The organism is Paenibacillus sp. PastF-3 (assembly GCF_029893135.1).
Lineage (GTDB): Bacteria > Bacillota > Bacilli > Paenibacillales > Paenibacillaceae > Paenibacillus_AQ > Paenibacillus_AQ nitricinens.
The window spans coordinates 1-55,528 of the sequence record NZ_JARXWM010000028.1 but is presented as its reverse complement, the minus strand read 5'-3'; the positions used below and the strand labels follow the sequence as shown (position 1 = coordinate 55,528).

Annotated in this window: 71 protein-coding genes and 1 other annotated feature (1 of these 72 cut by a window edge); of the genes, 69 read left to right on the top strand and 2 right to left on the bottom strand. The window is 44.4% G+C overall.

Annotated elements, in window-relative coordinates:
* The 65 genes from pssA to M2444_RS31355 form a co-directional block, all read left to right on the top strand.
* A protein-coding gene (gene pssA, locus M2444_RS31675; protein ID WP_280788975.1) for a CDP-diacylglycerol--serine O-phosphatidyltransferase crosses the window boundary here: on the top strand, nt 1-537 show its 3' portion. Its footprint begins 201 nt before the window's first position; the window shows 537 of its 738 coding nt (coding positions 202-738); the start codon falls outside the window, past its left edge; the stop codon is at nt 535-537.
* A gap of 179 nt (nt 538-716) precedes the next feature.
* A complete protein-coding gene (locus M2444_RS31670; protein ID WP_042131244.1) occupies nt 717-1,805 on the top strand; it encodes a PIN/TRAM domain-containing protein in 1,089 nt (362 codons plus the stop codon).
* 95 nt (nt 1,806-1,900) lie between these two features.
* Nucleotides 1,901-2,599 (top strand): 2-C-methyl-D-erythritol 4-phosphate cytidylyltransferase, encoded by a 699-nt coding sequence (ispD, locus tag M2444_RS31665; protein ID WP_094877210.1) that lies wholly within the window; start codon nt 1,901-1,903, stop codon nt 2,597-2,599.
* On the top strand, nt 2,596-3,084 hold the full coding sequence (gene ispF, locus M2444_RS31660) for a 2-C-methyl-D-erythritol 2,4-cyclodiphosphate synthase (RefSeq protein WP_094877209.1): 489 nt from the start codon (nt 2,596-2,598) through the stop codon (nt 3,082-3,084). The genes ispD and ispF overlap by 4 nt, the downstream gene beginning before the upstream one ends.
* 53 nt (nt 3,085-3,137) lie before the next feature.
* On the top strand, nt 3,138-4,601 hold the full coding sequence (gene gltX, locus M2444_RS31655) for a glutamate--tRNA ligase (RefSeq protein ID WP_280788974.1): 1,464 nt from the start codon (nt 3,138-3,140) through the stop codon (nt 4,599-4,601).
* Between the two features lie 511 nt (nt 4,602-5,112).
* Entirely contained in the window at nt 5,113-5,805 is a 693-nt protein-coding gene (cysE, locus tag M2444_RS31650; protein ID WP_094871863.1) for a serine O-acetyltransferase, read from the top strand.
* A gap of 49 nt (nt 5,806-5,854) precedes the next feature.
* Entirely contained in the window at nt 5,855-7,264 is a 1,410-nt protein-coding gene (gene cysS, locus M2444_RS31645) for a cysteine--tRNA ligase (protein ID WP_076286855.1), read from the top strand.
* Complete coding sequence (locus M2444_RS31640) at nt 7,261-7,695, top strand: Mini-ribonuclease 3 (protein ID WP_280788973.1); 435 nt, start codon at nt 7,261-7,263, stop codon at nt 7,693-7,695. The genes cysS and M2444_RS31640 overlap by 4 nt, the downstream gene beginning before the upstream one ends.
* A gap of 37 nt (nt 7,696-7,732) precedes the next feature.
* Nucleotides 7,733-8,497: a 23S rRNA (guanosine(2251)-2'-O)-methyltransferase RlmB gene (rlmB, locus tag M2444_RS31635; protein ID WP_042131237.1), complete on the top strand. Its 765-nt coding sequence runs from the start codon at nt 7,733-7,735 to the stop codon at nt 8,495-8,497.
* A 2-nt stretch (nt 8,498-8,499) separates the two neighbouring features.
* Nucleotides 8,500-9,021 carry an NYN domain-containing protein gene (locus M2444_RS31630; RefSeq protein ID WP_094871865.1) on the top strand — a complete coding sequence of 174 codons (522 nt, stop codon included), beginning with the start codon at nt 8,500-8,502 and terminating at the stop codon, nt 9,019-9,021.
* A 158-nt stretch (nt 9,022-9,179) separates the two neighbouring features.
* Nucleotides 9,180-9,824, top strand: coding sequence for an RNA polymerase sporulation sigma factor SigH (gene sigH / locus M2444_RS31625; protein ID WP_036680496.1), 645 nt, complete (start codon nt 9,180-9,182; stop codon nt 9,822-9,824).
* A gap of 391 nt (nt 9,825-10,215) precedes the next feature.
* Nucleotides 10,216-10,365, top strand: a complete 150-nt coding sequence (gene rpmG, locus M2444_RS31620; RefSeq protein WP_076099620.1) for a 50S ribosomal protein L33 — start codon at nt 10,216-10,218, stop codon at nt 10,363-10,365.
* Between the two features lie 20 nt (nt 10,366-10,385).
* Nucleotides 10,386-10,577 carry a preprotein translocase subunit SecE gene (secE, locus tag M2444_RS31615; protein ID WP_036680497.1) on the top strand — a complete coding sequence of 64 codons (192 nt, stop codon included), beginning with the start codon at nt 10,386-10,388 and terminating at the stop codon, nt 10,575-10,577.
* A 21-nt stretch (nt 10,578-10,598) separates the two neighbouring features.
* Nucleotides 10,599-11,132, top strand: coding sequence for a transcription termination/antitermination protein NusG (nusG, locus tag M2444_RS31610; protein ID WP_036680499.1), 534 nt, complete (start codon nt 10,599-10,601; stop codon nt 11,130-11,132).
* A 75-nt stretch (nt 11,133-11,207) separates the two neighbouring features.
* Nucleotides 11,208-11,633 carry a 50S ribosomal protein L11 gene (rplK, locus tag M2444_RS31605; protein ID WP_042131235.1) on the top strand — a complete coding sequence of 142 codons (426 nt, stop codon included), beginning with the start codon at nt 11,208-11,210 and terminating at the stop codon, nt 11,631-11,633.
* Between the two features lie 82 nt (nt 11,634-11,715).
* Complete coding sequence (rplA, locus tag M2444_RS31600) at nt 11,716-12,408, top strand: 50S ribosomal protein L1 (RefSeq protein WP_036680504.1); 693 nt, start codon at nt 11,716-11,718, stop codon at nt 12,406-12,408.
* A 67-nt stretch (nt 12,409-12,475) separates the two neighbouring features.
* Nucleotides 12,476-12,628: a sequence feature (ribosomal protein L10 leader region), on the top strand.
* A gap of 64 nt (nt 12,629-12,692) precedes the next feature.
* Nucleotides 12,693-13,196, top strand: coding sequence for a 50S ribosomal protein L10 (gene rplJ, locus M2444_RS31595; protein ID WP_042192187.1), 504 nt, complete (start codon nt 12,693-12,695; stop codon nt 13,194-13,196).
* A 66-nt stretch (nt 13,197-13,262) separates the two neighbouring features.
* A complete protein-coding gene (rplL, locus tag M2444_RS31590; RefSeq protein ID WP_094877204.1) occupies nt 13,263-13,622 on the top strand; it encodes a 50S ribosomal protein L7/L12 in 360 nt (119 codons plus the stop codon).
* A gap of 210 nt (nt 13,623-13,832) precedes the next feature.
* Complete coding sequence (locus M2444_RS31585; RefSeq protein ID WP_042192184.1) at nt 13,833-14,432, top strand: class I SAM-dependent methyltransferase; 600 nt, start codon at nt 13,833-13,835, stop codon at nt 14,430-14,432.
* Nucleotides 14,433-14,855: 423 nt separating this feature from the next.
* Entirely contained in the window at nt 14,856-18,401 is a 3,546-nt protein-coding gene (rpoB, locus tag M2444_RS31580; RefSeq protein WP_094871867.1) for a DNA-directed RNA polymerase subunit beta, read from the top strand.
* A 115-nt stretch (nt 18,402-18,516) separates the two neighbouring features.
* Nucleotides 18,517-22,128: a DNA-directed RNA polymerase subunit beta' gene (gene rpoC, locus M2444_RS31575; protein WP_094877202.1), complete on the top strand. Its 3,612-nt coding sequence runs from the start codon at nt 18,517-18,519 to the stop codon at nt 22,126-22,128.
* Nucleotides 22,129-22,307: 179 nt separating this feature from the next.
* Nucleotides 22,308-22,559: a ribosomal L7Ae/L30e/S12e/Gadd45 family protein gene (locus M2444_RS31570; protein WP_042131229.1), complete on the top strand. Its 252-nt coding sequence runs from the start codon at nt 22,308-22,310 to the stop codon at nt 22,557-22,559.
* Between the two features lie 133 nt (nt 22,560-22,692).
* Entirely contained in the window at nt 22,693-23,112 is a 420-nt protein-coding gene (gene rpsL / locus M2444_RS31565) for a 30S ribosomal protein S12 (protein ID WP_036680518.1), read from the top strand.
* Nucleotides 23,113-23,156: 44 nt separating this feature from the next.
* Entirely contained in the window at nt 23,157-23,627 is a 471-nt protein-coding gene (gene rpsG, locus M2444_RS31560; protein ID WP_036680520.1) for a 30S ribosomal protein S7, read from the top strand.
* A gap of 47 nt (nt 23,628-23,674) precedes the next feature.
* Nucleotides 23,675-25,753 carry an elongation factor G gene (gene fusA / locus M2444_RS31555; protein WP_094871870.1) on the top strand — a complete coding sequence of 693 codons (2,079 nt, stop codon included), beginning with the start codon at nt 23,675-23,677 and terminating at the stop codon, nt 25,751-25,753.
* Nucleotides 25,754-25,862: 109 nt separating this feature from the next.
* Nucleotides 25,863-27,053, top strand: a complete 1,191-nt coding sequence (gene tuf, locus M2444_RS31550) for an elongation factor Tu (RefSeq protein ID WP_042192178.1) — start codon at nt 25,863-25,865, stop codon at nt 27,051-27,053.
* Nucleotides 27,054-27,367: 314 nt separating this feature from the next.
* Nucleotides 27,368-28,714: a protoglobin domain-containing protein gene (locus M2444_RS31545; protein ID WP_280788972.1), complete on the top strand. Its 1,347-nt coding sequence runs from the start codon at nt 27,368-27,370 to the stop codon at nt 28,712-28,714.
* A gap of 226 nt (nt 28,715-28,940) precedes the next feature.
* Complete coding sequence (gene rpsJ, locus M2444_RS31540) at nt 28,941-29,249, top strand: 30S ribosomal protein S10 (protein ID WP_017692074.1); 309 nt, start codon at nt 28,941-28,943, stop codon at nt 29,247-29,249.
* A gap of 41 nt (nt 29,250-29,290) precedes the next feature.
* Nucleotides 29,291-29,914, top strand: coding sequence for a 50S ribosomal protein L3 (gene rplC / locus M2444_RS31535; protein WP_094871872.1), 624 nt, complete (start codon nt 29,291-29,293; stop codon nt 29,912-29,914).
* Between the two features lie 25 nt (nt 29,915-29,939).
* Entirely contained in the window at nt 29,940-30,563 is a 624-nt protein-coding gene (gene rplD, locus M2444_RS31530; RefSeq protein ID WP_042192174.1) for a 50S ribosomal protein L4, read from the top strand.
* Nucleotides 30,563-30,856, top strand: coding sequence for a 50S ribosomal protein L23 (rplW, locus tag M2444_RS31525; RefSeq protein WP_036680537.1), 294 nt, complete (start codon nt 30,563-30,565; stop codon nt 30,854-30,856). The genes rplD and rplW overlap by 1 nt, the downstream gene beginning before the upstream one ends.
* A 27-nt stretch (nt 30,857-30,883) precedes the next feature.
* Complete coding sequence (gene rplB, locus M2444_RS31520) at nt 30,884-31,714, top strand: 50S ribosomal protein L2 (protein ID WP_042192171.1); 831 nt, start codon at nt 30,884-30,886, stop codon at nt 31,712-31,714.
* A gap of 72 nt (nt 31,715-31,786) precedes the next feature.
* The gene (gene rpsS, locus M2444_RS31515; protein WP_036652940.1) at nt 31,787-32,065 is read left to right on the top strand and encodes a 30S ribosomal protein S19; all 279 of its coding nucleotides are present in this window, start codon (nt 31,787-31,789) and stop codon (nt 32,063-32,065) included.
* A gap of 33 nt (nt 32,066-32,098) precedes the next feature.
* The gene (gene rplV / locus M2444_RS31510; protein WP_036680546.1) at nt 32,099-32,431 is read left to right on the top strand and encodes a 50S ribosomal protein L22; all 333 of its coding nucleotides are present in this window, start codon (nt 32,099-32,101) and stop codon (nt 32,429-32,431) included.
* A 13-nt stretch (nt 32,432-32,444) separates the two neighbouring features.
* Nucleotides 32,445-33,110, top strand: coding sequence for a 30S ribosomal protein S3 (rpsC, locus tag M2444_RS31505; protein ID WP_042192169.1), 666 nt, complete (start codon nt 32,445-32,447; stop codon nt 33,108-33,110).
* Between the two features lie 2 nt (nt 33,111-33,112).
* Nucleotides 33,113-33,547, top strand: coding sequence for a 50S ribosomal protein L16 (gene rplP, locus M2444_RS31500; protein ID WP_042131224.1), 435 nt, complete (start codon nt 33,113-33,115; stop codon nt 33,545-33,547).
* Complete coding sequence (gene rpmC, locus M2444_RS31495; protein ID WP_019908232.1) at nt 33,537-33,734, top strand: 50S ribosomal protein L29; 198 nt, start codon at nt 33,537-33,539, stop codon at nt 33,732-33,734. Before rplP ends, rpmC begins: the two co-directional genes overlap by 11 nt.
* 43 nt (nt 33,735-33,777) lie before the next feature.
* The gene (gene rpsQ / locus M2444_RS31490; protein ID WP_042131223.1) at nt 33,778-34,044 is read left to right on the top strand and encodes a 30S ribosomal protein S17; all 267 of its coding nucleotides are present in this window, start codon (nt 33,778-33,780) and stop codon (nt 34,042-34,044) included.
* 38 nt (nt 34,045-34,082) lie between these two features.
* The gene (gene rplN, locus M2444_RS31485; protein WP_036680556.1) at nt 34,083-34,451 is read left to right on the top strand and encodes a 50S ribosomal protein L14; all 369 of its coding nucleotides are present in this window, start codon (nt 34,083-34,085) and stop codon (nt 34,449-34,451) included.
* Nucleotides 34,452-34,500: 49 nt separating this feature from the next.
* Nucleotides 34,501-34,854 carry a 50S ribosomal protein L24 gene (rplX, locus tag M2444_RS31480; RefSeq protein WP_076286851.1) on the top strand — a complete coding sequence of 118 codons (354 nt, stop codon included), beginning with the start codon at nt 34,501-34,503 and terminating at the stop codon, nt 34,852-34,854.
* Between the two features lie 31 nt (nt 34,855-34,885).
* Entirely contained in the window at nt 34,886-35,428 is a 543-nt protein-coding gene (gene rplE / locus M2444_RS31475; RefSeq protein WP_042131222.1) for a 50S ribosomal protein L5, read from the top strand.
* Between the two features lie 49 nt (nt 35,429-35,477).
* A complete protein-coding gene (locus M2444_RS31470; RefSeq protein ID WP_013312154.1) occupies nt 35,478-35,663 on the top strand; it encodes a type Z 30S ribosomal protein S14 in 186 nt (61 codons plus the stop codon).
* A gap of 32 nt (nt 35,664-35,695) precedes the next feature.
* Nucleotides 35,696-36,094, top strand: a complete 399-nt coding sequence (gene rpsH, locus M2444_RS31465) for a 30S ribosomal protein S8 (protein WP_036680560.1) — start codon at nt 35,696-35,698, stop codon at nt 36,092-36,094.
* Nucleotides 36,095-36,124: 30 nt separating this feature from the next.
* Nucleotides 36,125-36,667, top strand: coding sequence for a 50S ribosomal protein L6 (gene rplF, locus M2444_RS31460; RefSeq protein WP_036680562.1), 543 nt, complete (start codon nt 36,125-36,127; stop codon nt 36,665-36,667).
* A gap of 84 nt (nt 36,668-36,751) precedes the next feature.
* On the top strand, nt 36,752-37,120 hold the full coding sequence (gene rplR, locus M2444_RS31455) for a 50S ribosomal protein L18 (RefSeq protein WP_094871873.1): 369 nt from the start codon (nt 36,752-36,754) through the stop codon (nt 37,118-37,120).
* Between the two features lie 27 nt (nt 37,121-37,147).
* Nucleotides 37,148-37,645 carry a 30S ribosomal protein S5 gene (gene rpsE / locus M2444_RS31450; RefSeq protein WP_036652980.1) on the top strand — a complete coding sequence of 166 codons (498 nt, stop codon included), beginning with the start codon at nt 37,148-37,150 and terminating at the stop codon, nt 37,643-37,645.
* 14 nt (nt 37,646-37,659) lie between these two features.
* Nucleotides 37,660-37,845: a 50S ribosomal protein L30 gene (gene rpmD, locus M2444_RS31445; RefSeq protein WP_036680567.1), complete on the top strand. Its 186-nt coding sequence runs from the start codon at nt 37,660-37,662 to the stop codon at nt 37,843-37,845.
* A gap of 40 nt (nt 37,846-37,885) precedes the next feature.
* The gene (rplO, locus tag M2444_RS31440) at nt 37,886-38,326 is read left to right on the top strand and encodes a 50S ribosomal protein L15 (RefSeq protein WP_036680569.1); all 441 of its coding nucleotides are present in this window, start codon (nt 37,886-37,888) and stop codon (nt 38,324-38,326) included.
* On the top strand, nt 38,326-39,624 hold the full coding sequence (gene secY / locus M2444_RS31435; protein ID WP_042131218.1) for a preprotein translocase subunit SecY: 1,299 nt from the start codon (nt 38,326-38,328) through the stop codon (nt 39,622-39,624). Before rplO ends, secY begins: the two co-directional genes overlap by 1 nt.
* Before the next feature lie 96 nt (nt 39,625-39,720).
* A complete protein-coding gene (locus M2444_RS31430; RefSeq protein WP_094871874.1) occupies nt 39,721-40,365 on the top strand; it encodes an adenylate kinase in 645 nt (214 codons plus the stop codon).
* Nucleotides 40,366-40,369: 4 nt separating this feature from the next.
* Nucleotides 40,370-41,122: a type I methionyl aminopeptidase gene (gene map, locus M2444_RS31425; RefSeq protein WP_042192159.1), complete on the top strand. Its 753-nt coding sequence runs from the start codon at nt 40,370-40,372 to the stop codon at nt 41,120-41,122.
* Between the two features lie 11 nt (nt 41,123-41,133).
* The gene (locus M2444_RS31420; RefSeq protein WP_042131215.1) at nt 41,134-41,442 is read left to right on the top strand and encodes a KOW domain-containing RNA-binding protein; all 309 of its coding nucleotides are present in this window, start codon (nt 41,134-41,136) and stop codon (nt 41,440-41,442) included.
* A gap of 2 nt (nt 41,443-41,444) precedes the next feature.
* Nucleotides 41,445-41,660 carry a translation initiation factor IF-1 gene (infA, locus tag M2444_RS31415; RefSeq protein ID WP_036652996.1) on the top strand — a complete coding sequence of 72 codons (216 nt, stop codon included), beginning with the start codon at nt 41,445-41,447 and terminating at the stop codon, nt 41,658-41,660.
* A gap of 53 nt (nt 41,661-41,713) precedes the next feature.
* Nucleotides 41,714-41,827, top strand: coding sequence for a 50S ribosomal protein L36 (gene rpmJ, locus M2444_RS31410; protein WP_003322638.1), 114 nt, complete (start codon nt 41,714-41,716; stop codon nt 41,825-41,827).
* A gap of 19 nt (nt 41,828-41,846) precedes the next feature.
* Nucleotides 41,847-42,215, top strand: coding sequence for a 30S ribosomal protein S13 (rpsM, locus tag M2444_RS31405; protein ID WP_036680583.1), 369 nt, complete (start codon nt 41,847-41,849; stop codon nt 42,213-42,215).
* A 19-nt stretch (nt 42,216-42,234) separates the two neighbouring features.
* Nucleotides 42,235-42,630 (top strand): 30S ribosomal protein S11, encoded by a 396-nt coding sequence (gene rpsK, locus M2444_RS31400; protein ID WP_019908251.1) that lies wholly within the window; start codon nt 42,235-42,237, stop codon nt 42,628-42,630.
* A 130-nt stretch (nt 42,631-42,760) separates the two neighbouring features.
* Nucleotides 42,761-43,705 (top strand): DNA-directed RNA polymerase subunit alpha, encoded by a 945-nt coding sequence (locus M2444_RS31395; protein ID WP_036680585.1) that lies wholly within the window; start codon nt 42,761-42,763, stop codon nt 43,703-43,705.
* A 34-nt stretch (nt 43,706-43,739) separates the two neighbouring features.
* Entirely contained in the window at nt 43,740-44,105 is a 366-nt protein-coding gene (rplQ, locus tag M2444_RS31390; protein ID WP_019908254.1) for a 50S ribosomal protein L17, read from the top strand.
* A gap of 300 nt (nt 44,106-44,405) precedes the next feature.
* A complete protein-coding gene (truA, locus tag M2444_RS31385; RefSeq protein WP_280788971.1) occupies nt 44,406-45,203 on the top strand; it encodes a tRNA pseudouridine(38-40) synthase TruA in 798 nt (265 codons plus the stop codon).
* Nucleotides 45,204-45,515: 312 nt separating this feature from the next.
* Complete coding sequence (gene rplM, locus M2444_RS31380; RefSeq protein ID WP_036680589.1) at nt 45,516-45,953, top strand: 50S ribosomal protein L13; 438 nt, start codon at nt 45,516-45,518, stop codon at nt 45,951-45,953.
* Nucleotides 45,954-45,973: 20 nt separating this feature from the next.
* Nucleotides 45,974-46,366 carry a 30S ribosomal protein S9 gene (rpsI, locus tag M2444_RS31375; RefSeq protein WP_025706574.1) on the top strand — a complete coding sequence of 131 codons (393 nt, stop codon included), beginning with the start codon at nt 45,974-45,976 and terminating at the stop codon, nt 46,364-46,366.
* Nucleotides 46,367-46,600: 234 nt separating this feature from the next.
* Nucleotides 46,601-47,293: a phosphoadenylyl-sulfate reductase gene (locus M2444_RS31370; protein WP_094871877.1), complete on the top strand. Its 693-nt coding sequence runs from the start codon at nt 46,601-46,603 to the stop codon at nt 47,291-47,293.
* A gap of 37 nt (nt 47,294-47,330) precedes the next feature.
* On the top strand, nt 47,331-48,500 hold the full coding sequence (sat, locus tag M2444_RS31365) for a sulfate adenylyltransferase (protein WP_280788970.1): 1,170 nt from the start codon (nt 47,331-47,333) through the stop codon (nt 48,498-48,500).
* Between the two features lie 78 nt (nt 48,501-48,578).
* Entirely contained in the window at nt 48,579-49,319 is a 741-nt protein-coding gene (gene cwlD / locus M2444_RS31360; protein ID WP_094871880.1) for an N-acetylmuramoyl-L-alanine amidase CwlD, read from the top strand.
* A 90-nt stretch (nt 49,320-49,409) separates the two neighbouring features.
* Nucleotides 49,410-50,510 carry an Mrp/NBP35 family ATP-binding protein gene (locus M2444_RS31355; RefSeq protein ID WP_094877198.1) on the top strand — a complete coding sequence of 367 codons (1,101 nt, stop codon included), beginning with the start codon at nt 49,410-49,412 and terminating at the stop codon, nt 50,508-50,510.
* Between the two features lie 58 nt (nt 50,511-50,568).
* Here M2444_RS31355 and gerD read toward each other — a convergent pair whose 3' ends face one another.
* Nucleotides 50,569-51,249, bottom strand: a complete 681-nt coding sequence (gene gerD / locus M2444_RS31350) for a spore germination lipoprotein GerD (protein ID WP_280788969.1) — start codon at nt 51,247-51,249, stop codon at nt 50,569-50,571.
* Between the two features lie 129 nt (nt 51,250-51,378).
* Here gerD and M2444_RS31345 point away from each other — a divergent pair, with 129 nt between their 5' ends.
* Both M2444_RS31345 and M2444_RS31340 read left to right on the top strand, forming a co-directional pair.
* Nucleotides 51,379-51,969, top strand: a complete 591-nt coding sequence (locus M2444_RS31345) for a KinB-signaling pathway activation protein (RefSeq protein ID WP_280788977.1) — start codon at nt 51,379-51,381, stop codon at nt 51,967-51,969.
* A 343-nt stretch (nt 51,970-52,312) separates the two neighbouring features.
* A complete protein-coding gene (locus M2444_RS31340) occupies nt 52,313-53,134 on the top strand; it encodes a PPK2 family polyphosphate kinase (protein WP_042192144.1) in 822 nt (273 codons plus the stop codon).
* 51 nt (nt 53,135-53,185) lie between these two features.
* Here M2444_RS31340 and pdaB read toward each other — a convergent pair whose 3' ends face one another.
* Nucleotides 53,186-53,989 (bottom strand): polysaccharide deacetylase family sporulation protein PdaB, encoded by an 804-nt coding sequence (pdaB, locus tag M2444_RS31335; RefSeq protein ID WP_094871885.1) that lies wholly within the window; start codon nt 53,987-53,989, stop codon nt 53,186-53,188.
* A 111-nt stretch (nt 53,990-54,100) separates the two neighbouring features.
* Here pdaB and M2444_RS31330 point away from each other — a divergent pair, with 111 nt between their 5' ends.
* Nucleotides 54,101-54,709, top strand: coding sequence for a stage II sporulation protein M (locus M2444_RS31330; RefSeq protein ID WP_373455862.1), 609 nt, complete (start codon nt 54,101-54,103; stop codon nt 54,707-54,709).
* 252 nt (nt 54,710-54,961) lie between these two features.
* A complete protein-coding gene (locus M2444_RS31325) occupies nt 54,962-55,192 on the top strand; it encodes a hypothetical protein (RefSeq protein WP_036680631.1) in 231 nt (76 codons plus the stop codon).
* Nucleotides 55,193-55,528: the final 336 nt, after the last annotated feature.

Here is a 55,528-nt window from a genome sequence, read left to right as displayed (position 1 = left end):
TCTGATGTCGTTTCTTTTGGAGTAGCACCTGCTGTTATTATGTACGTCTCAAGCCTGCATGATTTAAATTCTGCATTAGCCTGGACAATAACTGCAATTTTCCCGGTGTTTGGTGCATTGCGCCTAGCTCGCTTTAATGTTCATCCAGGAGTTCCTGGTTATTTCATCGGATTGCCAATTCCTGCTGCTGGTGGTGTACTTGCCACATTAGCTCTTTTTAATAAAGATGTTTCCGCTCCATTTATGATCGTGGCTACATTGCTTTTATCATATTTGATGGTCAGCACTGTTAAATATCCTAATTTTAAGAAGGTTGGATTACCTAAAAAAGTGGTTGTCGGAGCGCCAGTAGTCATTGTTGTTGCGGTGGCTGTTGCTGTTGTGTTCCCTGAACAAATTGCTAAGCTAATCTTCGTCTTACTTGGGATTTACGCGTTATATGGTTTTAAACAAAACATTGATCGATTGACAGCCAGACGCCGTCACCGTCGTAGAAGACGTTCTGAAGATAAAGTGTATCACTCGAAGAACGGTTAAAGCGGTCTTGTAGTAAGGTTGAACTAATATAATTATAGCTAGAGGCTTTGTCGTCCTTAGGGGATGGCAAAGCCTTTTTGCAATTCCAGCGCTATCCCAAGTTTATCGTCTTGAAAATTGGAACATACTGGTGAGGTATTGATCATTCAAGGATGAATAAAAAGGAGGTGCGTTAGGTTATGTGGAAAAAAGTGATATTGTCTTTTGCTTTAATATGTGGTGCTTGGTCTGGTTTTTCGCTATACCATGCGCTTGAAAGAGGATTCCCTAAGGGGATGGAAAAGCTGAGTGAAAGTTTACCTGTAGAGGGAAGCATTTTGTTTACGGTGCTGGGTGCCATTATTTTTTTGTTTGCGGGGTCTTTATGCGCGGAATGGGGAGGTTCAAAACTGCGGGAGGCGGTTCTGTACTGTTCGCGTATACCAATGAATGAATTAGCTGCAGGTGCAGCTGGGCTTACAGGGGGGCTTTTGCTATCTCTTCTGTTATATCCTGCAATGATTTGGCTTGGAAAAGCTGGGCAGTTGCTGCAGGTACCCGTTACGTTAGCTTTTGGATATATGGGGCTGCGGATCGGTCTGGAGAAAAAAGAGGAACTAGCTGCACTTTGGACAACTGGACGCTGGGGGCAAGCGGCTGAGCCGGAAGGTCGTGGGCTGGAGGAACATAAAATCCTCGATACAAGCGTTATTATTGATGGTCGGATCGCTGATATTTGCAAAACTGGATTTATTGAAGGAACGATTGTCATACCGGAATTCGTACTTGAGGAGCTCCAGCACATCGCAGATTCTTCGGATCTTTTGAAACGGAATCGTGGACGGCGGGGACTTGATATACTCAATAAAATCCAAAAAGAGCTCGATGTGAAGGTGTTAATCTATGAGGGAGATTTTGAAGAAATTTCTGAGGTGGATAGTAAGCTGGTGAAGTTAGCGAAGGTACTGCGAGGTAAAGTAGTTACTAATGACTTCAACTTGAATAAGGTTTGCGAATTACAGGGAGTCTCAGTCCTGAATATTAATGATCTTGCGAATGCCGTGAAGCCCGTAGTGTTACCTGGTGAGGAAATCGTAGTTCAGGTCATTAAGGATGGCAAAGAGCATGGACAAGGGGTAGCCTATTTAGACGATGGAACAATGATCGTTGTGGAAGGCGGACGGGAATACATCGGAACCACGATGGAGGTTCTCGTCACGAGTGTGCTTCAAACTTCAGCTGGACGGATGATATTTGCGAAGCCAAAGCTGCTGGAAAAAGCACAATAGGCGTAGATAAAGTGCACGGCAAATGTCCTATGGGTTGGAAATGCCCGCCAAACACGTTATGATGGGAATATACGTGAAAGACAGGAGCCTGAGTAATGTCAAACAGTGTGGGCGTCGTCATTGTGGCGGCAGGCAGAGGAACGCGAATGGGGACTGTAGAGAGCAAGCAATATCTGTTACTACAGGGTAAACCAGTAATCGTTCATACGCTGGAAGTATTTCAGCAGCATGACTTGATTTCCGAAATCGTGCTCGTAACCGGTAAGGAAGATATTGAGCGTTGCCGGGAATGGATACAGCTCTATAAGCTGGACAAGGTTAAGGCTATAGTGGCTGGTGGATCTGAGCGTCAGCATTCCGTACATAAAGGATTGTTGAAACTTACGACACAGTGGGTAATGGTACATGATGGTGTTCGTCCGTTTGTGCAGCCGAATGAAATTGAGGCATGTTATGAGCGAGCGAAGCAGATCGGCGCTTCAGTTCTTGCTGTACCCGTCAAAGATACGATCAAACAGGTAGATAACGAAGGTAGAGTACTGTCTACGCCGGATCGGCGAAGTCTGTGGGCGATTCAAACCCCGCAGACTTTTCGTCTTTCTGAATTGCTGGATGCCTATGCGGCCGCGGAGCGGGATGGATTTCTAGGTACTGATGATTCCAGCTTGGCAGAGCGTGCTGGTATTCCGGTTTCTGTGGTAGAGGGAAGCTACAGAAATATTAAGATTACGACGCCAGATGATTTGGATTTTGCAGAATTCACAGAAAGAAACAGGGGAGAGGGACAATCATGATCGCTGTAGGACAAGGATTTGATGTACATCAACTGGTTGAGGGAAGGCCTTGTATTATTGGAGGCGTTACGATTCCTTATGAAAAAGGATTAGTAGGACATTCCGATGCTGATGTTCTGCTGCACGCAGTAAGTGACGCGATACTAGGCGCACTAGGACTTGGTGATATTGGCAGACATTTTCCGGACACAGATCCAGCGTTTAAGGACGCGGATAGCTTGAAATTATTAGAACAAGTGTGGGCACTTGCTAGAGAGCGAGGGTACAAGCTTGGGAATATCGATTCAACGATTATTGCCCAAAAACCAAAGATGGCGCCGTACATTCCACAAATGACGGAGATTATCGCTCGTGCGCTTCACGCGGACCCGTCCAAGGTGAACGTTAAAGCTACGACTACTGAACAGCTTGGTTTTGCCGGTCGTGGCGAAGGAATTGCCGCACAATCTATTGTCTGTCTACTCCAAGATGTGATATCATCTTGAGACGGTCTAAGTAGCAAATCTAAGTTTTAACCATATGAAGCGGAGGGAATATAATGACGGATCAAGTCCGGGTGCGTTATGCACCGAGCCCTACGGGACATTTACATATAGGTAACGCCAGAACGGCGCTGTTTAACTATCTGTTCGCCCGTAATCAAGGCGGTAAGTTCATCATCAGAATTGAAGATACAGACGTGAAGCGCAATGTCGCAGGCGGCGAAGAGAGCCAGCTTAAGTATTTGAAATGGCTAGGCATAGATTGGGATGAGAGTGTTGATGTTGGCGGAGATTACGGACCTTACCGCCAGACTGAACGTCTTGACCTATATCGTGTATATTGGCAGGATTTGCTGGATAAAGGTTTGGCTTACCGCTGCTACTGCACAGAGGAAGAACTGGAAGCAGAACGTGAAGAACAGACTGCACGTGGAGAAACCCCTCGATATTCCGGCAAACACCGTGATTTGACGGAAGAACAACGCCTTGCGTTTGAAGCTGAGGGACGAGTAGCTAGCATTCGCTTCCGTGTACCAGAAGATCGTACGTACACGTTCGATGATATCGTAAAAGGTACTATTTCTTTTGATACGAAAGAAATGGGTGATTTTGTTATCGTGAAGAAGGACGGAATTCCGACCTATAACTTTGCGGTAGCTGTTGATGATTATTTGATGGCTATCACCCATGTACTACGTGGGGAAGATCATATTTCCAACACACCACGTCAGCTTATGATCTATGAGGCTCTTGGTTGGAAACCCCCAATATTTGGTCATATGACACTGATTGTCGGTGAAAACCATAAGAAACTTAGCAAGCGGGATCAATCTGTAATTACATTTATTGAGCAATATGATGAATTGGGTTACTTGCCTGAGGCTTTGGTTAACTTCATTTCTCTACTGGGCTGGTCGCCAGAGGGAGAAGAGGAGATCTTCAGTAAAGAAGAACTTATTTCTATTTTTGATGCGGACCGTTTGTCCAAAAGTCCGGCTGTATTCGATAAGCACAAGCTGGCGCATCTAAATAATCACTATATTAAGCATGCTGATCCTAAACGGATCTCGGCATTAGCGATTCCACATCTGCAAAAAGCGGGAAAAATACCGGCTGAGCTGAATGATGAGCAGCAGGCATGGGCAGAAAGCCTTGTAGCACTGTATCAAGAGCAGATGACCTCTGCCTCCGATATCGTAGAGCTATCTGAACTATTCTTCCGCAGCCATCTGGAGTTAGAAACAGAAGCGGCGCAGGTTCTGGCGGAAAGCCAAGTGCCTGAAGTTTTGTCTGCTTTTCTAGCTAAGGTTGAAGCTTGTCAGGATTTCAGCGCTAGTAATATGGCTGTACTGATCAAGGAAGTGCAGAAAGAAACAGGGCACAAAGGCAAAGCGCTCTTTATGCCGATACGTGTGGCTTTAACCGGACAAACGCACGGACGTGATCTTAATATAACGATTGCTTTGCTCGGCCAAAACCGTGTCATCGAACGTTTGAAATCACAAATTAAAGGAGCTTAAGGTAGTATTACTTATCATTAAGCCTCTTGTCAGTCCCTTAGCTTTTACGCTAAGATAGAACCATATGATAATAGCTGTGATCAGGAGAAGTACGTCCATAAAGGCAATTGCCAGAGAGAATAACCGAGAAAGGGATACCCTTTCGGGCTGGGAGTTATTCATTTGTCCGGGGCAGAACATGCGCCTGTGAGCTGCACGGTTGAACGATCCTAAAGGCTCGTTAGATCGCGCCGGGTACATCGCCGTTAATGATGCCAAGTGGAACGAAGGAACTCTGCCGATGGTAACAACAGCAGTCTGTTTGATTCGTTCAAGCAGAGTGGAACCGCGGTTAAACGTCTCTGCAGCTTTATGCTGCAGGGGCTTTTTTTGTTTCGGGGTATCTTTTCTAATATAACAAACCAAGCAAACACCCACAGCATATGTATGATAAGAATGATGGATTGGAGACAATACCTTCCTTGTGTACCTGTAAACAGGAGATGGGGGAGTCAAGAAGAGAGGAACCGTGATGTTTAAGCATATTAAGTCGGACATTCGGGCGGTATTTGATAACGATCCCGCAGCCCGCAGCTGGTTCGAGGTTGTCTTCACATATGCAGGGTTGCACGCCATTTGGGGTCACCGGATTGCCCATTCTTTTTTCAAACGCCGCTGGTATACAATGGCCCGTATGGTCTCACAGTTTAGTAGATTTATGACCGGTGTTGAAATCCATCCCGGAGCTGTCATCGGAAATAGGCTGTTTATCGACCATGGTATGGGGATTGTTATTGGAGAAACCTGTGAAATCGGTGATGATGTTATTATCTATCAAGGGGTTACACTCGGGGGGACAGGGAAAGAAAAAGGTAAGCGCCATCCCACAGTTGGCAACAATGTAGTTATTGGTTCTGGTGCGAAGGTATTAGGATCGTTTCGTATCGGTGACAATTCAAATATAGGTTCGAATGCGGTTGTACTGCGTGAAGTCCCAAATAATAGTACGGTAGTAGGAAATCCGGGCCGTGTAGTAAAACGTAACGGTGAACGTGTATCCGATCGCTTGGATCATACCAAGATGCCAGACCCGCTTGTAGATTCACTTCGCTTTCTACAAAAAGAGATCGAAGAGATCAGAGAGAAGCTTGGCGGAGAAGATAAGCAAAAGACCGCGCAGCGGCTAGTCGAAACTCAGCAGTACATTGGTGATTACGAAATTTAAGCATATCCGGTACTTAAGGAATCGGGACAAAAGAAAGGGTTGGAATAGGATGGCTTTACAAATTTATAACACAATGACACGCAGCAAGGAGCAGTTTGTGCCTCAAGAGTCGGGCAAGGTGAAAATGTATGTATGTGGTCCAACCGTTTACGGATATATGCATATCGGAAATGCTAGGCCTATTATTGTCTTTGATATGGTCCGGAATTATTTGGAGCAACTCGGCAATGAGGTACGGTATGTTACGAACTTCACAGATGTAGATGATAAACTGATACGTAAAGCAGAAGAAATGAACACTTCCGTAGCAGAGGTTGCTGAGATTTTCATTAATGCTTATCGTGAGGATCTTGAAGGGCTTGGAGTAAAGCCGGCAACATTGAATCCGCGAGTAACAGAAAGCATGGAGCTGATCATTGAATTCATTAAAGAGCTTGAGGAAAAAGGGTATGCCTACGAGAGTGGTGGCGATGTATACTACCGCACTTCCAAATTTGAAGACTACGGTAAACTGTCCCGTCAGAATCTGGATGAATTACAGTTTGGTATTCGCGTGGAGGTAGACTCACGGAAAGAGAAACCTGAGGACTTTGTGCTGTGGAAAGCAGCAAAACCAGGTGAAGTGTACTGGCAGAGCCCATGGGGAAATGGACGCCCTGGCTGGCATATTGAATGCTCGGCCATGGCAAGAGAGTTCTTGGGGGATACGATGGACATCCACGGGGGTGGACAAGATTTGCAGTTCCCGCATCATGAATGCGAATGCGCTCAGACAGAAGCTCTGACGGGTAAGCCACTCTCTAATTACTGGATGCACAATGGATTTATTAACATCGGTGATGAAAAAATGTCGAAATCATTGGGTAACGGTTGGCTTGTGAAAGATATCCGTGGGCAATTTAAAGCTGGGACTATTCGTTATTTCATGCTATCGACCCATTATCGTAATCCGTTGAACTTCTCGGTGGATTCAATGACTTCAGCTGAAAAGAGCGTAGAACGTATCTCACTTGCAGAAAGTAACGTTAAGCATCGTCTTGAACTTGCTGCTGAAGGTGCTCAGGGTGAGGTCAGCTTAGAGATTAATGATAAGTTATCTGCTATTGTGGCCAATTTTCATGCTAGAATGCAGGATGACTTTAATACCCCTGATGCGATTACCGCTATGTTTGATTGGGTGAGTCTTGCAAACCATACCCTTGCGAATAGTGAAGCAGCCCCTGCTGATTTTGCTGCGCTGCTGCAAGCTTTTGGGGAAATGAATGCTGTGCTGCGTTTGACACCTGAGCATGAAGAAGAAGAGATCGCGAGTGAAGAAGTTGAAAGATTGATCGCGGAGCGGGTTGAAGCGCGTAAGAATAAGAATTGGAGCCGGTCCGATGAGATTCGTGATGAATTAGGGCGCTTGGGCATATTGCTTGAGGATACTCCGCAAGGAATGCGGTGGCGGCGTAAATGAGTGAGGAACGCAAGTTTCAGAACGGGTGGTTTCCTTACGAGCCTTCCAAACCTGCGCGACTCCTCTCGCCAATTGTGCTTGCCTATGTAGGAGATGCCATTTACGAAGTGTCAGTTCGCCAGTATTTAGTATCTCTTCCGAATTTGCGCCCAAACCATTTGCATCGCTCTGCTACAGGACTTGTATCCGCTAAGGCGCAGAGTGCAATACTTGGATTTTTGGAGTCAAGTCTCACAGAAGAGGAAAAAGATGTCGCCCGTCAGGGGAGAAATGCTAAATCGGGAAGTATTCCTAAGAATGCAGATGTGCTTGAATACCGTCATGCTACTGCTTTTGAGTGTCTGATAGGTTACTTATACTACACAGGTCAACAGGAGAGAATACAAGAAATTGTGAACAGTGGCATACAGTTTATGTTGAAAAAGCCTTGATAAGGCTTTTGCGAAATAGAGAATAGGAGAAGTGAACATGGAAGAAGATTTGAAGACAGAAGAGGAAATATTGGCTGGGAAGCATTCAGTGCTTGAGGCGCTTCGTGCGGGTCGTACCTTAAATAAAATATGGATTGCAGAAACGGCCCAGAAGCATCTGACCGCACCAATCGTCGCTGAAGCACGTAAAGCGGGGATTGTCATTCAGCATGTGGACAAGCGTAAGCTGGATCAACTTGCGCCTGGAGTTCAACATCAGGGGGTAGTTGCTCAAGCGGCACCTTTTGCCTATGTCGAGGTAGATGATCTGCTGGCTGCAGCTGAAGCCAAAGGAGAGCCTGCATTCTTGATTTTACTGGATGAGATTGAAGATCCGCATAACCTGGGATCCATTCTGCGGACAGCAGATTGTACTGGAGTGCATGGAGTAATCGTACCTAAACGCCGTTCGGCTCAGATTACTGCTACCGTCTCCAAAACATCAGCAGGTGCCGTGGAATATGTTCCGGTTGCGCGGGTCACTAACCTAGGTCAGACCATTGATCGTCTGAAAGAGCAGGGAGTCTGGGTAGTAGGTACGGATGTGGATACAGATCAGAATCTGTTTGGATCCAATATTTTCACAGGACCGGTAGCTGTTGTAATCGGTAATGAGAATAAAGGAATGGGACGCTTGATTCGTGAAAAATGTGATGTATTACTTAAGCTGCCGATGGCCGGAAAAATCAATTCATTAAATGCCTCTGTCGCCGCAGGAGTCATTATGTATGAAGTGGTACGCCTTCGGCAACAGCAGGGATAACTATGGCCGACTGGCGCGATGTGCTGCTTGTGGACGGGTACAATATGATCGGTGGCTGGCCGGAACTTGCGGCACTGTCCCAGATTGGTATGCAGGAAGCACGCGACCGCTTAATGGATTTGCTGGCGGATTACCAAGCTTACTCAGGACGAAGAGTGATTGCAGTTTTTGATGCATACCGTGTTCCAGGGTTAGGAAGGTCATTTGTCCAGGGTAAGGTTCAGGTGTATTTCACCAAGGAAAAAGAAACCGCAGATGAATGCATTGAGCGACTGGTTGGGGAATTTAGCAATCGGCGCCGGCAGATCTATGTAGCTACTAGTGATCTTATAGAGCAGCATATTATTTTTGCCCAAGGTGCATTGCGAATCTCTGCAAGGGAGCTACACCTGGAAATTGAGGAGAACCAGAAGCAAGTTAAAAAAGCTATTGAACCTGGTAGCATCAGTTCTACACGTCATTCCTTAGAAGATAAGCTGCCTCCTGATGTGCGTAGTAAATTGGAAAAATGGCGTAGGCAGTGACAAGTGGGAAGATTTAGGTGATATTTTTATTCCATTTTATGCTATTGCAGATTGATTTTGGACAAATCCGGTTGACGGTGTAAGGTAACATAATATATACTGATCCTATATTTCGCGAAGTAACGATGTGTCTTGCGTTGCAGCCGGGGGGATTCTTGGTGAGTGTCGACCTCAAGGAAATAATGCTGTCCGAGTATGATTTCATAAGTGATGAAGATATTGTCGAGGCTTTCCGTGGTGGCGACAGTGGCGCATTGGAACACTTAATTAATAAATACCGTAATTTTGTACGTGCTAAAGCCCGCTCTTATTTCTTGATCGGGGCAGATCGTGAAGATATTGTTCAAGAAGGAATGATTGGTCTCTATAAGGCTATTCGTGACTTTAAAGGTGACAAGCTCTCTTCATTCAAGGCTTTTGCTGAGCTCTGCATAACACGTCAGATTATAACCGCTATTAAGACGGCCACTCGTCAGAAGCATATTCCGCTTAATTCTTATGTTTCTCTGGACAAGCCCATTTATGATGAAGATTCCGACCGGACGCTTATGGATGTCATTTGTGGAACTCAGGTACTAGATCCAGAAGAGCTAATTATCAATCAAGAAGAATTCATTGGACTTGAAGATAAGATGGCAGAGATTTTAAGTGACCTAGAGCGTAAGGTTCTGATGTTGTATTTAGACGGACGATCTTATCAGGAAATTGCTGAAGATCTTAAGCGACATGTGAAATCTATTGACAACGCTTTACAACGAGTAAAGCGGAAATTAGAAAGATATCTAGAAGTGCGTGACAATTAATGATATAATGAACACAAGAGGGCTCGTACATCGAGTTCTTTTTTTTAGTCTCATGAAATTGCTTAGATAGAATTAGGAGCTAACACCATAAAATTCTATTTGAGGCGATTTTAGTTGTTGCCGTTGAGGGTAGGTTTATACACAGTCGGAATGCCCCATAATGATAAGGAAGACAGCGAAGTGTGAGGAAGAGATAGACCCAAGGACAGGGTACGGCCATATGACTATAACACCCGAAATTACCCAGTGCAGAACGGAATTCTTTCGTTGACACAGACCTTGACATTATGCTAAAGTGTTTTAGGTAGGCCTAAATTCGCGGCTTTTTTTAGGATCAATATTTACGTCTTCTAATTGTATTGTTAGAAGGACGTCTCGGGAGGTGCACATCATGCGGGTAATTATCACTTTGGCTTGTACAAGTTGCAAACAAAGAAACTATGCGACTACCAAAAACAAGCGAAATCACCCCGACCGCATGGAGATGAAGAAATTTTGCAAGTATTGTAACTCGCAAACTCCTCATCGCGAAACCAGATAGTCTGTGGAGGTGTAGTCGGCATGAAACGTAGTTTCAAGTCTATGTTTTCCTTTTTCACTGAGAGCTGGAGTGAACTCAAAAAAGTTCGCTGGCCAAGTCGTAAAGAATTGACCAACTATACATTGATCGTTCTCGGTACAATTGTAGTTGTCGCTATTTACTTCTGGGTTCTGGACATCGGTATTTCCGCTGTGATTGAAGCGATTATTTAGAGAGGTCCCAGGTGGCTTGATATGGAAAAAAGATGGTATGTCGTTCATACCTATTCTGGGTATGAGAATAAGGTCAAAGCCAATTTGGAAAAGCGCGTTGAGTCCATGGGCATGGAAGACAAAATATTCCGCGTTCTTGTTCCTATGGAAGAAGAAATTGTAAACAAAGACGGTAAGAAAAAAACCGTTATGCGTAAAGTTTACCCGGGTTATGTTTTGGTGGAAATGGTTCAGACTGATGATTCCTGGTATGTTGTCCGCAATACTCCGGGCGTTACTGGATTTGTTGGTTCGACAGGCTCAGGGTCTAAACCAACAGCTTTGCTTCCGGAAGAGGTAGAACAAATTCTGAAGCATATGGGCATGGTTGAACCTAAAGCGAAGATTGATTTCGAAATCAAGGAATCCGTACGTATTATGGTTGGTCCGTTTGCGAATTTTGTGGGATCCGTGGAAGAAATTTTGGCTGACAAGAGCAAGATCAAAGTGCATGTGAACATGTTTGGACGGGAAACCCCGCTAGAGTTGGATTTCACTCAAGTGGAGAAAATATAACATAAGCTAAGGGTTTCTTGTGGGAGAGCGCCAATGGCGTTCGAAGACCACTATTTTTGCAAGGAGGTGTCACTCATGGCTAAAAAAGTTATTAAAATGGTGAAACTGCAGATTCCTGCAGGGAAAGCGAATCCAGCGCCTCCAGTAGGTCCGGCGTTAGGTCAAGCAGGTGTCAACATCATGGCATTCTGTAAGGAATTTAATGCTCGTACTGCCGACCAGGCTGGCTTGATCATTCCGGTTGAAATTACAGTATTTGAAGACCGTTCCTTTACGTTCATCACTAAAACTCCTCCGGCTGCTGTTCTGCTTCGCATCGCTGCTAAAGTGGAAAAAGGATCCGGCGAACCAAACAAGAAAAAAGTAGCAAAAATCGGCCGCGCTGCGGTTCGTGAAATTGCTGAAACAAAAATGCCTGACCTTAACGCTGCATCTGTAGAAGCTGCAATGCGTATGGTTGAAGGTACTGCTCGCAGTATGGGCATCACAATCGAAGACTAGTAGTTTTCGAAGAATCGGTCATTCGTGACCCGCAAGTATGTGGGAGGAATTTCCGCTAACACCACAAAGGAGGAACATTTTCATGGCTAAACATGGTAAGAAATACCAAGAAGCTGCTAAGCTGATCAACAGCGAAGCAACTTACGAGCCTTCAGAAGCTGTAGAGCTTGTGAAAAAGGCAGCGACTGCAAAATTCGACGAAACCGTTGAAGCAGCAGTTCGTCTGGGTGTAGACCCGCGTAAACAAGACCAAGCAGTTCGTGGTGTTGTTGTCCTGCCTCACGGCACTGGTAAAACACAACGCGTGCTTGTATTTGCAAAAGGTGAAAAAGCGAAAGAGGCAGAAGCTGCTGGCGCGGATTTTGTTGGTGATCAAGACATGATCAACAAAATTCAACAAGGCTGGTTTGAATTTGATGTCTGCGTAGCTACACCTGATATGATGAGTGAAGTCGGTAAACTGGGTCGTCTGCTTGGTGGTAAAGGTCTTATGCCTAACCCTAAAGCTGGCACAGTTACATTCGATGTTTCCAAGGCTGTGCAAGAAATTAAAGCCGGTAAAATCGAATATCGTCTTGACAAAGCAGGTCAAATTCACGCGCCAATCGGCAAAGTGTCCTTTGATGCTGCACAATTGAACGATAACCTTAAAGCTCTTATCGACGCTTTGAACCGTGCGAAACCAGCTGCTGCTAAAGGTGTATACCTTAAAGGCATCTCGATTTCTTCCACAATGGGTCCTAGCGCTCGTGTGAACACAACCGTCTTCAGATAAATAAGGGTTGACTCTTTGAGTCAATTTTGATAATCTATAACAGTTGTGAAACTTAAGGTATCAATCTTAACCTTGAATATGCTTACCGTAGACAGTAGGTGCCTTAGTGCTTAATTTCCTACCGAGGTGTTGTGATAGAAACAAGAAGTAACGAGCTCGCTCGTCTAACTTTCGTTTTATCAAGCCTTCGTGATTCTGCGGAGGCTTTTCTAATGCCTGCGTAGGAGCGGTGATGCTTTCCTTGGAAAGGACGCCGACACATAAATTTTCAGGAGGTGTATACATTGGCAAATGCAAAAGTAATTCAAGCAAAACAGGATGCGGTTGACGTTGTTACTGCGAAACTGCAAAACAGTCTTTCGACTGTTGTAGCGGACTACCGTGGATTGAACGTTTCCCAAGTGACTGAACTGCGTAAGCAACTTCGTGAAGCTGGCGTTGAGTTTCAAGTCCTGAAGAACACATTGCTACGTCGCGCAACTGCTGCGGCTGAGTTGACTGAGTTGGATGAAGTTTTGACTGGTCCAACAGCTATCGCATTCAGTACAACTGATGCAGTAGCTCCAGCTAAAATTTTGAACGATTTCGCCAAGAAAAACGACGCTTTGAAATTGAAAGGCGGCGTAGTAGAAGGACGTGTCATCGACGCGGACCAATTGAAAGCACTGGCTGAGCTTCCATCCCGCGATGGTTTGCTGTCCATGCTGCTTAGCGTACTTCAAGCTCCAATGCGCAACTTCGCGCTTGCAGTTAAAGCTGTTGCTGAAAAAGAAGAACAAAGCGCGTAAGCCTTTGACTCTTGCAGCATAAATCAATACCACAAACAAATTTAAATTATAAATGGAGGTTCAATCATGAGTAAAGAAGCAATCTTGGAAGCAATTAAAGGCATGAGCGTATTAGAACTGAACGACCTGGTTAAAGCAATTGAAGAAGAATTCGGCGTAACAGCAGCAGCTCCAGTAGCAGCTGGCGGTGCGGTAGCAGCAGTAGCTGAAGAGCAATCCGAATTTGACGTAATTTTGACAGGCGCTGGCGCTTCCAAAATCAACGTTATCAAAATCGTTCGCGAAATCACAGGCCTTGGCTTGAAAGAAGCTAAAGACGTTGTAGACAACGCACCAAAAGCAATTAAAGAAAAAGTAAGCAAAGAAGAAGCCGAAGCTACTAAAGCAAAATTGGAAGAAGCAGGCGCAGCTGTAGAAGTGAAGTAATTCCTTCTATACTGAAAACCCCTTGAACTTGTTCAAGGGGTTTATTTTATAAAAATATAAGAAAGTATAAGTTTTATACTATACTTTATCTTTATATTTCTCGCTGAAAGCTTACCGTCCTTATAAGGACATCAGAGGCGTTTATGCTTGATAGAGTTAGTAGGGTTGTGTGAATACAAACTATTAACATAAAGGAAAGGGAGGATAGAGATGTCGCAACATTATTATTCGCAGCAACCGGAAGTGCGTCATGACAGACGTACCATCGACACCGTTCTAAGAGGCAAAAGCTTTCGTTTTACAAGTGATGCGGGTGTGTTCTCTAAAGGAGACATCGATTACGGTAGTCGAGTTCTCATTGAAGCTATGGATATTCCGGACGGTTCAGCAGTGCTTGATGTGGGTTGCGGATATGGACCGATAGGCATAAGTGCAGCATACCTAGCCCCCAAAGGGCAAGTTACGATGATTGATATTAATAGTCGTGCGGTAGAACTTGCGCGTGAAAATGCCCAGCACAATGGAATCCGGAATGTTACGGTAATGGAAAGCGATGTGCTCGGCGCATTGAATGAACAACAAAAGTTCGATGTGATTCTTACCAATCCTCCGATACGTGCAGGAAAAGCTGTAGTGCATCAGATTTTTGAAGAGGCTTATGAGCATTTAAATGAGGGTGGATTTCTGTGGATTGTTATTCAGAAGAAGCAGGGCGCTCCATCAGCGGTAGCTAAACTTGAGAGCTTGTTCTCGAATGTAGAAGAAGTGGGCAAAGATAAAGGTTATCGTATTATTAAAGCTCAAAAATAAAAATCAATAGGTTATTGACATGTGATAGTGATAATGGTATTATTATAAAATGTCAGTATTAAGATAGGCTCCATGTCTTTAGTTTGCTGAAAATGTCAAGCGATATATTGTCGCCGGCTAGCGCAAGCCGTACGGCAAGTTTTTTGCGAATTGGTTCTCTATGCTCTGGCGTAGCGAGTGTTACGCGGTAATAGATAATAGCGCATAAACTGTTGCTTGGTTACGTATAATATGTACGTTTTGGGCAAATCTACTGGATAAGGAGTATTTTGGTCATGGATAAGTGCGCTCTTTTTTCGAAGATTTCGATAAGGGCTTTTCTTTTATTTATGACTGAATCCTTGTAGTATGGTTCCATTATACGGTTCCAAACAAGGGTTCGCAATCAATTTTTAAGTGAGTAGACATGAGGGGTGAGTAAAGTTGGCAGGACATCTTGTTCAGTATGGTCGACGCACTCGGCGGAGCTATGCGAGAATTAACGAGGTACTCGAGGTCCCGAACCTGATCGAGATCCAACAAAAATCTTATGATTGGTTTTTGGAGGAAGGATTGCGGGAAATGTTTCAGGACATCTCGCCGATCCAGGATTTCACAGGTAATTTGGTACTAGAGTTCATTGATTACAGCCTGGGTGAACCAAAATATACGGTTGACGACGCTAAAGAGCGGGACGTGACGTATGCGGCTCCTCTGCGTGTAAAGGTGCGGCTCATTAATAAGGAGACCGGTGAGGTCAAAGAGCAGGAAGTGTTCATGGGAGATTTCCCGCTGATGACGGAGACCGGCACTTTTATTATTAACGGTGCAGAACGGGTTATTGTCAGCCAGTTGGTTCGCTCTCCAAGCGTCTATTTCAGCACAAAAGTGGATAAGAACGGCAAAAAAACCTACACCGCCACAGTAATCCCGAACCGCGGAGCCTGGTTGGAACTTGAGACCGACGCTAAGGATATTATGTATGTTCGTATCGATCGGACTCGTAAAATTCCTGTTACCGTACTTTTGCGTGCTCTCGGTTTCGGTAGTGATGCCGAAATTCTGGAATTGCTTGGCAATGATGAATATATTCGCAATACGCTGGATAAAGACAACACGGACTCCACGGAGAAGGCGCTTATTGAGATTTATGAGCGACTCCGTCCGGGCGAACCGCCGACACTAGACAATGCCAGAAGTTTGCTGGTTGCGCGTTTCTTTGATCCAAAACGCTACGACCTAGCTAATGTAGGCCGTTACAAAATCAATAAAAAGCTGCACATTAAGAACCGTCTTTTCAATCAACGTCTTGCTCAACCTTTGGTTGATGACTCTACCGGAGAAATTCTGGCAGAATCCGGCCAAATGGTCGATCGTAGACTGCTTGATGAATTGATTCCGTATTTCGAAAAGAATGTTGCCTTTAAAAACTACCGTGTTACTGGCGGAGTTACGGACAGTGAAGATATTCCTCTTCAAACAATTGACGTATTCTCGCCAATTGAAGAAGGTCGGGTTATTAAGCTGATCGCTAACGGCAACATCGACAAGTCTGTTAAGCACATTACTCAAGCTGATATTATATCCTCGATCAGCTACTTTATTAATTTGCTTCACGGAATTGGTAATACCGATGATATTGACCATCTGGGTAACCGTCGTCTACGTTCTGTAGGTGAACTTCTGCAGAATCAGTTCCGTATCGGTTTGTCCCGTATGGAGCGCGTTGTGCGTGAAAGAATGTCGATTCAGGATGCTAATGCTATTACGCCTCAAGCTCTGATCAATATTCGTCCGGTTATCGCGTCCATTAAAGAGTTTTTCGGTAGCTCCCAGTTGTCTCAGTTTATGGACCAGACGAACCCACTTGCGGAACTTACGCATAAACGTCGTCTGTCTGCACTCGGACCTGGTGGTTTGACACGTGAACGCGCGGGCTTTGAAGTTCGTGACGTCCATCACAGTCACTACGGCCGGATGTGTCCAATTGAAACACCGGAAGGTCCGAACATTGGATTGATCAACTCCTTGTCCACCTTTGCACGTATCAACGAATATGGCTTTATTGAAGCTCCATATCGTTGGGTAGATCCAAAGACGGGTAAGGTAACTGAACAAATCGATTATCTGACTGCGGATGAGGAAGATAATTATGTAGTTGCTCAGGCTAACGTATTGATCGATGAAGATGGCTCCTTTAAGGAAGACATGGTAATCGTTCGTTACAATAAAGACTCTGACAACATTACAACAATGCCAAGTAATCGTGTAGATTACATGGATGTTTCGCCTAAACAGGTCGTATCCGTCGCTACGGCGCTCATTCCGTTCCTTGAGAACGATGACTCCAACCGCGCTCTGATGGGATCTAACATGCAGCGTCAAGCTGTTCCGCTTCTAATTCCTAAAGCTCCGTTGGTCGGAACAGGAATGGAACATAAATCCGCTAAGGATTCTGGCGTATGTGTTGTTTCTAAATATGACGGTATTATCGAACGTTCTTCAGCTAATGAAATTTGGCTGCGCCGGGTTGAGACTGTCGAAGGCAAAGAAGTTAAAGGCGATATCGTTAAATATAAATTACACAAATTTATGCGTTCTAACCAAGGTACCTGTATTAACCAACGTCCTCTAGCTAAAAGAGGGGATATTGTTAAGAAGGGTGACATCCTGGCGGACGGTCCTTCTACAGAAATGGGCGAACTTGCTCTTGGTCGTAACGTAGTCGTTGCGTTCATGACTTGGGAAGGTTACAACTACGAGGATGCGATCCTGTTAAGTGAAAAACTAGTTAAGGAAGATGTATACACTTCGATTCATATCGAGGAATACGAATCCGAAGCTCGTGACACTAAACTGGGACCTGAAGAAATCACACGTGATATTCCAAACGTGGGCGAAGAAGCTCTGCGCAATCTTGATGAGCGTGGAATTATTCGCATCGGTGCGGAAATCAGTGCTGGTGACATTCTAGTTGGTAAGGTTACTCCAAAGGGTGTAACTGAATTGACTGCAGAAGAGCGTCTCCTACACGCTATCTTTGGTGAGAAGGCTCGTGAAGTGCGGGATACCTCTTTACGCGTTCCTCACGGTAGTGATGGTATTATCGTTGACGTTAAAGTGTTTACACGTGAGAACGGCGATGAGCTGCCTCCTGGCGTAAATCAATTGGTTCGTGTGTACATCGCTCAGAAACGTAAGATTTCTGAAGGTGACAAAATGGCCGGACGTCACGGTAACAAGGGTGTCGTTGCTCGTATCCTGCCAGAAGAAGATATGCCGTTCCTTCCGGACGGTACGCCAGTACAGGTTGTTCTTAACCCTCTAGGCGTTCCTTCTCGTATGAATATCGGACAGGTGCTTGAGGTCCATATTGGTATGGCCGCATTGCGTCTGGGAATTCACATTGCAACGCCGGTATTCGACGGAGCGCGTGAGTATGACGTATTTGATACGATGGAAGAAGCTGGCATGCAGCGTAATGGTAAGACTATATTGTACGATGGTCGGACAGGTGAACGCTTCGAACGTGAAGTTACTGTCGGCGTCATGCATATGATCAAACTGGCGCACATGGTTGATGATAAGATTCACGCCCGTTCAACAGGACCTTACTCACTAGTTACGCAGCAGCCACTGGGTGGTAAAGCTCAGTTTGGTGGACAGCGTTTCGGGGAGATGGAAGTGTGGGCGCTTGAAGCTTACGGTGCTGCATATACATTGCAAGAAATTTTGACCGTAAAATCCGATGACGTGGTTGGTCGCGTGAAGACGTACGAATCCATTGTCAAAGGTGAAAATGTACCGGAACCAGGTGTTCCTGAATCGTTCAAGGTATTGATCAAAGAACTGCAGTCCCTGGGTATGGATGTTAAGATTCTTAGCGGTGACGAGCAGGAAATTGAAATGAGAGAATTGGACGATGAGGACGAGACGTCAGGCGACAAGCTGAGCCTCAATTTAGAAGGCGCAGAAGTCGGAGCAGAATAATCACGCTTGGAGCTTTAAAGTTCCATTTTATAAAGGACCGCGCCCTCTTTTGATGTAACAGTCAGAGGAGGGCAAAGCGGTACTAAATCAGGATTAGGTTAAGGAGGGTTGCTCCTTGTTGGACGTTAACAATTTTGAATTTATGAAAATCGGACTCGCTTCTCCGGAGAAGATTCGTTCATGGTCCCGCGGAGAAGTTAAGAAACCGGAAACCATTAACTATCGTACATTGAAACCGGAAAAAGAGGGTCTTTTCTGCGAGCGTATCTTTGGACCGCAAAAAGACTGGGAATGTCATTGCGGTAAATACAAACGTGTCCGTTATAAGGGCGTAGTCTGCGACCGTTGTGGCGTTGAAGTTACTCGTGCTAAAGTTCGTCGTGAACGTATGGGTCACATTGAATTGGCTGCTCCGGTATCTCATATCTGGTACTTCAAAGGTATCCCAAGCCGCATGGGTTTGGCACTAGATATGTCTCCAAGATCACTTGAAGAGATTATCTACTTCGCTTCGTATGTTGTAACTGACCCAGGTGAAACACCACTGGAAAAGAAACAACTTCTGTCCGAGAAAGAATATCGTAGCTACCGTGAAAAATACGGTTACGGTTTCCAAGCCGGCATGGGTGCTGAAGCTGTTAAAAAGCTTCTTCAAGATATCGACATCGATAAAGAGCTGGAATTCCTCAAAGAAGAACTGCGTACGGCCCAAGGCCAACGCCGTAACCGGGCGATCAAACGTCTGGAAGTCATTGAAGCATTCCGTAACTCCGGCAACAAGCCTGATTGGATGATCATGGATGTTCTTCCGGTTATTCCTCCGGAGCTTCGTCCGATGGTTCAATTGGATGGTGGCCGTTTTGCTACGTCTGATTTGAACGATCTTTATCGTCGTGTTATTAACCGGAACAACCGTCTGAAGAGACTGCTGGATCTTGGTGCACCTGACATTATCGTGCAGAACGAGAAACGGATGCTACAGGAAGCTGTCGATGCTCTCATCGATAACGGCCGTAGAGGACGTCCGGTAACGGGTCCTGGTAACCGTCCATTAAAATCTCTCAGCCACATGCTGAAAGGTAAACAAGGACGTTTCCGTCAGAACTTGCTCGGTAAACGGGTTGACTACTCTGGTCGTTCCGTTATCGTTGTAGGACCGTACCTCAAGATGTACCAGTGCGGACTTCCTAAGAAAATGGCGCTAGAATTGTTCAAACCTTTTGTCATGAAGGAATTGGTTAATAAGGGCCTAGCCCACAACATAAAGAGCGCAAAACGTAAAGTTGAGCGTGTAAGTCCTGAAGTATGGGATGTACTTGAAGAAGTAATCAGAGAGCACCCAGTACTTCTAAACCGCGCACCAACACTTCACCGTCTCGGTATCCAAGCTTTTGAACCGATTTTGGTGGAAGGTCATGCTATTCGTCTTCACCCACTCGTATGTACGGCTTATAACGCCGACTTTGACGGTGACCAAATGGCGGTGCACGTTCCTCTGTCAGCAGAAGCTCAAGCGGAAGCACGTATTCTCATGCTTGCATCCGGTAATATCTTGAACCCTAAAGACGGAAAACCGGTTGTAACACCTTCCCAGGATATGGTCCTTGGTACTTTCTACCTGACCATGGACAACAAGGAAGAAAAAGGATCAGGTATGATTCTGCGTACCGTAAATGAAGCTGTATCAGCTTACCAACGCGGAACTGCAGGACTTCATGCTCGTGTAGCTATTCCAGTTAAAGCACTGGGTAAGACTTGCTTTACGGAAAAACAACAAGGCGCAATGTTGATTACTACAATCGGTAAGATTATCTTTAATGAAATTTACCCAAGTAGTTTCCCTTATATCAATGAAGCGACTAAGACTAACTTGCTGCACGGCACGCCAGAGAAATACTTTATCTATGAAAAAGGTGCAGATATTCGCGAGCTGATTGAATCCGCTCCTGAAGCCAGCGCTGTAGGTAAAGAATATCTGGGTCTGATTATCGCACGTTGTTTTGAAACTTATCATACAACCAAAACCTCTATGATTTTGGATAAAATTAAACAACTCGGCTTCACTTATTCCACACGTTCCGGTGTTACCGTTGCCGTGTCGGATGTTATCGTGCCTGAGGAGAAAGTTACGATCTTGAAAGAGTCCGAAGCAAAGGTAGATGTGGTTGCTAACCAATATCGCCGTGGTCTGATCACTAATGACGAACGGTACGACCGTGTTATTGAGATCTGGTCGAAAACGAAGGATGATCTTACGAACATCCTGCTGAAATCGATGGACCGTTTCAACTCTATCATGCTCATGGTTGACTCCAAAGCGCGGGGTAACAAATCGCAGATCACTCAGCTGGGTGGTATGCGTGGTCTGATGGCAACACCTTCGGGTCGGATTTTCGAATTGCCAATTAAAGCGAATTTCCGTGAAGGTCTTACGGTCTTGGAGTACTTTATTTCCACTCACGGAGCGCGTAAAGGTCTTGCCGATACCGCACTTCGTACTGCTGACTCCGGTTACTTGACTCGTCGTCTCGTTGACGTAGCTCAGGACGTTATCGTCCGTGAGGAAGATTGTGGAACGGATAAAGGATTTACAGTTAGTCGTATTCAGGATGGTAAAGAGGTTATTGAGGATCTGTATGACCGTATCGAAGGTCGTTACTGCTTCGAGACTGTCCGTCATCCAGAAACAGGCGAAATCATTGTTCACCGCAACGATTTGATTGACTCCGATAAAGCGGAAGCAATCGTAGACGCTGGTGTAACTAAGCTACAAATCCGCTCTGTACTAAGCTGCCGTGCTCGTCATGGTGTTTGTAAGAAATGTTACGGTCGTAACTTGGCAACTGGTAAACACGTTGAGATCGGTGAAGCAGTTGGTATTATCGCTGCACAATCTATCGGTGAACCAGGAACCCAGCTTACAATGCGTACGTTCCATACCGGCGGTGTAGCCGGTGATGACATCACGCAAGGTTTGCCGCGTATTCAAGAGTTGTTTGAAGCCCGTAACCCTAAAGGTCAGGCTACAATCAGTGAGATCGATGGTGTAATCAAGGAAATCCGTGAAACTAAGGATCGTCGTGAAATCGAGGTTCAAGGTGAAGCAGAATCCAAGACTTATTCCATAACTTATGGTTCACGTCTACGTGTCAGCGAAGGCCAAGAGATTGAAGCCGGCGATGAGTTGACAGACGGTTCGATTGACCCTAAAGAAATGCTGCGAATCAAAGGGATCCGTGGGGTACAAAACTACATTCTGCAAGAAGTTCAGCGTGTATATCGTAACCAGGGCGTTGAGATCAATGATAAGCACATTGAAGTTATGATCAAACAAATGCTTCGGAAGATCCGTATCATTGATGCAGGTGACACAAGTCTGTTACCAGGTGCGTTTGCGGATATTCATGAATATGAAGCTGCTAACAAGGAAGCCATCTTGTCTGGTAAAGAGCCTGCAGTTGCTAAACCAGTCTTGCTCGGTATTACCAAGGCATCTCTTGAGACAGATTCCTTCTTATCCGCTGCATCTTTCCAAGAAACAACTCGTGTCTTAACAGATGCTGCTATCAAAGGCAAAGTAGATAAGCTGCTTGGACTCAAAGAAAATGTTATTATCGGTAAGTTGATTCCTGCAGGTACTGGTATGAATCGTTACCGTAATGTTAAGTTAAGTGATCCAAATGCAGAAAGCGCGCTTGAATCTTTAGAGCCGGTTCCTGCTGAATAAATTAGCAATCATGGTAGTGAACTCGTGTCATACCTATTCATAGGTGTGATACGATTATCTGCTGTGTATAATAATGATAAATATTATTGCTGAATTTCTTGACACCATCTATTGATAATGCTAAAATGTCTAAGGTGCGTGAGTAGCCATGTTATCCTTGTTCATTGGAGGTAATGATTATGACTGATGATAGAGGACTACAGGATGCTCAGGTCAAGATCGGTACCAAACAAACCGTCAAGGCGGTAGAGTTGGGCCAAGCCGCAGAAGTCTATGTGGCAGAGGACGGAGATCAAAGGCTTACTTCCAGGATAGTTATGCTTTGTAACAAACAAGGTGTTAAGATCACATACGTGGATACAATGCTAAATTTGGGCAAGGCCTGCGGAATAGAAGTTGGCGCTGCGATGGCAGCCGTCTTAAAACAATAGCTACGGAAATGTTTTTGTACTGGGGTGAACTCCAGCGGCAAGAACTTTTCATTTGTCTTTTTATGAACCGCCTGGGTCTGTGGGCTTAGAGTTCTTAAATCGGCTATCATTTCAGGAAGGGGGTGGCAACAACATGCCAACAATTAACCAATTGGTTCGTAAAGGCCGTCAAGCCAAAATCGAAAAATCTAAATCTCCCGCTCTTCAAAAAGGGTATAACGCCCTCAAGCGTGAGGCTACAAATTTGAGCGCTCCGCAAAAACGCGGTGTGTGCACTCGTGTTGGTACTATGACTCCACGTAAACCAAACTCAGCGCTTCGTAAATATGCCCGTGTTCGTTTGACGAACCGTCTCGAGGTAACAGCTTATATCCCGGGTATCGGACATAACTTACAAGAGCACAGTGTTGTATTACTTCGCGGAGGTAAAGTAAAGGACCTTGCAGGGGTTCGTTACCATATCGTTCGTGGTGCATTGGATACAGCAGGTGTAGCTAACCGGATGCAAGCTCGTTCTAAATACGGTGCTAAACGTCCTAAAGCTAAGAAATAAGAAAAAAATCTAGAATAATAAACATTTAAGAAAGGGGGATATCCATGCCACGCAAAGGTCCAGTTACTAAGAGAGACGTATTGCCAGATCCGTTGTATAATAGCAAGTTGGTTACTCGTTTGATTAACCGCATTATGCTGGGTGGTAAAAGAGGTGTCGCTCAAAGCATTCTGTACAATTCATTCAAATTGATTGAAGAACGTACGGGTAAAGATCCGATGGAAGTTTTCGAAGCTGCCATCAAGAACATCATGCCGGTTTTGGAAGTCAAAGCTCGTCGTGTCGGTGGTGCTAACTATCAAGTACCTATCGAGGTTAAACCAGAGAGACGTACTGCTCTGGGATTACGTTGGCTCGTAAACTACTCTCGCAACCGCGGTGAGAAGACGATGGAAGAGCGTTTGGCGGCTGAGATCATCGACGCTTCCAACAACACAGGCGCTTCTGTTAAGAAACGCGAAGATACACACAAAATGGCTGAAGCAAACAAAGCGTTCGCTCACTACCGTTGGTAGGATTAAGGTCATTCAAATAACTTATATTTTGAAGGGAGATCCATTTCATGGCTAGAGAGTTCTCCTTAAAAAATACACGTAATATCGGGATCATGGCGCATATTGATGCTGGTAAAACAACTACCACAGAGCGGATTCTTTTCTATACAGGCCGTACGCACAAAATCGGTGAAGTTCACGAGGGTGCTGCTACAATGGACTGGATGGAGCAAGAACAAGAGCGCGGAATCACGATTACGTCCGCTGCTACGACTGCTGCGTGGAAAGGTCACCGCATCAATATCATTGATACCCCAGGACACGTTGACTTCACTGTTGAAGTTGAACGTTCCCTGCGTGTATTGGATGGGGCAGTAGGTGTATTTAGTGCAAAAGAGGGCGTTGAGCCTCAGTCTGAAACCGTATGGAGACAGGCTGACCGTTATAACGTACCCCGTATTGCATATGTGAACAAAATGGACATTATCGGTGCAGACTTCCTTAACGTAATCGAAACTATGCGTGATCGCCTTCAAGCCAATGCAGTTGCTATTCAATTGCCAATTGGCGCAGAAAGTGATTTCACTGGTATTATCGACCTTGTTGAGCAAAAAGCACACATGTTCAGAGATGATCTAGGCCAAAACATCGAAGTAACGGATATTCCGGAAGAATATTTGGCCAAAGTTGAGGAGCTGCGTCTCGAGTTGATCGAGAAAGTTGCTGAACTTGATGAAGATTTGACTATGAAGTACCTGGAAGGCGAAGAAATTACAGTTCCGGAAATTAAAGCTGCACTGCGCAAAGGCGTAGTTGAAGTTAAATTGTTCCCTGTAATTGTTGGATCCTCCTACCGTAACAAAGGGATTCAGCTTATGCTGGATGCGGTTATTGATTACTTGCCATCTCCTCTTGACGTTCCAGCTATCACTGGACATCTTGATGATGGAACTGAAGCAGTTCGTCATTCTTCGGATGAAGAACCGTTTGCAGCTTTGGCATTTAAAATCATGACTGACCCTTATGTAGGTAAACTTACGTTCTTCCGTGTATACTCTGGTATTCTAGAGTCCGGATCTTACGTAGTTAATGCTACTAAGAACAAGCGTGAACGTATTGGTCGTATCCTTCAAATGCATGCTAACAGCCGTCAAGAGATTTCCATCGTGTATTCTGGTGACATCGCTGCAGCAGTTGGTTTGAAAGACACCAGTACAGGTGATACACTGTGTGATGAGAAGCATCCAGTAATTTTGGAATCAATGAACTTCCCTGATCCGGTTATCGAAATCGCTGTTGAACCAAAAACAAAAGCTGACCAAGATAAATTGGGCGTTGCTCTCGGTAAGTTGACTGAAGAGGATCCAACTCTTCGTGCTCATACTGATGAAGAAACAGGCCAAACTATCCTGGCTGGTATGGGTGAACTTCACTTGGACATCATCATCGACCGTATGCGTCGTGAGTTCAAAGTAGAAACCAATGTGGGTAAACCACAGGTTGCTTACCGCGAAACGTTCAAGGCACCTGCTCGCGTCGAAGGTAAATTTGTACGCCAATCTGGTGGTCGTGGTCAATACGGTCACGTATGGGTTGAATTTGAACCCCTCGAGCCAGGTACTGGTAGCAAATTCGAAAGTAAAGTTGTCGGTGGCTCGGTTCCTAGAGAGTACATCGCTCCTGCACTTGCGGGTATCGAAGAACAAATGAAAAACGGCGTACTTGCAGGCTTCCCGCTTGTAGACGTTAAAGCTACCATCGTTGATGGTTCTTACCATGATGTCGATTCCAACGAAATGGCATTTAAAATTGCCGGCTCGATGGCGCTTAAAGCAGCTAAAGACAAGTGTAAGCCTGTCCTGCTTGAGCCAATCATGAAAGTAGAAGTAACTGTTCCTGAGGAATATATGGGTGATGTTATGGGTATGCTGAACTCCCGCCGTGGCCGTATCGAAGGTATGGATTCCCGTGGTGGAGCGCAAATTATCCGTGCTAAGGTGCCTCTTTCCGAAATGTTCGGATACTCTACAACTCTTCGTTCTGGTACTCAAGGACGTGGCGTATTCTCAATGGAGCTTTCTCACTATGAAGAAGTTCCGAAATCCATTGCGGAAGAGATCGCTGCTAAGAACAAAGGCGGAGAATAATTACTAGTTTTAACTTGCCGTCCGAGTATAATCACTCAGTCATCTAAGATAAGCATATATACGGGCGGCTCAAATATAAGGAACCCCACATTAAGGAGGAACTGTTCAAATGGCAAAGGCAAAGTTTGAACGTAACAAACCGCACGTTAACATCGGTACTATTGGTCACGTCGACCATGGTAAAACGACTCTGACTGCTGCAATCACTACTGTATTGTCCAAAACTTACGGTGGCGCAGCTATCGCATTCGATCAAATCGACAAAGCTCCTGAAGAGCGCGAACGTGGTATCACAATCTCCACTTCCCACGTTGAATATGAAACTCCTAACCGTCACTACGCTCACGTAGACTGCCCTGGTCACGCCGACTATGTTAAAAACATGATCACAGGCGCAGCGCAAATGGACGGAGCTATCCTGGTTGTATCCGCAGCTGATGGCCCTATGCCACAAACTCGCGAGCACATCCTGTTGTCCCGTCAAGTAGGTGTTCCATACATCGTTGTTTTCTTGAACAAATGCGACATGGTTGAAGACGAAGAGTTGTTGGAATTGGTTGAAATGGAAGTTCGTGACTTGCTTAGCGAGTATGACTTCCCAGGCGACGATACTCCAATCATTCGTGGTTCTGCTCGTGAAGCTCTTCAAAACCCAGAAGGCGAATATGCTAAGAAGATTGTTGAAATGTTCGAAACAATCGACGAGTACATTCCACTTCCAGAGCGTCAAACTGACAAACCATTCTTGATGCCTGTCGAAGATGTATTCTCCATCACTGGTCGCGGTACTGTGGCAACTGGTCGCGTAGAACGCGGAACAGTTAAAGTCGGAGAAGAAATCGAAATCGTTGGTATTCACGAAGAAACTAAGAAATCCGTAGTTACGGGCGTAGAAATGTTCCGTAAATTGCTGGATTCCGCTCAAGCGGGCGACAACATCGGAGCTTTGCTTCGTGGTGTAGACCGTACTATGATCGAGCGTGGCCAAGTATTGGCTAAACCGAACTCTGTTAAACCACACACTGAGTTCACTGCTCAAATCTACGTTTTGACTAAAGAAGAAGGCGGACGTCACAAACCATTCTTCACTGGTTACCGTCCACAGTTCTACTTCCGTACAACTGACGTAACTGGCATCATCAACTTGCCAGAAGGTACTGAAATGGTTATGCCTGGTGACAACATCACTGTAACTGTTGCTTTGATCTCCCCTATCGCTATTGAAGAAGGTACTAAATTCTCCATTCGCGAAGGTGGACGTACAGTTGGAGCAGGTAGCGTAGCTTCCATCCAAAAATAAATTCGTTTCTATCTGCGGGTAGACTCTGAATCATAGTGCCCCGGATTCTTCTTGCGGAGAATCCGGGGCTTTTTGTTGTAATATTACTTAATTTCTTATTTTGTTCGATAGACTATTAATTGATTTTTCGTTTCATTTGAGGATAAATCATCTAATATTCGACAATATAAGCTAAAATAAGTATATTATTTCGAATGATTCTACAAAATTCTACAAAATTCAACGATAAATTGTTTACAATTTTAATAATCATAGAGTAAAATGAAAGGGAGGTAATATTGTAAAAAAATAGTAATTAAGGGGAGAGTGATAACATGGGAAAATGTCCTTTTTCATTCATGCATGCTATAACATCACGTAATAATAATGAGGATTCTCACACCCCTAATCTAGAACATGAACACCAGACTAAGCGTACTGAAGATTTTTTTCATACTCTTGAGGGTTATGACGAACTCAATGAGCAAATGAGAATGATTGATCTAACTGAATCAGATTTGAAATTATTACGTAGGGTTAAGCCTAGCGTTGAAAAGAATATAGACTATATCATTGATCAATTTTATAATTCGGTATTAGGAGTGGATAAACTCGAAGCCATTATACTGGAGCATAGTAGTATTGAGAGGTTGAAAACAACACTCCGCGAGCATATCATTGAAATTTTTGATGGCAATGTTGATAAAGAATACATAGCAAAGCGAATGAAGATTGCTAATATTCACAAAAGAGTAGGACTTGAGCCTAAATGGTACTTATCCGCTTTTCAAAATCTTCAGAACGTTTTTATACAAGTTATTTATAATGAGACACAGGATGACCATTCACGTCTACATGTAGTTAAGACCGTAACTAAGCTGCTTAACCTTGAACAACAACTTGTCCTAGAGGAATATGAGAAGGAAAACGTCAAAGAGAAGGAACAACAATACCTTTTGGTTAAAAATGAGTTAAAGCAGAAAATTGCTGAATTCAGCAGCGAATTAATAGATTTTAGTATCGACACAAATGCTGCTGTGAAGCAGCTAGTAGCCAGTAGCAATGAAGTGAGTAGAACATTCCAACATACAGCTACATCCGCTGTAGAGTCGCAGGGGTTGGCTACAGATGGACATGAGCATTTGGATAGCTTAACAGAACAGATTAATCTTATTTATCAAAGTACTAGTGAAATGGAACATTCAGTCCACGAATTAAGTAATTCCTCTAAACAAATTCAAAAAATCGTAAACTCGGTAAAAGATATTGCAGATCAAACTAAAATTCTTTCACTTAATGCAACGATAGAAGCGGCTAGAGCCGGAGTGCATGGTAGAGGGTTTAGTGTAGTTGCTCAAGAAGTTAGTCGATTGGCAGAGGATACGAAGAATACTGTAATTCAGATCGTAGAGCTGACGTACAAATCAGGAATTCTCACACAACAGGTCGTTGAGGAGATACGTAAGGTACAAGAGCTAACCAGAAGCGGGAAACATCAATCCGTTGAGACAAGTCTTTTATTTTCTGAAATTGTTGAGGCGATGAGAAGTAGCACACAAGAAATTGTTATAGTAGAAGAAGAAATAAGAACATTGATTCAGACTATAGAGGGAATTGGGTCAGCAACAGCACAGACTGCCGAGTCAGCTGAAGTTTTTAAGTCTGCCACTGAGAATCTTTAACCTATATAATAGTAATAAAGCAGCGCATGAAAAAAATATGCGTTGTTTTGTTATTTAAGCTTGCAATACTGCCGCCTATTATATATAATAATAAATGTTGTTCTGAGACGTTGCGATGATGTGAGAGGTTACTGACACACCCGGCCCCTTTGCCATGAGGTCGACGTCAGAAAATTTTCACGGAGTATGTCCGATAATAAATTGGGCGATAGAAGGAGGGACTAAAATGGCAAAGCAAAAAATTCGTATTCGCTTGAAAGCATACGACCACAGAATTCTTGATCAATCCGCAGAGAAAATCGTTGAAACTGCAAAACGTTCGGGTGCTGGTGTATCTGGACCGATTCCGTTGCCAACTGAGAAGCAAATCATTACTATTCTCCGTGCGGTACACAAGTACAAGGATTCCCGTGAACAGTTTGAACAACGGACTCACAAACGTTTGATCGATATTGTGAACCCAACACCACAAACTGTGGATGCCTTGATGCGCTTGGATCTACCGTCCGGTGTAGATATCGAAATCAAATTGTAATTCTTTATTAGTAACTTAGGAAAAGAAAAGAGGTGTCAACATTGAAAGGTATCTTAGGAAAAAAACTCGGTATGACTCAAGTGTTTACTCCAGAAGGTAACGTAATTCCAGTTACTGTTATCGAAGCAGGACCTTGTGTAGTACTGCAAAAGAAAGACCTGAATATCGACGGATATGAAGCAGTGCAATTGGGCTTTTCTGATAAAAAAGAAAGTCGCTCCAATAAGCCTGAACAGGGTCACGCCAAAAAGGCAAATGCAACACCTAAGCGCTACGTTCGCGAAATTCGCGGTGTTGATCTCGGGACTCTCGAGGTTGGACAAGAGCTGAAGGCTGATATCTTTGCTGAGGGCGAATTTGTTGACGTAACTGGTACATCCAAAGGTAAAGGTTTCCAAGGTAACATCAAACGTTGGGGACAAAGCCGCGGACCAATGGCACACGGATCGCGTTACCACAGAAGACCAGGTTCCATGGGTTCTATCCAAGCTAACCGTGTTCCGAAGGGCAAACGCCTTCCAGGACATATGGGTCACACGACTATCACGGTTCAAAAGCTTGAAATCATCAAGGTTGACGTTGAACGTAACGTATTGCTGGTTAAAGGCGCTATCCCAGGTCCTAAAAACAGCTTCGTGAAAGTTAAACAAACCGTTAAGAAATAATTACCTAAGAAAGGAGGAACATGAAATGCCAAAAGTAACACTTTTTAATATTAGTGGCAACGAAGTTGGTGAAGTAGAACTGAGTGATACAGTATTCGGTATTGAACCGAATGAGCACGTTCTACATGAAGCTGCGCTTATGCAAAGAGCTTCCCTTCGTCGTGGTACACACAAAGTAAAAGGACGTTCTGAAGTTCGTGGCGGTGGACGTAAGCCTTGGAAACAAAAAGGTACAGGTCGCGCTCGTCAAGGATCCATTCGTTCTCCACAATGGAAAGGCGGCGGCGTTGTCTTCGGACCAACACCACGCAGCTATTCTTGGAAATTGCCTAAGAAGGTTCGTCGTTTGGCGATCAAATCCGCTTTGTCCTCGAAAGTACTCGAGAATGACATTATCGTATTGGATAGCTTAACAATGAATGCTCCGAAGACGAAAGAATTCGCAGCAATCTTGAACAACCTGAAAGTGGAACGCAAAGCTTTGATCGTAGCTACTAGCTATGATGATAACGTAGCACTTTCCGCTCGTAACATCCCTGGGGTGAAATTCGTAGCGGCTGACGGCATTAATGTTCTTGACGTACTAACGTACGACAAACTGATCATCACTAAAGAAGCAGTTCTGAAGGTAGAGGAGGTGTTCGCGTAATGAAAGATCCTCGTGATATTATCAAACGTCCGGTGATTACGGAACGTACTTCCGACTACATGAGCGAAATGAAATACGCTTTTGAAGTGGATATCCGTGCTAACAAAACCGAAATCAAAAAAGCTGTCGAGGCTATTTTCAAAGTAAAAGTAACTAATGTGAACACAATGCGCGTACCTGGCAAACTGAAACGTTATGGTAAATATTCTGGTTACACTCCAGAGTGGAAAAAAGCCATCGTTAAGCTTAGCCCGGACAGCAAACCGCTTGAATTTTTTGAAGCGGTAGAATAATACTCTTAAAGTAAGGAGGAAACTATAGTGCCAATCAAAAAGTACAAACCGACCTCTCCGGCAAGACGCCACATGTCTGTGTCTACGTTTGAAGAAATTACAACAAACCAGCCAGAGAAATCGTTGCTTTCTCCGCTGTTCAAACATGCGGGACGCAACAACCAAGGTAAAATTACGGTTCGTCACCATGGCGGCGGACACAAACGTAAATACCGTATTATCGACTTCAAACGGACTAAAGACGGCATACCAGGTAGCGTTGCTACAATCGAGTATGACCCGAACCGTACATCTAATATTGCTTTGATCCACTATGCTGATGGAGAGAAACGTTATATCATCGCTCCTAAAGGCCTAAAAGTTGGGGATAAAGTAGAGTCTGGCCCAACAGCCGACATCAAAATTGGTAACAGTCTTGCACTGGAGAATATCCCAGTCGGTACAGTTATCCACAACATTGAGTTGAAACCAGGTAAAGGCGGACAATTGGTTCGTGCTGCTGGTACAGAAGCTCAATTGCTTGGTAAAGAAGAAAAGTACTGTTCCGTTCGTTTGTCATCCGGTGAGGTTCGTAAGATCCTTAGCGTATGCCGTGCAACTATCGGATCTGTAGGTAACGAAGATCATGAATTGATCAAAATCGGTAAAGCTGGACGTAGTCGCTGGCTTGGCCGTCGCCCTGAAGTACGCGGTGTAGTAATGAACCCGAACGATCACCCACACGGTGGTGGTGAAGGCCGCGCTCCAATCGGACGTAAATCGCCTATGTCTCCATGGGGTAAACCAACCCTTGGTTACAAAACGCGTAAGAAAAACAAGGCATCTGATAAATATATCGTTCGCCGCCGCACGAAATAAGACGCTTCAAGTTAATAAAGCGCGAAGCGTCGATTCGCGGTTTGAAGAACCGGATGAAGGGAGGATTCACACATGGGTCGCAGTTTAAAGAAGGGGCCGTTTATCGATGGCTACCTGCTTAAAAAAGTTGAGGAACTGAACGAGGCTGAAAAAAAGGTTGTAGTTAAAACTTGGTCCCGTCGCTCAACCATTTTCCCTCAGTTTATCGGACATACGTTTGGTGTATATGACGGCCGTAAACACGTGCCTGTATACGTAACAGAAGATATGGTAGGTCACAAGTTGGGCGAGTTCGCGCCAACACGTACTTACAAAGGCCACGCGGGTGACGATAAGAAAACAAGAAGATAATAATAAGGTCTCTGTTTGAAAGGAGGTTAAACAATGGAAGCAAAAGCACATGCAAGATCGGTGCGGATTTCCGCTCGTAAAGCGAAACTGGTTGTTGACTTGATTCGTGGTAAGCAAGTGGGGGAAGCAATTGCTATTCTTCGCCACACTCCGAAATCCGCTTCTCCGGTCGTTGAGAAGTTGCTTAATTCGGCAATTGCGAATGCTGAGCATAACTATTCTTTGGACGTGAACAGTTTGTTCGTTAGCGAGGTTTTCGTTAACCAAGGACCTACTATGAAACGTTTCCGTCCGCGCGCCATGGGCCGCGCAAGTCGGATCAATAAACGCACGAGCCACATTACACTGGTGGTATCTGAGAAATAAGGAGGGATAACACGTGGGTCAAAAGGTAAATCCAATCGGACTCCGGATCGGGATCATTCGCGATTGGGAATCTAAATGGTATGCAGGAAAAGATTTCGGTACTCTTCTGATGGAAGACGTCAAAATCCGGGAATACCTTAAAGGCAAATTGAAGGATTCCGCTGTTTCCCATATCGAGATCGAAAGAGCGGCTAACCGCGTGAACGTTACAATTCATACTGCTAAACCAGGTATGGTTATTGGTAAAGGCGGAGCAGAAGTAGAAGTACTTCGCAGCGCAGTTACAGCAATCGCTGGTGGCAAAAAAGTACACATCAACATCAATGAAATCAAGCACCCTGAATTGGATGCAATTCTTGTAGCTGAGAGCATTGCTCAACAATTGGAACGCCGTGTATCGTTCCGTCGTGCACTCAAACAAGCGATTCAAAGAACTATGCGTTCTGGCGCAAAAGGGATTAAAACTCAAGTAGGCGGACGTCTTGGCGGAGCTGAGATTGCTCGTTCAGAAGGTTATAGCGAAGGAACAGTTCCACTTCATACGCTTCGTGCCGATATCGATTACGGAACGGCTGAAGCACATACAACTTACGGTCTTATCGGCGTAAAAGTATGGATCTACCGTGGAGAAGTTCTTCCCCCAGCTAAGAAACAAGCTGCTCAGGAAGGAGGCAACTAATCATGTTGGTACCAAAACGCGTAAAACACCGCAAGCAACAACGCGGACACATGAAGGGTATGGCAAAAGGTGGTACTGAATTGAACTTCGGCGAATTCGGCCTGGTTGCAATGGAACCATCTTGGATCACTAACCGTCAGATCGAAGCTGCTCGTATCGCAATGACACGTTATATCAAACGTGGCGGTCAAGTTTGGATCAAGATTTTCCCAGATAAGCCTATTACTCAAAAGCCTCTCGAGGTTCGTATGGGTAGTGGTAAAGGTAACGTTGAGAAATGGGTAGCCGTAGTTAAACCGGGCAAGATTATGTTCGAACTCGGAGGCGTGTCGGAAGAAATCGCTCGTGAAGCGATGCGTCTTGCCGCTCACAAGCTGCCTGTTAAGACTAAGTTTGTGAAACGTGAAGAATTGGGTGGTGAAGCAAATGAAAGCTAATGAACTTCGCAACTTAACCACTGCTGAGATTGAACAAAAGATCGCTGGATTCAAAGAGGAACTTTTTAATCTCCGTTTCCAATTGGCAACTGGCCAACTGGACAACCCGACTCGGATTCGTGACGTGCGCAAGGAAATAGCTCGTGCTAAAACCGTAATCCATCAAAGAGTGCTTGGGATTAGTTAAGTGAGACGGATCTCAGATCCGTATTCAGGAAGGAGGCTAACTAATGAGCGAAGAACGTAATGCACGTAAAGTGCTAATCGGTAAAGTGGTCAGTGATAAAATGGATAAAACCATCGTAGTCGCTGTTGAAACCTATAAGAAACATAACTTGTACCACAAACGCATCAAGTCTACGAAGAAATTCAAAGCACATGATGAGGAAAACGTTGCGAAAATTGGCGATACCGTAAAAGTCATGGAAACTCGTCCGTTGTCCAAGGACAAACGTTGGAGACTAGTTGAAGTGGTTGAAAAAGCGGTTATCATCTAAGATAATCAAAAGAGTTTTTCCGGAAGGAGGAAATTATAATGATTCAACCATTTACACGCTTGCATGTGGCTGACAACTCTGGTGCGAAGGAACTGATGTGTATCCGCGTACTGGGTGGTACTGGACGCCGTACAGCAGCAATCGGTGATTTGATCGTTTGTTCCGTTAAACAAGCAACACCAGGCGGCGTTGTCAAAAAAGGTGATGTTGTTAGAGCGGTAGTTGTTCGTACGAAACGTTCCGTTCGTCGTAAAGATGGATCTTACATCGCATTCGACGAAAATGCAGCTGTTGTTGTTAAAGACGACAGAAGCCCTCGTGGAACACGTATCTTTGGACCAGTTGCTCGCGAACTTCGCGATAAAGACTACATGAAGATCGTTTCCTTGGCACCGGAAGTAATCTAATAAACACGAGCACCAATAAGTTGAAGGTTAGTTATAGGAGGTGTAATAAATGCCTAGAGTGAAAAAAGTTCTGGAATCCCATAACAATAAACTGCACGTGAAGAAAGATGATGTGGTGCTTGTGATTAGTGGTAAAGACAAAGGCAAAAAAGGCCGTGTCATCGCTGCTTATCCTCGTGAAAACCGCGTTCTGGTAGAAGGCGTCAATATGGTGAAAAAACACCAAAAGCCGAACCAGCTGAATCCACAGGGTGGAATTATTGAGCAGGAAGCTTCGATTCATGTGTCCAACGTAATGCACATCGATCCGAAGTCCGGCAAAGTAACACGTATCGGTTACAAAGTATTGGACAACGGTAAAAAAGTTCGGATTGCTAAAAGATCCGGAGAGATTATCGACTAATCTAGCCCTTAAGAAAGGAGGTTAAATCTTCATGGCAGCAAGAATGAAAGAACGTTATCTCAACGAAATAACACCTGCTTTGATGCAGAAGTTTAACTATACAACTGTTATGCAAGTGCCTAAGATCGAGAAGGTTGTCATCAACATGGGTGTGGGTGACGCTGTTCAAAACTCCAAAGTACTTGATGCTGCAGTTAATGACATGCAGTTGATCGCTGGTCAAAAACCAGTAATCACTAAAGCTAAAAAATCCATCGCTGGTTTTAAACTACGCGAAAATATGCCGATTGGGGTTAAAGTAACACTGCGCGGCGAGCGTATGTATTACTTCTTGGACAAATTGTTCAACGTAACGCTTCCACGCGTACGTGACTTCCGTGGTGTTTCCACTAAAGCCTTTGACGGCCGTGGTAACTACACACTTGGTCTTAAAGAACAATTGATCTTCCCCGAGATCGAATATGACAAAGTGGATAAAGTCCGCGGTATGGACATCGTTATTGTAACGACTGCTAAGACGGACGAGGAATCCCGCGAGCTGCTGGGTCAGCTGGGAATGCCTTTCGCAAAATAAAGTCGGTTAATCCATTTTCTCCGAAAATGTTTAGGAGGTGTCAGGCTAAGTGGCAAAAACTTCGATGAAAGTTAAACAACAACGTACGCCCAAGTTTAAAGTACGTGCATATACACGTTGCGAACGTTGTGGTCGTCCACATTCGGTATTGCAAAAGTTCAAAATTTGCAGAATTTGTTTCCGTGAATTAGCTTATAAAGGCCAGATCCCTGGCGTGAAAAAAGCAAGTTGGTAAGAAGTTTATAAACGGGAAGGAGGTTTACACACATGACTATGTCTGATCCTATTGCAGATATGCTTACTCGTATTCGTAACGCTAACATTGTGCGTCACGAAACGGTAGAAATGCCTGCTTCTACTATGAAGAAACAAATCGCTGACATTTTGAAGCGTGAAGGTTTCATCCGCGATGCGGAATTCGTTGAAGATAGCAAACAAGGGATTATCCGTATCTTCTTGAAATACGGCCCTAACCAAGAGCGTGTTATTTCTGGTTTGAAAAGAATCAGTAAACCAGGCCTTCGCGTATACACGAAGAGCAATGAAGTGCCTCGTGTACTTGGTGGTTTAGGAATCGCGATTATCTCCACATCTAAGGGAGTTATGACCGACAAAGAAGCTCGTCAATCAAAATCTGGCGGAGAAGTTGTCTGCTACATTTGGTAATAAACGTCACAAGATAAGGAGGTGCAACACATGTCTCGTATTGGTCGTAAACCAATCGCAGTACCTAGCGGTGTAGATGTCACTTTGGACAACGCCGTTATTACAGTAAAAGGTCCAAAAGGTTCTTTGACTCGTGAGCTTCATAAAGACATGAAGGTTACAGTTGAAAATAACGAAATTACCGTTGTTCGTCCGTCGGATAACAAATTGCATCGTTCACTTCACGGCACAACCCGCTCCGTTGTCAACAACATGGTAGCTGGTGTGACTGAAGGTTTCTCGAAATCTCTGGAGCTGGTTGGGGTCGGATATCGTGCAAGCAAATCCGGAGATAAAATCGTTCTGAACGTTGGTTATTCCCACCCGGTTGAAATTACACCGGAAGCTGGTATCGAGTTCGAAGTTCCTGCGAACACGAAGATCATCGTTAAAGGTATCGATAAAGAACGCGTTGGCGCATACGCTGCTAAAATTCGTTCCGTTCGTGAGCCAGAACCGTATAAAGGTAAAGGTATCAAATATGAAGGCGAGCGTATCATCCGCAAAGAAGGTAAAGCTGGTAAGAAGAAATAACCAGTTCGAACTTAATTGTAAGATACCCCGTGCATCTTAAAGTGAAGCTGTTTACGGCAAACTGAAGGGAGTGAAAGGGAAGTCATGATTACAAAAGAAGATAAAAACAAGGCTCGTCTCAAAAGACACCTGCGTGTTCGTAAGAAGATTCAGGGAACTACTGAGCGCCCACGTTTGAACGTGTTCCGTTCTTCGAAACACATCTACGCTCAATTGATCGATGATGTTAAAGGGGTTACTATCGTATCCGCTTCTACACTTGATAAAGATCTAGTTGCTAACATCGGTAATGGCGGTAGCGTTGAAGCTGCAGCAAAAGTTGGTCAATTGATCGCTGAGCGTGCTAAAGAAAAAGGTTATGCAGTGGTCGTATTCGACCGCGGAGGTTACTTGTACCATGGACGGATTCAAGCTTTGGCTGACGCAGCTCGTGAAGCTGGTCTTGAATTCTAGAATAATTCTTAAAAGGAGGTTAACGACTTGCGTGTAGATCCGAACAGTTTAGAACTGACAGAAAGAGTTGTACACATTAACCGTGTAGCAAAAGTTGTAAAAGGCGGACGCCGTTTCAGCTTTAGTGCACTCGTTGTTGTGGGCGATGGCAATGGCTACGTCGGTGCTGGTATCGGTAAAGCCGGCGAAGTTCCGGATGCCATCCGTAAAGGCATTGAAGACGCCAAGAAAAACCTGATTCACATTCCAATCGTAGGAACTTCGATTCCCCATCTCGTTACTGGCCACTTCGGCGCAGGACGTGTGTTGCTGAAACCAGCATCAGAGGGTACTGGCGTTATCGCTGGCGGTCCAGTTCGTGCAGTATTGGAATTGGCAGGCGTTGGCGACATTTTAACAAAATCACTGGGTTCTTCGAATTCCATGAATATGGTCAATGCAACTTTAGAGGGACTATCCCGTCTGAAACGCATTGAAGAGGTCGCGAAACTTCGCGGCAAATCTGTCGAAGAATTGCGCGGTTAAGGAGGGGAACGTCAATGGCAAAATTGCAAATTACCCTCGTACGTAGTGTAATCGGACGTCCAGAAACACAACGTGTTACTGTTAAGACGCTCGGCCTGCGTAAACTCAACACGACAGTGGTTCACAATGACAGTCCTGCAATTCGCGGAATGATCAACAAAGTGAGTCACTTGCTATCTGTAACTGAAATTGAAGGCTAATCGCCTCGCATAAATTAACAAACATAAGGAGGTGCAAACGATGAAGTTACATGAACTTGCTCCAGCTCCTGGTTCCCGAAAAGAACGCAATCGCGTTGGTCGTGGACCAAGTAGCGGAAATGGTAAAACTTCCGGTCGCGGTCACAAAGGTCAAAACTCACGTTCTGGCGGTGGTGTTCGTCCGGGCTTCGAGGGTGGACAAAATCCGCTCTATCGTCGTCTGCCTAAACGTGGTTTCGTCAATCCTACCCGTAAAGAGTATGCGATTGTGAACCTTGAAGATCTGAATAGCTTTGCAGAAGGAACAGAAGTGACTCCGCAGTTGTTGCTTGAAACTGGTGTTGTCAAGAATTCCAAAAGCGGCATTAAGATTCTCGGCAATGGTGAGTTAACCGTTAAATTGACTGTACAAGCAAATAAGTTCTCTCAATCTGCGGTAGAGAAAATCGAGGCTGCCGGCGGTAAAACCGAGGTGATCTAATGTTCAAGACGCTTAAGAATATCTGGCATGTGGAAGATTTGCGCAAAAAGATCCTGTTTACCTTGTTCATTCTGATTATCTACCGTATCGGTTCGTTTGTACCGGTTCCTGGTGTGAACAAAGATGTACTGGAAACAGCAAATCAAAGCGGTGACGCTTTGATGGGACTTTTGAACACCTTCTCGGGCGGAGCGCTCAAAAACTTCTCGATATTTGCGATCAGTATTTATCCGTACATTACAGCATCCATCATCGTGCAATTGCTGTCGATGGATGTTGTTCCTAAGTTTGCTGAATGGGCTAAACAAGGGGAGCACGGTAAAAAACAACTAGCGCAAATCACTCGTTATGGTACTGTGATTTTGGCCCTGATCCAAGGTTTTGCTACGTCGATAGGGTTTAACCGGATTTATGGAACTCAAATGATGCCGAATGCGACATTTGCTGACTACTTACTGGTTGCCATTATCTTGACGGCTGGTACTTCTTTCCTGATGTGGCTTGGTGAACAGATTACCGAAAAGGGAATCGGGAACGGGATTTCGATCCTGATTTTTGCGGGAATCGTCGCCGCTATCCCGGGATATATCACGAGTACGGCTAACTCAAGCTTTATTCAGCCGGATCAAGTGTTCCTGAATATTCTTAAAGTCGTTATTGTGCTGATTGTGATTGTAGCGATTATTACAGCAGTTATCTTCGTACAGCAAGGTATTCGGAAGATTCCTGTTCAATACGCTAAACGCGTAGTCGGCAACAAAATGTACGGTGGACAGAATACGCACATTCCGCTGAAAATTAATGCGGCAGGTGTAATTCCGGTTATCTTCGCCGTATCACTGCTTCAGTTCCCAGTTGTTCTCTCCAGTTTCTGGTCAACACATGCCTGGGCTCAATGGATTGCCAAGTACTTGGCAACTGATGCACCACTTGGTATGCTTCTGTATGTAGTGATGATCATCGGTTTCACGTTCTTCTATACGTTCGTGCAGATGAATCCTCAGCAGATGGCTGATAACATGAAGAAGAATGGTGGTTACATTCCAGGTATCCGTCCTGGTAAAGCTACTGAGAAATATTTGACTAGAGTAATGTCTCGTCTGACTATGTCTGGCGCATTGTTCCTGGCTTTGATCTCTGTATTGCCGATGTTCTTCGGTGCTTTATCCGGATTGCCTAAAGAAGTTCGAATTGGCGGTACATCACTGCTGATCGTAATCGGTGTGGCATTGGATACTATGAAGCAGATCGAGAGCCAATTGATCAAACGCCATTACAAAGGCTTCATCAATAAATAGGCGATAGGTTCCGGTGAAGCGTAAGTTTTTATTCTTCCCGGCACCTATTGTGCTGTTTCTTGCTTGGTGGCGAACTTTTGGGGGGAGAGAGAAATCGTGAACATTTTATTCATGGGCCCTCCTGGGGCAGGCAAGGGAACACAAGCGGCAGAGATCATTAAAGAATTTGGCATTCCGCATATTTCGACAGGAGATGCTTTCCGTTTGGCAATCAAACAAGAGACTCCAGTAGGATTGAAGGCTAAATCATTTATTGATCAAGGTTTGCTTGTACCAGATGATGTGACCATTGGTATAGTTGAAGAACGGCTGCAGCAGTCCGATTGCGAAAAAGGTTTTCTATTGGATGGTTTTCCAAGAACTCTTTCGCAAGCGGAAGCGCTGGATGAAATTCTAAGCCGTTTGAATACTTCTTTGGATCATGTCATCAACTTGAATGTTGACCGTGGACTGTTGATGGCGCGTCTTACTGGACGTCGTATCTGTACAGTTTGCGGAGCATCCTACCATTTAATCTTCAACCCGCCGAAGCAAGATGGCATTTGCGACATTGATGGCGGTGAATTGTATCAACGTCCGGATGACAATGAAGATAGTGTAGGCAAGCGTCTGGATGAGTATGATAATAAGACAGCGCCGCTGCTTGCGTTTTATGATAATAAAGGTCTTTTGCGTCAGGTAAATGGGGAAAACGAAATCAACGTCGTTTCTTCTGAAATCGTATCTTTATTGCGGGGTTAATGTAATGATCATTTGTAAATCCGAACAGGAACTTGCCTTTATGAGGGAAGCTGGTCGAATTGTTGCCGAGAGTCACCGTCTTATTGCTGAGGCCATTGAGCCTGGCATTACAACGGGCGATCTCGACAGAATCGCCGATCAATACATTCGCAGTCAAGGTGCTGTGCCGTCTTTCAAAGGCTACAACGGTTTTCCTGCCAGCATTTGCGCTTCAGTCAACGAACAATTAGTGCATGGATTTCCAGGTAAACGCAAACTGATCGAAGGCGATATTGTAACGCTGGATATCGGTGCAGAGTACCGCGGTTATCACGGTGATTCCGCCTGGACCTACGGTGTGGGCAGCATTTCGGAAGAGGCTCAGCGTTTGCTGGACGTTACGGAAGGCTCCTTGTACGCGGGACTGGCGTTAGTTAAGCCGGATGTGCGCTTGTTTACAATCTCCCATGCTATCCAGCAATACATCGAAGAGGCTGGTTTCTCAGTCGTACGTGAGTATGTTGGTCATGGTATTGGGGCAAAACTGCATGAAGAACCGCAAATTCCGAATTATGGCATAGCGGACCGCGGACCACGTCTGAAACCGGGTATGGTACTCGCGATTGAGCCGATGGTAAACGTAGGAAAGAGACATGTCAGAACGCTGGAAGATAACTGGACTGTCGTTACGGTGGATGGCTCACTATGTGCTCACTTTGAGCATACAGTAGCAGTTACTCCGGACGGCATGGAAATTTTCACAAAACTGAATGCGTAGGTGATCTCCACTTGAATACTGTGAGCAGCCCGCAGGTTGGTCAATTAGTGAGAATTCTCAAAGGTAAAGATGCCGGAGAGGCAGCCGTTGTTATCGCAGTTGTTGATAGCAGATTTGTATACATTGCAGATGGAGACAAACGTAAGTTTGATGGGCCAAAGAAGAAGAATATTCTTCATCTTGAGCTCATACCCTTCATCAGCAGTGAGGTTGTGAATAGTTTGGAAGAAACTGGGCGGGTAACAAACGGAAAGCTGCGTTACGCAGTCATGAAGTATGCTGGACCCACCGGAATAAGTGCTGATGAGAAAGGAGACTAACTGTGGCTAAGGAAGATGTCATTGAAGTGGAAGGTACTGTCCTTGAACCGTTGCCAAATGCAACGTTTAAGGTTGAGCTTGAGAACGGTCATCAAATACTTGCCCATGTATCCGGTAAATTGCGGATGCACTTTATCCGTATTTTGACCGGAGACAAAGTGGTCGTGCAGTTATCGCCTTATGATTTATCAAAAGGTCGTATAACTTACCGTAAATAGATGGGAACTACGAAAAAAGTTTTGCTTCGCAAAACTTTGAGGAGGTAATTAACATGAAGGTAAGACCTTCTGTAAAGCCCATTTGCGAGAAATGTAAAGTAATCCGCCGCAAAGGGACTGTTATGGTGATTTGCGAAAATCCGAAACACAAACAAAAACAAGGTTAAGAAGGGGGTGTAGCGTAAAATGGCTCGTATAGCTGGAGTGGATTTGCCACGTGACAAACGCGTTGAGATCGCCTTGACTTATATTTTCGGAATCGGTAAAACGACTTCTCAGAAAATTCTTAATGAAACAGGCATTAGCGCTAATACACGTGTCCGTGATTTGACGGAAGATGAAGTCAGCAAACTGCGTGAAACGATCGACAAAACGGTTAAGGTTGAAGGTGACCTGCGTCGTGAAATTTCCTTGAATATTAAACGTCTTACTGAGATCGGCTGTTACCGCGGTGTTCGTCACCGTCGTGGATTGCCTGTTCGCGGTCAACGTACTAAAACCAATGCCCGTACCCGGAAAGGCCCGCGTCGTACGGTAGCAAACAAGAAGAAATAATAAGGGGGGATAAGAGACAATGGCTAAACCGAAAAAAGTCGTACGTACCAAACGTCGCGACCGTAAAAATATCGAATCCGGCGTGGCACATATTCGTTCCACGTTCAATAACACCATCGTTACCATCACAGATCCTCACGGAAATGCAATTTCCTGGGCAAGCTCCGGCGGCCAAGGATTTAAAGGTTCCCGTAAGTCGACTCCATTCGCAGCGCAAATGGCAGCTGAATCAGCAGCTAAAGCAGCTATGGAGCACGGCATGAAATCGGTTGAGGTTATGGTTAAAGGACCGGGCGCGGGCCGCGAAGCAGCCATCCGTTCCCTTCAAGCTGCAGGGCTTGAAGTTAACCTTATTAAAGACGTAACTCCGGTTCCTCACAATGGATGCCGTCCGCCGAAACGTCGTCGCGTATAGTGAAATCAGTATTGTAAATGTGGTATAATTCTGACGCATCTGCTAATAATAGGTGTTTAGGCATACTACATGATGCACCTGATGGGGTGACAGTTTCATATAGGAGCGACGTTGAAGGAGGGGTAAACTCGTGATAGAAATCGAAAAGCCGAAGATTGAGACCGTAGAAGCTAATGATGAAGGTACCTATGGGAAATTCGTAGTTGAACCGTTGGAACGTGGGTATGGCACGACTCTGGGGAATTCACTTCGCCGGATATTGCTTTCTTCGCTTCCAGGAGCCGCAGTGACTTCGGTCCAAATTGACGGCGTTCTGCATGAGTTCTCGACCGTTCCAGGCGTAATGGAAGATGTGACGGAGATCATTCTTAACCTTAAAGCCTTGTCCCTGAAGATTCATTCAGACGAGGAAAAAGTGTTTGAGATTGATGCCGAAGGGGAAGGCATCGTTACCGCAGGTGATATCCGTGCGGACAGCGATGTTGAGATCCTCAACCCGGATCTTCACATTGCAACGCTGGGACCTGGTGCGAGACTTCACATGCGTATTTTTGCAGGCCGTGGTCGCGGCTACGTCCAAGCGGACCGGAACAAACGCGACGATCAGCCAATTGGCGTTATCCCGGTTGACTCCATCTACACTCCTATTTCACGCGTTAACTACGGCATAGACAATACACGTGTTGGTCAAGTGACCAACTACGACAAATTGACGCTTGAAATTTGGACAGATGGCAGTATTAGACCGGAAGAGGCTGTAAGCCTCGGAGCCAAAATTTTGAACGAGCACCTCGTACTGTTCGTAGGTCTTACGGACGAAGCGAAAGACGCCGAAATTATGGTTGAAAAAGAAGAAGACAAAAAAGAAAAAGTGCTAGAGATGACAATCGAAGAGCTTGATCTTTCTGTCCGCTCCTACAACTGCCTCAAACGTGCTGGTATTAATACCGTACAAGAGCTTACCACGAAGACTGAAGAAGATATGATGAAGGTGCGTAACCTTGGTCGTAAATCTTTGGAAGAAGTTCAGGAGAAGCTTGAGGAACTTGGTTTGGGACTCCGTACAGAAGAATAGCTACAGATTGTTACAGTAAAGGAGGGAAAACACAATGGCATACCAAAAATTGGGCCGTGATTCCAGTGCGCGTAAAGCGTTATTTCGCGACATGGTAACGGATCTGTTTTTATACGAGCGCATCCAAACAACGGAAGCTAAGGCGAAGGAAGTTCGTTCCATCGCTGAAAAGTTGATCACTAAAGCTAAAAAAGGTGATCTTCATGCTCGTCGTCAAGTAGCTGCATTTGTTCGCCGCGAGACTGTTGATGGTGAACAAGATGCAATTCAAAAATTGTTCTCTGACATCGCTCCTCGTTACACTGAGCGTCCAGGTGGATACACTCGTATCCTGAAACTAGGACCTCGCCGTGGCGACGCTGCGCCTATGGTCTATCTTGAATTGGTAGACCGCGCGTAGTATCACAAGTAATGATTTCCGATGATTCCCTTTCATCCGGCCCTCTTTTGGAGTAAAGATGGGGGAAATATCAGCGTTATTGTGCTGCAGAGGCGCAAGACTCTGCTGTACCAATAACCGTGGGAATCACCTTGGTTCAATTGAAGGAGCTCCCGCAGGGGCTCTTTTTTTTGAAGTAATGGAGTGAAGTGTAATGGATGCCGTCCTTCTAGGGACGGCAAAGCCATTTCTTCCTCTTGAATAAGATCAGACAGTGCTTCGATCGACGTTTCTGCTGAACGGTTTAAAAAGGAGAACGGAATGCGTAATCTATTGATGAAGGTCAATTATGACGGAACAAATTATGATGGCTTTCAGACCCAGCCTCAGGGCAATACGATTCAAGATCGGCTGGAGCAAGCGATATTCCATCTGACAGGTGAGGAGCTTAAGATTACTGCTTCTGGCCGCACAGATGCCGGAGTACACGCCTACGGTCAGCCTTTTAACTTTACGACCTCCTCTCGAATCCCACTTGAACGTTGGTGTCTGGCGCTTAATGCCCGGCTGCCACAAGATATCGTGGTTACTGAGGCTAGGGAAGTACCGCTGTCGTTTCACTCTCGTAGAGGAGCTAAGCGTAAAACTTACCGATACACGATTAACGGCAACAGGTTTCCAGATCCGTTTCAGCGGCGCTGGCAGCTTCACCATCCGGTGAGGTTGGACATTCCTGCGATGCAGCAAGGCTTAACGCATATTGTAGGGACACATGACTTCACCTCGTTTGCTTCACGGAGGTCTACTAAAGCCTCTCATATACGAACGGTCTTTGAAGCTCATATGGAAGTAGACCGCAGTATGTGCCGACCCTCTTCATTAGATCAGGGAGTGATCCAAACTTATATAACAGGTAGTGGATTTCTTCAGCATATGGTTCGTATTATTATGGGGACTTTGATCCATGTGGGGGAAGGTAAAATAGATGCTGATCATGTTGCTGAGATATTGGCGGCATGTGATCGTTCTGCTGCTGGACCGACAGCTATGGCCAAGGGGTTGGCTTTGTGGAGTGTAGAATATGACGAGTCTGAAAGTGAATCTTTTTTTCAAATATAAGAATATATAAGTTTCACGAAATACATTATCCTTATATTTCTCGCATAAACGCTAACCGTCCTTCTAGGGACGATAGAGGCCTTTATGCTTGTATAAATTTCTTCCTAAATAATAGGCTGAATGTCTAAAAATCACTTGCACTTGTTATGTTTATACTGTAATATAAAAGTTGTGTTTTCTTGATGGCTATCCCACAGCCCCGATCAAGGAAATGCCAAAAAATGCTTTGCTTAACTCACATAATTGTAATTCAATGAGAAACAAGATATACGAAACAGAAGATTTTCGTACGAGAACAAGGAGGAAACATTCATGCGTACCACCTATATGGCGAAGCCGAACGAAGTTGAACGCAATTGGCACATTATTGATGCCGAAGGCAAAACACTTGGTCGTTTGGCCAGCGAAGCCGCTGCTTTGATCCGTGGCAAACACAAACCGCAATTCACTCCACACGTTGATACAGGAGATTTCGTTATCGTAATCAACGCTGAGAAAATTCACTTGACCGGTAAGAAATTGCAAAACAAGAAATACTACCGTCACTCGATGCACCCAGGTGGCTTGAAAGTTACTAATGCTGAAACTCTGCTTAACACTAAACCAGAACGCGTAATTGAATTCGCTGTTCATGGTATGATTCCTAAGACTCGTCAAGGGGACCACATGAAGCTGAGATTGAAAGTATATGCAGGCGCCGAGCATCCACATGCAGCACAAAAACCTGAAGTTTACGAACTTCGCGGATAAGAATAGAGGAGGACAGTTTCATGGCACAAGTACAATACTATGGGACAGGTCGTCGTAAACATTCGGTAGCACGTGTTCGCCTTGTACCGGGTGAAGGACGCATTGTCATTAACAAACGTGAGATGGACGAATATTTTGGTGTGGAAACACTGAAAATGATCGTAAAACAACCTTTGAACCTGACTGAAACACTAGGCAACTACGATGTAATCGTTCTTGCACATGGTGGCGGCATTTCCGGTCAAGCTGGAGCAATTCGTCACGGTATCTCCCGTGCATTGCTTAAAGTTGACCCTGAATATCGCGGTGCACTTAAGAAAGCCGGCTTCCTAACTCGTGACCCTCGTATGAAGGAACGTAAGAAATACGGCTTGAAGGCTGCACGTCGTGCGCCTCAGTTCTCGAAACGTTAATATTTATCAAGAATTCAACCCTTGGCCTATATGGTCAAGGGTTTTATTTTCTTTCCAGCCCCTTTCAAATAAGAAATGGGCTTTTTTAGCATCTATTTACTGATTTTGAGGGTTGAAATTCATTGACTTCCTCAGTAAAAGTTATATACTATTTCATATAGAAATAGTTGGTTTTATTACTTCTTTTACCTCATTTATTCATACGATTAATATTTTGGATGGAGGAATACCTTAATGAACTTGCTCGAGAAGGAAGATTTGATCAGAATAAAGGCCGAAGAATTAGAGAGTGCTTCACCCGAAGAAATTATCCGCTGGGCTGTAGAAACCTTTCCTAATATTACTTTTGCCTGCAGCTTTGGTGCCGAAGATGTAGTGCTTGTTGATATGCTTCACAAAGTTAGTCCATCTACTGATGTCTTTTATCTCGATACAGATTATCATTTTAAGGAAACCTACGAAACCAGAGATTTGATGGCAGACAAATACGGATTAGAGTTTGTACGTGTGTCTCCACAGCTCACAACGCAGGAGCAAGCACTTCAATACGGTGATGCGTTATGGACAGTTGACCCTAACCAATGTTGTGGAATTCGTAAAGTTGAACCACTGACTCGTATATTATCTCAATACGAGGCTTGGATTACTGGAATTCGCCGTGATCAAGCGCCTACCCGTGCTAATGCTAAAAAGGTCGAGTATGATTATAAATTTGGGTTAGTGAAGTTTAATCCGATTGCGGATTGGACGACAGAAGATGTATGGAACTATATTCGTGAAAATGACGTAATCTATAATCCTCTACATGACCGTAACTATCCAAGTATCGGCTGTGAGCAATGTACACGTCAGGTTATGCCAGGTGAAGATCCGCGTGCTGGACGTTGGTCTGGATCAGAGAAGACAGAGTGCGGATTGCACAAGTAAGACATATCCCTGAGGGAACATAGAAGGAGAGACTAAGATGACTTCAATACGTCCGCATGGCGGAACTTTGGTTAACCGTGTAGCAGAGGGTACTGAAAGAGAAGAATTGCTGAATCTCGCACGTGACAGCAAGGCAATTCCCTTGAATACCTGGACCTTATCTGATTTGGATCTAATAGCTGTTGGTGCATTTTCGCCCCTCACTGGCTTTTTAAATGAGCAAGACTATCATTCAGTAGTAACAAACATGCGATTAGCGGATGGCACAGTGTGGAGCATTCCAATAACACTGGCTGTAGAAGATGTTGTGGCTGCCGGTTTATCCATTGGGGATAAAGTTTCTCTAATCGGTGAGGATGATGGTGAGATTTACGGTTTATTGGATATTGAGAGTATTTATACTGTAGATCAAACGATTGAAGCACAAAATGTCTTCAAAACAACAGACCCTGAACATCCAGGTGTGAGTAAGCTGTTGGCGCGTCCTGTAACTTATGTTGGAGGACCGATTACAGTCTTGAACCGCCCACAGCCAGAGAAGTTCGGTGAATTTTATTTTGATCCTGCGGATACGCGGAAGATATTTGCTGAAAAGGGCTGGAGAACGGTTGTAGGCTTCCAAACACGTAATCCAGTCCACCGAGCTCACGAGTACATTCAAAAGTGCGCTATGGAGGTTGTAGACGCTCTATTCCTAAATCCACTTGTTGGTGAGACGAAGTCAGATGATGTACCGGCAAATGTGCGGATGAAGAGCTATCTGGCGCTTTTGGAGAACTATTATCCTGAGGATCGTACCTTCCTTGGTGTTTTTCCGGCGGCAATGCGTTATGCAGGCCCTAGAGAAGCAATTTTCCATGCCATGGTTCGCAAAAATTACGGCTGTACCCATTTCATCGTCGGTCGTGACCATGCTGGCGTAGGTGATTATTATGGCACTTATGAGGCACAGGAGATTTTTTCTAATTTTAGTGCGGAAGAACTTGATATTACTCCATTATTTTTTGAACATAGCTTCTTCTGTAAAAAATGCGGGAATATGGCATCCAGTAAAACTTGCCCGCATCCTAGTGACGATCACATGACATTGTCGGGTACAAAGGTACGGGCTTTGCTCCGTGATGGCCAATGTCCTCCACCAGAATTCACACGGCCTGAGGTTGCACAGATTCTAATTGAAGGCATGACACAAGAAGTAACCGCGTAATCCTCATTAGCTAGTACTATTTGACCTCCTTGTCCCATATAGATGAGTATTATCTATCGGGACGAGGGGGTCTTTGTTATGTCTGGCCGGAAGAACAATAAGGTCTCGGTCTGGATTTCATGGAGCAGTATCAAAAAAAGTATGCTTGGCGTGGTACTGCTAGCTATAATGATCGGAATTATAGCGTATGACATGCCTACCGCTAAAACACTAAATTATTGGAGTCTGCCCTTGTCAGGAAAAGTTATTGCTCTCGATGCGGGACATGGTGGAGCTGATGGAGGAGCGGTTAGCCGGGAAGGGCTAATTGAGAAAGATATTAATCTCGCGGTATCGCTTTATTTGCGTGATTATCTGCAGCAGGCAGGGGCTATTGTAGTAATGACTCGTGAGGGTGATTATGATTTGGCTCAAGAAGGCACTAAGGGCTATTCTAAGCGTAAGACGGAAGATCTTAAACAAAGAGTAAGAAGCATCGAAGAGAAAGGCGCAGACCTTTTTATAAGCGTTCACATGAACAGTGTCCCTTCAAATCGTTGGAGCGGTGCACAAACCTTTTACTACCCCAACCATAAGGATAATAAAGCCATTGCAGAGTTTGTGCAGAGTGAGCTGAAGACTACGCTGGAGAACACCGATCGTGTGGCTAAGACAGTGAATACTGTATATCTGCTAAAAGCATTGAAAATACCAGCAGTACTTGTAGAAGTAGGATTCTTATCACACCCACAGGAATCCGCTCTACTCGGAAATGATGTTTATCAGCGGAAGGTTGCGACTAGCATTTATCGTGGCATTCTTCGTTACGCCTCCGAATAGTCAGGACTACTCATGGGGAGACAGGTAATGCTATAATAGACAAAAACTCCGGAGAATTTCTCATCCGGAAAGGAAACAGAGGTGCTTTCCATGTTGACTAAGGAACAGATTCAGGAAATACTGCAGCCATTAACAGACTCGGAAACTGGAAAAAGCCTTGTGGAACTACAGCTGATTCGTGACATTATGATTAAAGAAGATCGTATTTCTTTATCTATCGTATGTCTGAATCCTGAAGAGCAAAGTCGCATGGATCTAGAACAACAGGTTCGTGAATTGCTTGAAGCGGGTGGGGCTTCTAATGTACATATCCGGCTTCGTGATGCAACCGATTATGAACGTGCTATACTTCGTGGTGAAAGCACTGAGGAAGTTGATGAGCCTGGGAAACTTAAGGGACATGCTGCAGGCCTTGATGGCCATGAATTAATTAGCGAGAGCTCTGGTGTGAACTTTATTGCCGTGGCCAGCGGTAAAGGTGGGGTTGGTAAATCAACTGTAACGGTGAATTTAGCCGTAGCCCTTGCGAGAAAAGGGAAAAAAGTTGGTCTTATCGATGCCGATATTTATGGTTTTAGCATTCCTGATATGATGGGTATCGAAGAGGGGCCTGTTGTTGAAGAAGGAACGATTATTCCTGTGGAACGTTTCGGAGTGAAGGTCATGTCTATGGGTTTCTTTATCCGTGAGAATAGTCCAGTAATTTGGCGGGGACCTATGCTTGGCAAAATGCTTCGCCAGTTCTTTAATGATGTCGGGTGGGGTGAACTTGATTATATGCTGCTTGATCTGCCCCCAGGTACTGGTGATGTGGCACTTGACGTGCATCAGATGCTGCCTCACAGCAAAGAGATTATAGTTACAACACCACACGCTACCGCAGCGTTTGTGGCGGCTAGAGCGGGCTCTATGGCTCTGCAGACAGATCATGAGATTATTGGAGTCATTGAGAATATGGCTTATTATGAGTGTACTGACTGTGGTAAGAAAGATTATATCTTTGGCAGAGGTGGAGGAGCGAGGCTTGCCGAGACGCTTCATACGGAGCTGCTTGCACAAGTGCCGTTAGGTGCGCCGGACAACCATATTTCGGAACCGGATTTTTCACCTTCTGTATACAAAGAAGAGACACCAACAGGCATATTATTTGCAGAAATTGCGGATAAACTTATTTCAAAATATGAGCACTAATTCTTGTACATGAAAAAGAGGCCATCCCACACGTTGTTAGTGGGATAAGGCCTCTTTTTTAAGAGCTTGAATCATCGCCGCTACCGCCGCCACCGCCGCCACTGCTGTCCTGCTTGTCGCCACCTTCGCTGCCTTTTTCTTTTTTCTCTTTTGGTTCAAGTTCTTCTTGTACGACTTTTTTAAGTAAATTTAATACCTCCATACGGAATAAAGGGGTTTGCATAGATTCCTGAATGGTTTTCATGGATTGTTTTCGGTAATCCGGTGTTTTGGTGAGATTTAGAAACATGGTCATCATTTCTGGAGATTTCATAATTTCTTCGACTGATTTCTGATAAGTTGGATCCTTTATTAGCTGCAGGTGTAGTTCCTTACTTTGCGATTGAATGGCTTTAGCAAAGTCACCTGCGAACTTTGGATCCTTCATTATTTTCTCGATCTCCTTCTGATATTCCGGCGCAGTGAGAGTATCCTTTACAGCGGTCTTAATTTCCTCTGTTGTTTGAAGTGGCATCATCTTCATGCTCATTCCACTGGTACCGCCAGAGCTGGAGCTTGATAATGATTCCTCAACTGCTTTTTTACCCTCATCGCTTTTCAATATATCTAAAACCATGGTCTTCGTTTCTTTATAACTGCCTTGTCCGGAAGAAGAACTGCTCTGCTCACTTCCGCAAGCCGTTAAGGCCATAACAAAGCTCAATGCCAAACCCACAGATCCGATAAATCTCCATTTCATTGGCGCTGCCCTCCTTTATAGGATTCTCTTGATGTATTATGCCGCATTAGAGCACATTTATGTTGTGGGTGTAATGGCGTTTTGTCGGTATCCTTGGTAAAATAAATCTGACAAGAGGAGGTGAATTGGCTGAGTATAAAAAAATGGTTTCATTTATTTTGGACTACCCTTCTTATTGGAGCGGGTGGGGCTGTAATCGCTGGTTTGGCACTACAATTCGTAAATGGTAAGATTGATTTCAAAAGTGTCGGGGATTTCTTTTTATACCCGCTGATTCTGCTTGGCTACGGTATGCTTGTAAGCGTTTATTCGCAACTTGGTTTTTTTGCCTATTTGATTTTGAATTATATGGGCAACGGAGTTTTTCCACAAAAGGTTTGGAAATACATACAACTAGTGTTTTCTGTACTCGCATTGCTTGAACTGATTTTTTTGCGTACCGTCGTTGGCGGGGAAAGAAATGTTATGTCTGATCTAATATTAGGAATCGTTATTTTGCTAGCAGCTATTATAGTGTCTTATTTCAAAGTAAAAAGTACAAACGTCTCAGCTTTGATTCCAACCCTCTTTTTTATGACAGCTATTTCAATTGTGGAAGTTATTGGCGTACTCCGTATAGGTGTTGATAGTGCGACGGTATTTATTGTTGTTCCGCTTATCGCTTGTAATGCATTCCAAATTTTGATGCTACACCGTATTCTGAAGCCGGCAGCCGGATAATGAATGGGAAAGGCACTAAACAATGAACCCCGTGCTCTGATTTCAGAAGACGGGGTTTTTTGCTCTAACGGAAGCTTAACGATTAAAATCTGATTGTAGAGGTTAATCTTAAAGAACGATACGCTCACAAAACTAAGTAGATGCTTCCGAAGTGAGTTTTGTACGATGTAACATAAGTGGAGTAACGCTCACAAAACTAAGCGTGTGCTTTCGAAGTAAGTTTTGTACGAAGCGTTCCAATGATGCATATGCTTTACAAAACTTAGTAGATGCTTCCGAAGTGAGTTTTGTACGAAGTAACACAAGTGTAGTAACGCTCACAAAACTTTTAGGAGGGGAATATATGGACATCAAGCGCTATATGATAAAAGACACAAAAGAAATCCGGCTTAACAAGCTGGATCCCGATGACACAGGTGTTTTTAAATCCAAAAAAGAAGTGGAAGCTAAAACAGAAGAGCTTAAAGCACGTTTGGCAGAGCTCCAAGATATTTTGTTTGCTCAGAAAAAGCATTCGCTGCTTGTTATTCTGCAAGGAATGGACTCCAGCGGTAAGGATGGCACAGTTAAGCATATTTTTTCAGGCATTAATCCGCAAGGATTTATAGTTACCAGCTTTAAGAAACCATCTCTAGAGGAAGAGGCTCATGATTTTCTATGGAGAGTTCATCAGAAGACACCCCCTAAGGGATATATCTCTGCATTTAACCGCTCGCATTATGAAGATGTATTGGTACCGCGGGTACACGGAGGGTTAAAAAAGGATGACTTGAAGCGTCGCTTTCGTTACATACGGCAGTTCGAGGAAATGCTGGTGGAAGAGGGGACGACAATTATCAAACTTTTTCTGCATATTTCTAAAGAGAAGCAGCTAAAGAAGATTAAAGAACGCCTTGAAGATCCCAAAAAACATTGGAAATTCGATGCAAGTGATCTCCAGGAGCGGGAGTATTGGGATGATTACCAAGAAGCATATGAAGATGTTTTCAAGGAATCTAGCATAGATAAAGCACCCTGGTACTGGATACCCGCCAATCATCAATGGTACCGCAACTATTTGACCTTATCCATCGTTGTAAAGACACTGGAGAGTCTGGATCTGAGCTATCCGAAGCTGAATACCCCCACACCAGACATATCGGAACTCATCTCTCCACGTCATTAATCCTTTGGTCAGATCAACATCCATTACGGCACCAGAGATTGAAATGTGTTTTTACAGCCCAGCTGCGTCCTCAACGGCATTACTCAGTGAAGCTGAGTCGCGAACTTCTTTACCTTCGGCGTTGCTTTGACTGATCAGCTCAGAGACGGTAACGAATTCATAACCTTGTCTGCGGAGCTCATCGATAATGAGTGGAAGTGCTTCATGTGTTTGTTTACAGGAATCACTGGCATGTAGAAGGACAATATCACCTGGATGCGCTTTTGTCGTTACACGCTTCACGATATTGTCTACGCCGATGTTCTTCCAGTCCAGGGAGTCTGTATCCCATTGAATGACCTTGTAACCGAGATCGCTGGCAACCTGAAGGACTCTTTTGTCAAAATCACCATTAGGCATACGAATCAAATTGGGTTCAGTGCCGGTTAATTCGGTAAGTACGGTGTGAGCCGTTGAGATCTGTGTACGAATTTCTTCGTTGCTTAGTGTGCTGTAATTGACGTGTTTATGACCATGACTTCCAATTTCAAAACCTGCATTTTTGATGTTAGTTACAATGTCTGGGTGAGTTTTACTCCATGGTGAAGACAGGAAGAAGGTGGCTTTGTCCACTTTCTTGTCTTCAAGTACCTTCAAAATTGGTTCGGGTCTTTTCTCCCCCCAGCTAATATCGAAGGTCAGGGCAATCAGCTTCTTCTCTGTGGGTACACTGTAGATCGCGGAAGGTCCGGATTCAGAAAAAACGGTTATGTTTCCCCTCTCGACATAGACAACTCCAGCAGCAAGAAGCACAGCGGCGAAGATATAGATGAATCGTTTAATCTTTTTGCCGCTGAATACATAAAAAGAATTCATAATGACAGCGCTCCTCTCCCATGCGAAATGCTTGTTTGTTCTAAATGTATGCTCGTACCGCAAGGTTATGACCTAAGAAACAGAGATCACTATTTCAGGAGGGTATTTATGTTGTCGTTCTTCACGTTTATTAAAGATCTAAAAACAATCCGGAAGGCTTTATTGCTATCCTGTCTGCTCTTCGCAGTAGGAGCGGTTGTAGGGTGGGTAGCTACTAGCAGTCTGGAGAAGCTATTGGTTCAGCAATTAGAGGGGCTCAGTGAAATCAGTGGCAGCCTTAGAGATTCTTCTAATCCGCAATGGAGCTTCTTTGTATTTATATTTTTGAATAACAGCATCAAGGGTGTTCTTATCATATTTTTAGGAGCGTTGTTCGGTATACTGCCAGCCATATTCTTATTTATTAACGGAGCGGTTATCGGCTATCTTATTCATTTATCAGCACTGCAAGGACAGGATTTGTTCGAACTAATAGTAAAAGGACTGCTGCCACATGGGATTATAGAGATTCCAGCGATCATTATTGCTTGTGCATTTGGACTTCAGTTCGGTGGGAAAGTACTTTCAAGTATATTTAGCTCATCCACTAAAAAAGAGAACAGAGGTGTAGACTGGACTTCATTCATGCGTCAAACACTTACAGCATCTATTTGGACAGTAATCCTGTTATTTGTAGCTGCCATCATTGAAAGTACAATTACTTTTTCGCTTTTATCATAAAACTTCCGGGAATGGAGCATACCATTAAAACCATTCATCCAAGGATTGCCTAAAGGTCAGAAGTATATAATCATGGAGAAACCATAAAGGGAATTTTTAATAATTATGGTTATAAAAAGAGTACTCCGGTTAATCTAGTGTAGTAGGATCTTAAGGCAGCTTTCTCCATGAGATGGACTAACTAATTATGTACAAGGGGTTTTGGGTTTTAGTGAATGTGTTACTTGCAACTTCATGAAGGAGGCCAAGCATATGTTGGGAATGTTGTTCAACGAAAAAGAATGCAAGGAACTGGATTATGTTTTGCGGAAAGAACTTGATGAGATGCTGTTAGATTTGAGCGATCAGCGCTTGGACCAAAATATCAGGCATGCCATCGCCAATAGATATAAGACTGTATTTCGTATGTATGCTCGTTTTGCTCCTCAGAAAGAACTTTCCAAGTATGCGTGGGGTGGACGTTCTTCTCAGTATAAACACTAAGGATAGGCGGTAAATGCAAGAGTCTTATATGAATTTAAGATTTTTTAATAAAATAGCTTGACTAAAAAGGAGTGCTCGTGATAAATTATATCTCGCGCTCCTTTTGCTTGTGTAAAAGGGAAGCGGAAGGCAAGAAAAATTGAAAAAAACTTTTTCAAAAAAAAGACTTGCCAAACAATGAAACACTGTGATATATTATAAAGGTCGCCGCTGACAAACAACGACGACGAAATGAGAGACATTGATCTTTGAAAACTGAACAACGAGTGAGTAGGAAATCACGAAAGTGAATTCCAAAATTAGAGAATTAATTTTCTCGTCAGATGTTTCAAAATG

What these genes read in the sequence shown, in the direction of transcription:
- M2444_RS31670 (WP_042131244.1), top strand. Translation starts at nt 717, where the DNA reads ATGTGGAAAAAAGTGATATTGTCTTTTGCTTTAATATGTGGTGCTTGG.
- ispD (WP_094877210.1), top strand. Translation starts at nt 1,901, where the DNA reads ATGTCAAACAGTGTGGGCGTCGTCATTGTGGCGGCAGGCAGAGGAACG.
- ispF (WP_094877209.1), top strand. Translation starts at nt 2,596, where the DNA reads ATGATCGCTGTAGGACAAGGATTTGATGTACATCAACTGGTTGAGGGA.
- gltX (WP_280788974.1), top strand. Translation starts at nt 3,138, where the DNA reads ATGACGGATCAAGTCCGGGTGCGTTATGCACCGAGCCCTACGGGACAT.
- cysE (WP_094871863.1), top strand. Translation starts at nt 5,113, where the DNA reads ATGTTTAAGCATATTAAGTCGGACATTCGGGCGGTATTTGATAACGAT.
- cysS (WP_076286855.1), top strand. Translation starts at nt 5,855, where the DNA reads ATGGCTTTACAAATTTATAACACAATGACACGCAGCAAGGAGCAGTTT.
- M2444_RS31640 (WP_280788973.1), top strand. Translation starts at nt 7,261, where the DNA reads ATGAGTGAGGAACGCAAGTTTCAGAACGGGTGGTTTCCTTACGAGCCT.
- rlmB (WP_042131237.1), top strand. Translation starts at nt 7,733, where the DNA reads ATGGAAGAAGATTTGAAGACAGAAGAGGAAATATTGGCTGGGAAGCAT.
- M2444_RS31630 (WP_094871865.1), top strand. Translation starts at nt 8,500, where the DNA reads ATGGCCGACTGGCGCGATGTGCTGCTTGTGGACGGGTACAATATGATC.
- rpmG (WP_076099620.1), top strand. Translation starts at nt 10,216, where the DNA reads ATGCGGGTAATTATCACTTTGGCTTGTACAAGTTGCAAACAAAGAAAC.
- secE (WP_036680497.1), top strand. Translation starts at nt 10,386, where the DNA reads ATGAAACGTAGTTTCAAGTCTATGTTTTCCTTTTTCACTGAGAGCTGG.
- nusG (WP_036680499.1), top strand. Translation starts at nt 10,599, where the DNA reads ATGGAAAAAAGATGGTATGTCGTTCATACCTATTCTGGGTATGAGAAT.
- rplK (WP_042131235.1), top strand. Translation starts at nt 11,208, where the DNA reads ATGGCTAAAAAAGTTATTAAAATGGTGAAACTGCAGATTCCTGCAGGG.
- rplA (WP_036680504.1), top strand. Translation starts at nt 11,716, where the DNA reads ATGGCTAAACATGGTAAGAAATACCAAGAAGCTGCTAAGCTGATCAAC.
- rplL (WP_094877204.1), top strand. Translation starts at nt 13,263, where the DNA reads ATGAGTAAAGAAGCAATCTTGGAAGCAATTAAAGGCATGAGCGTATTA.
- M2444_RS31585 (WP_042192184.1), top strand. Translation starts at nt 13,833, where the DNA reads ATGTCGCAACATTATTATTCGCAGCAACCGGAAGTGCGTCATGACAGA.
- M2444_RS31570 (WP_042131229.1), top strand. Translation starts at nt 22,308, where the DNA reads ATGACTGATGATAGAGGACTACAGGATGCTCAGGTCAAGATCGGTACC.
- rpsL (WP_036680518.1), top strand. Translation starts at nt 22,693, where the DNA reads ATGCCAACAATTAACCAATTGGTTCGTAAAGGCCGTCAAGCCAAAATC.
- rpsG (WP_036680520.1), top strand. Translation starts at nt 23,157, where the DNA reads ATGCCACGCAAAGGTCCAGTTACTAAGAGAGACGTATTGCCAGATCCG.
- fusA (WP_094871870.1), top strand. Translation starts at nt 23,675, where the DNA reads ATGGCTAGAGAGTTCTCCTTAAAAAATACACGTAATATCGGGATCATG.
- tuf (WP_042192178.1), top strand. Translation starts at nt 25,863, where the DNA reads ATGGCAAAGGCAAAGTTTGAACGTAACAAACCGCACGTTAACATCGGT.
- M2444_RS31545 (WP_280788972.1), top strand. Translation starts at nt 27,368, where the DNA reads ATGGGAAAATGTCCTTTTTCATTCATGCATGCTATAACATCACGTAAT.
- rpsJ (WP_017692074.1), top strand. Translation starts at nt 28,941, where the DNA reads ATGGCAAAGCAAAAAATTCGTATTCGCTTGAAAGCATACGACCACAGA.
- rplD (WP_042192174.1), top strand. Translation starts at nt 29,940, where the DNA reads ATGCCAAAAGTAACACTTTTTAATATTAGTGGCAACGAAGTTGGTGAA.
- rplW (WP_036680537.1), top strand. Translation starts at nt 30,563, where the DNA reads ATGAAAGATCCTCGTGATATTATCAAACGTCCGGTGATTACGGAACGT.
- rpsS (WP_036652940.1), top strand. Translation starts at nt 31,787, where the DNA reads ATGGGTCGCAGTTTAAAGAAGGGGCCGTTTATCGATGGCTACCTGCTT.
- rplV (WP_036680546.1), top strand. Translation starts at nt 32,099, where the DNA reads ATGGAAGCAAAAGCACATGCAAGATCGGTGCGGATTTCCGCTCGTAAA.
- rplP (WP_042131224.1), top strand. Translation starts at nt 33,113, where the DNA reads ATGTTGGTACCAAAACGCGTAAAACACCGCAAGCAACAACGCGGACAC.
- rpmC (WP_019908232.1), top strand. Translation starts at nt 33,537, where the DNA reads ATGAAAGCTAATGAACTTCGCAACTTAACCACTGCTGAGATTGAACAA.
- rpsQ (WP_042131223.1), top strand. Translation starts at nt 33,778, where the DNA reads ATGAGCGAAGAACGTAATGCACGTAAAGTGCTAATCGGTAAAGTGGTC.
- rplN (WP_036680556.1), top strand. Translation starts at nt 34,083, where the DNA reads ATGATTCAACCATTTACACGCTTGCATGTGGCTGACAACTCTGGTGCG.
- rplX (WP_076286851.1), top strand. Translation starts at nt 34,501, where the DNA reads ATGCCTAGAGTGAAAAAAGTTCTGGAATCCCATAACAATAAACTGCAC.
- rplE (WP_042131222.1), top strand. Translation starts at nt 34,886, where the DNA reads ATGGCAGCAAGAATGAAAGAACGTTATCTCAACGAAATAACACCTGCT.
- rpsH (WP_036680560.1), top strand. Translation starts at nt 35,696, where the DNA reads ATGACTATGTCTGATCCTATTGCAGATATGCTTACTCGTATTCGTAAC.
- rplF (WP_036680562.1), top strand. Translation starts at nt 36,125, where the DNA reads ATGTCTCGTATTGGTCGTAAACCAATCGCAGTACCTAGCGGTGTAGAT.
- rplR (WP_094871873.1), top strand. Translation starts at nt 36,752, where the DNA reads ATGATTACAAAAGAAGATAAAAACAAGGCTCGTCTCAAAAGACACCTG.
- rpmD (WP_036680567.1), top strand. Translation starts at nt 37,660, where the DNA reads ATGGCAAAATTGCAAATTACCCTCGTACGTAGTGTAATCGGACGTCCA.
- rplO (WP_036680569.1), top strand. Translation starts at nt 37,886, where the DNA reads ATGAAGTTACATGAACTTGCTCCAGCTCCTGGTTCCCGAAAAGAACGC.
- secY (WP_042131218.1), top strand. Translation starts at nt 38,326, where the DNA reads ATGTTCAAGACGCTTAAGAATATCTGGCATGTGGAAGATTTGCGCAAA.
- map (WP_042192159.1), top strand. Translation starts at nt 40,370, where the DNA reads ATGATCATTTGTAAATCCGAACAGGAACTTGCCTTTATGAGGGAAGCT.
- rpmJ (WP_003322638.1), top strand. Translation starts at nt 41,714, where the DNA reads ATGAAGGTAAGACCTTCTGTAAAGCCCATTTGCGAGAAATGTAAAGTA.
- rpsM (WP_036680583.1), top strand. Translation starts at nt 41,847, where the DNA reads ATGGCTCGTATAGCTGGAGTGGATTTGCCACGTGACAAACGCGTTGAG.
- rpsK (WP_019908251.1), top strand. Translation starts at nt 42,235, where the DNA reads ATGGCTAAACCGAAAAAAGTCGTACGTACCAAACGTCGCGACCGTAAA.
- rplQ (WP_019908254.1), top strand. Translation starts at nt 43,740, where the DNA reads ATGGCATACCAAAAATTGGGCCGTGATTCCAGTGCGCGTAAAGCGTTA.
- truA (WP_280788971.1), top strand. Translation starts at nt 44,406, where the DNA reads ATGCGTAATCTATTGATGAAGGTCAATTATGACGGAACAAATTATGAT.
- rplM (WP_036680589.1), top strand. Translation starts at nt 45,516, where the DNA reads ATGCGTACCACCTATATGGCGAAGCCGAACGAAGTTGAACGCAATTGG.
- rpsI (WP_025706574.1), top strand. Translation starts at nt 45,974, where the DNA reads ATGGCACAAGTACAATACTATGGGACAGGTCGTCGTAAACATTCGGTA.
- M2444_RS31370 (WP_094871877.1), top strand. Translation starts at nt 46,601, where the DNA reads ATGAACTTGCTCGAGAAGGAAGATTTGATCAGAATAAAGGCCGAAGAA.
- sat (WP_280788970.1), top strand. Translation starts at nt 47,331, where the DNA reads ATGACTTCAATACGTCCGCATGGCGGAACTTTGGTTAACCGTGTAGCA.
- cwlD (WP_094871880.1), top strand. Translation starts at nt 48,579, where the DNA reads ATGTCTGGCCGGAAGAACAATAAGGTCTCGGTCTGGATTTCATGGAGC.
- M2444_RS31355 (WP_094877198.1), top strand. Translation starts at nt 49,410, where the DNA reads ATGTTGACTAAGGAACAGATTCAGGAAATACTGCAGCCATTAACAGAC.
- gerD (WP_280788969.1), bottom strand. Translation starts at nt 51,249, where the DNA reads ATGAAATGGAGATTTATCGGATCTGTGGGTTTGGCATTGAGCTTTGTT.
- M2444_RS31340 (WP_042192144.1), top strand. Translation starts at nt 52,313, where the DNA reads ATGGACATCAAGCGCTATATGATAAAAGACACAAAAGAAATCCGGCTT.
- pdaB (WP_094871885.1), bottom strand. Translation starts at nt 53,989, where the DNA reads ATGAATTCTTTTTATGTATTCAGCGGCAAAAAGATTAAACGATTCATC.
- M2444_RS31325 (WP_036680631.1), top strand. Translation starts at nt 54,962, where the DNA reads ATGTTGGGAATGTTGTTCAACGAAAAAGAATGCAAGGAACTGGATTAT.